The following is a 57,671-nucleotide window of genomic DNA, read 5'->3' as shown; positions in this document are numbered from 1 at the left end:
AAGTTACAGGTATAAAAGGGTGGCTCTAATCCGGCTGCCCTTCCAAATACACAGAAAATGATTGCATAAAGGAGTGGAATTATGAAACTACGTGAAAATGATCACATAGTCGGCTATGTGTTTGTCTCACCTTTCATTCTTGGTTTTTTGATCTTCACGCTGTTTCCCATGTTTTCTTCGCTCTATTTCTCATTTACGGAGTATGATTTATTGTCTCCACCGCGATGGGTAGGGTTTGCGAACTACGAGAAGATGTTTACAAGTGATGACAAAATCATAGATTCAATTCGCGTGACGCTAATCTACGTGCTTACATCTGTTCCAATGCGTCTGATCATTGCCTTATTGGTAGCCATGCTGCTCAATCGTGCTGCAAGAGGAATTGGCTTATACCGAGCTACCTACTACTTGCCTTCGTTGATTGGCGGAAGCGTTGCAGTATCTATCATGTGGCGTCAAATTTTCGGTGACAAAGGGTTAATTAATGCGTTCCTCGGCAGCATTGGTATCCACACCACCACTTCTTGGATTGGCTTGCCGGCTACGGCGCTGGGCACGTTGGTGCTCTTGTCGGTCTGGCAGTTCGGTTCATCAATGCTTATCTTTCTAGCTGGACTCAAAAACATCCCAGGCACTTACTACGAGGCGGCAAGCGTGGACGGAGCAGGACCTGTTCGCAAATTTTTTCACATCACACTGCCTTTGTTAAGTCCAATTATCTTGTTTAATCTCATTTTGCAAACGATTTCGGGCTTCTTAACCTTCACGCCGGCCTATATCATTTCGAACGGTGAAGGCGGTCCGCTTAACAATACGCTGTTATATTCGCTGTATTTATTCCATCGCGCATTTGTCTTCTTTGAAATGGGTTATGCGTCAGCAATGGCTTGGTTCATGCTCATCTTGATCGGGCTCATCACCTTGGTTATTTTCAAAACATCAAAATATTGGGTTCATTACGAGAGCTAGGAGGGATCTGACATGGTTTTTCGAGCAAAAAATTTGAAAACAGTGCTGTATCATCTGTTCGTCTGCCTCATCGCGCTTACTGCGATTTATCCGATTCTCTGGCTGGTCGCCAGTTCCTTCAAGCCAAATGATGAGATTTACACAACGGCAACCTCTCTGATTCCCAGCCGGCTGGAGTGGAGCAACTATGTATCCGGTTGGAAGGGATTTGCAGGCATCACGTTTGCGACTTTCATGAAAAACAGCTTCATTATCGTGATTCTTTCAACGATTGGCGCCGTGGCTTCTTCCGCTCTTGTCGGATATGGCTTCGCTCGCATCAAGTTTGCAGGAAGCAAATTCTGGTTCGCCATGGTGATGTTGACGCTGCTGCTGCCTCAAGATGTAACGATTATTTCGCAATATATTTTGTTCGCCAAAATTGGCTGGTTATCAAGCTTTAAACCGATTATTGTGCCGCAGTTTTTCGGAATTCCGTTCTTTATCTTTCTTATTATGCAGTTTATCCGCACGATTCCGCCTGAGCTTGATGAAGCTGCGAAAATGGACGGCTGCAGCAAATACAGCATTTTCTACAAAATTATTATCCCGCTTATCGTCCCGGCTCTCGTGACATCGGCAATCTTCTCCTTCTACTGGAGATGGGACGATTTCTACACGCCGTTGCTCTACTTAAATAATGCCCAGCTGTATCCAGTATCCCTAGCGCTTAAGCTATTCTTGGACAGTGAGTCCCTAAATAACTGGGGCGGTATGTTCGCGATGTCGACGTTGTCGCTAGTTCCGATTTTCGTTGTGTTTATGATTTTTCAAAAATATATTGTTGACGGAATTTCGACGAGCGGTTTGAAAGGATAATGAGAATGAATGCTCATTTGAACAATCACCAGCTACAGGGAGGAAATGAAGAGATGCCAGCTTTACAATTTGATCCGGATGAGATTCGCGAAGTCATTGACAGTGTTGTGCATAGAACGTTCCGGATGGACTTTAATTGGGATTGGCCGGGCGGCGTAGCTTTTTATGGGGTAACTGAAGCCTATGAAGCAACGGGAAATAAAGAGTATCTTCAACTGTTAAAAGAATGGGTCGATGAAAAGCTGGAAGACGGGCTGCCCAAGCTATCCGTCAACGGCATCTCGATTGGTCACTCGCTGTTAACCTTGTACAAGGAAACCGGGGAAGAGCGGTATATGGAGATCGCTACGCAAATGGCAGACTTCCTGAAGCATGAAGCGGAGCGTTTTGGAGACGGCATTTTCCAGCATACTGTAAACTCGGAAACGTACAATTTCCCAGAGCAGGCATGGGTGGACACGATGTTCATGGCGGGGTATTTCCTGGTGCGGATCGGTTCGATGCTGAATCGTGAGGATTATTTTGAGGACGGCTTGAAGCAGTACCACGGCCATGAAAATGTGCTGCAGGATGCTGCGACAAACTTGTATTACCATGGCTGGGACAATCTGGCGCAAAATCACATGTCAGGCATTTATTGGGCACGCGGCAACTCATGGGCAGCCATTACGATGGCACGCGCTTTAAGGCTTGTGCATGTGACACATCCTTCTTTTATGATTATTGAAGGTTCTCTGCGTGATCAATTAAGCGCACTCGTGCGGTTGCAGGATGAAAGCGGACTATGGCATACCGTTCTGACGGATAAGGATGCGTATTTGGAAACGTCCGGTTCCGCAGGTATCGCGGCCGCGCTCATCGGTGCAGGGCCGTTATACAATAAATATACAAACAAGTCGATCAAGGGGATTCTTTCGCGCATAACAGATGATGGTACGATTACAGGCGTGTCTGCCGGCACAGCGGTGATGCGGGATATTGACGGCTACAAAGGAGTCCCGTACAAACGGATTCAAGGCTGGGGTCAAGGATTGGGACTGATTTTCTTATCCTCGTTGCTTAACCGCAGGGACTGGTAGAAGATGAACATACATTTGAAATTCGACTTTGGTCCTGAACAAAGTGGTGCGAAAGAGGGTTTCACCAAAGTTAGCCGTGATTCTTTTTATCATGAAAGTAGTGGCGGCTATGGGTTTAGGGTTGGCTCAGAGGTCTATGAAAGGGATCGCGGGAGACAGGGAGCGCTCCGTCAAGACTTTTGCATTCCCGTGGGCGCTGTGTTTCTTGTCGATTTGCCGAATGGCAATTATACGATTCACACACTCATGGGGGATCTGATTACCGCAACAGTTACGGGCTTAAAAGTAGGGCAGGGAAGGCTGCTTTTATCGGAATGCCGAACGGCGGCGGGCGAGTTCGTGTCCAGCAGCTTTAGCGTCCATGTAGCAGACGGGCAATTGAGGCTTGCCTTCTCAGGCGCTGCACCGCGCATTAATGCGCTCGAGATCATTTCGGCGCCTCAAGCAGCTACCTTATATTTGGTTGGCGACTCCACGGTAACCGATCAGCCGGAGGATGGATATCCGTACACAGGCTGGGGGCAAATGTTGCCGCAGTTCATCAAAGCGGACGCCGCTGTATCGAATCATGCGATGTCCGGCCGCAGCTCCAAGAGCTTCCTGAATGAAGGGCGGTTTACGCCGATTCTTGATAGGATGAATGCGAATGACTATTTATTCATTCAATTTGGGCATAACGATCAAAAGTTGGATGAGGAGCGGGCGACCTCCCCTTTTACCACGTATAAAGAACATCTTATGCTTTATATTCAGGAGGCTCGGACGCGGGGAGCTGTCCCGATTCTAGTGACACCAGTGCAGCGGAGATTTTTTGATGAAGCTGGCAAAATCGTCGACACCCACGGCGAGTATATCACGGCTATGAAGCAGCTGGCCGAAGAGGCGGATGTTCTTCTCATTGATTTGGCGGAAGCTAGCAAGCAATTGTTCGAAGCGCTCGGTCCTGAGGAAACTAAATCCTTGTTCATGTGGGCCTGGCCCGGGGAGTTTCCTAACTTCCCAAAAGGAGCAGAGGATAATACGCATTTTCAAGAAAAAGGCGGTATCGCTATCGCCGAGTTAGTCGTTGCGTGTATTCGAAAGCAACAGATACTGCCGCTTTCGCGTTATCTGCGATAAAGCATCTAATAGAACCAGGTAGACCCGTCTGATACAGACGTGGTTTGCCTGGTTTTTCTGTTTGGGCGGGATACGTTATTTTCTGGAAAATAACGTGCTGATGGAAATTCCGCTAGGGCAGATCATAAGGGAACTGGAGTCCTCTATTTCGAGGAAATCGAGCAATCTCCACGATGAGCGGAACTACAGGGTCTTATCTGACCCCTGCGACAGTTATTCCGGTTGAAATTAACCGAATAGAGGCCCACAGTTCCCTTTACACTCAGAAAACATGCGTTTTCCGAGAAATAGCGCCCTGCAGTTCTCGAATATCAAATCCGTAGGTCCAGTAGAAGTCAAATGATTGGACGGTTTACCATGAAAAAGCCGAGCTCCTGCCTGAGGGTATGCGCTTTTTTGCACGCTCCTGCCTATGGGTGAATACACTGGAGTACAATTCCACAAACGGGCAATGGGGAGGAAACCAGATGAGAAGAAAGTTAACGGTAAAGAGGGACCAACGTGACTTTCGAGACTATTTTTACCGAAGTGTCAATTATGTCCGTGAATCTCAGCTGCCCGGCAAAGTCGACCTGCGGAGCAAGCTTTCTCCAATTGTCAATCAAGGGAATTTAGGATCTTGCACGTCGAATGCCATTGTAAGCGGATTACGTGAATATTGGCTGCGTCAAGAAAGCGATTCAGCGCCTCGATTATCCCGGCTTTTTCATTATTGGCATGAGAGGCAATTAGAAGGCACGGTAAGTAGGGACTCTGGCGCAACGGTCCGCGACGGGATGAAAGTGCTTCAGAAAATCGGTGTTTGCCCGGAAAGCGAATGGCCGTATCAAATTGCCAAATATAAAGAGAAGCCGGATAGAGAGGCTGAACAAACGGCAGGAAATTATCGTATCGGCAGTTATCATCGCATTCACGATCTGGCGGGAATCAAAGCGGCTTTGGCAGACGGTCAGCCTGTTGTCTTCGGCATATGGCTGTATAGCTCTTTTGAAAGCCTGCCGGTTATCCGAACAGGACGTGTTCCTTATCCAGACCGAAAAAAAGAAATGCTGCTAGGCGGGCACGCTATGCTGGCTGTTGGGTATAGAGACGGCAAGAAGAAAGGTCAAGGCGTAATGATCGTTCGCAACTCTTGGGGAAAAAGTTGGGGAGATCAAGGCTACTGTTATTTGCCTTATTCCTTTTTCAAAAACAATGTGCTGACCTTCGATTATTGGACCGGAAAATAAAGTGTGCTTCTAGGAGGGAATAAGCTGTGATAAGTGTTGAAGATGCCAATAAAATCATTGCCTTTTTATCTGCGGCATACATGGCAACAGAGGACCCGCAGGCAAGAGATGAGTTTCACCGACTAGCGAATGAATTGAGAAAAGCTTCCGGCCAACCGACACAATAGCAAGGGGCGGCGCACATGCCAAAAGAAGATCATCTCAAATTGCTTATTTTAGTGCTTTATGTACTACTTACACTAGTCCTCCTCATGATGTATTAAAAAGCAAAACAGCCGGTACACGAGAGTTTCTCGTAAGTATCGGCTGTTTTTGTGGTCAGACTAGAAGCCTTTGTATTGCGGCTCTTCGTTTTCCAATTGCTGAACCCTGGAGGAAACTTGATTCACAATGTCTTGCGCAGCCATCGCGGCAGTTTCATACAGTTGTTTAGCTTCCTGATTCTGCGTTGACAACGCAAAGGTCTCTAGGCTGGCTTGCGCGCTTTTGAGGGAGGCCAGTGTTGTTTTTACTTGAGCAGCTACAGTCATGGTAGACACCTCTTCATTTGAATTTGGATTGCAACCAAAGAGAGCATTACGATTTCACTTGTTTGCGCTCATTAATATACCCTTTCTCTCCGTTCTCATAATTGACAATTAAATACAAACCAATTCAATGATAGCACTCGCTTATTTTGCACATAATGACTTTGTTTGGAGCACTAAGAAAGAGAGGGGAACGGGCCCGTGGCAGATTGGCTACATATCGTTATTAGAGCATTTAGCGCGCTAGTTATTCTGTTTGTACTGACACGAATCCTTGGGAAGAAACAAATATCTCAACTGACGTTCTTCGAATATGTGATAGGCATCACGCTTGGTGACTTGGCCGGTGTCATCTCAACGGATGTTGAAAGCAACTTTATGCATGGGGTTATCGCCATATTGGTCTGGTGTCTTGTGCCCTTTGTCCTGGAGCTTCTGACACTCAAGAGCAAGACGCTGCGCACGTGGTTTGAAGGGAAAGGCACAGTGCTCATCAAAGATGGGAAGGTGCTTGAGGATAATTTGAAAAAGGAACGGTACACAGGGGACGAGCTTCTTGAGCAGCTGCGTACGAAAAGTGTTTTCCGCGTGGCGGATGTGGAGTTTGCGATGCTCGAATCCAGCGGTGATCTGAGTGTTTTGCTCAAAAGCGAGTTTCAGCCTCTGACGCCCAAACATCTGGGGATGAAGCTGGGAACGGAAAAGCCGACCCAGACGGTCATTATGGATGGTGTGATCCTAAAGGAGCCGCTGGCTGCAGCAGGGAAAGGAATAGGATGGCTGCAAACGGAACTGGATAAGCTAGGAGTAACGAAGGAAAATGTGTTTCTTGGCCATGTAGACACCAACGGCGAATTAACCGTTGATCTCTATGATGACAAGCTGCAAGTGCCTCAGCCGAGAGAAAGACCTGCGCTTCTTGCAACTCTGAAGAAATGCGAAGCGGATCTTGAGCTGTATTCCTTAACAACGAAGCATCCTGATGCGAAAAAAATGTATCAAGACAGCTCCGTGGTGATGACGAAGGTCATTCAGGATCTTCATACCCTGTTAAGATCCTAATCAAGCAGGAGGGAAAGTATGGCCAACAATAAGAAGAAAAATCTAACAATGACCCAACAGGAGTATCAGGAATTAGCAAAACGGATTGAACCCAAGAGACCTGTTTTGAAAAATTGCCTTAGAGCTTTTTTAGTTGGCGGCACGATTTGCTTAATTGGTGAGTGCTTTATGCAAATGTTTATCAATTGGTTCGGGTTTACTGAGAAAACAGCCGGCAACCCGACCGTGGCTGTTCTGATTATCATTTCGGTCATTTTAACAAGCTTTGGCATCTACGATAAAATTGCTCAGTGGGCTGGCGCCGGCAGTGCAGTTCCTGTTACAGGATTCGCGAACTCGCTTTGCTCTGCTGCGATTGAGCACCGGGCTGAAGGATTAGTCCTTGGTGTAGGCGGGAATATGTTCAAATTAGCGGGCTCTGTCATCGTTTTTGGCACCGTGGCTGCTTTCATTGTGGGACTCTTGCATCTAATCATAATGGGTGGGGGCTGATTCTATGCTGAAAGGGCATCAAAGCTGGGTTTTCGAGAATCGTCCGGTCATTCTGTCGACTGGGACTGTAGTTGGACCTGATGAAGGCGAGGGTCCACTAGCGGAAGACTTCGACATCGTGCATGGCGATCTGACGGTAGGCCAGAAGACGTGGGAGAAAGCGGAGAAAGCGCTGCTTGAGGAAGCCGCGCAGCATGCCCTTGATAATGCCGGGCTCACGGGCGGCCAAATTCAGTTCTATATTGGAGGCGATCTGATGAATCAGATCATCTCCAATACGTTTGCGGCACGCACGCTGGGCATGCCATATCTTGGCATCTTCGGCGCTTGCTCGACCTCGATGGAAGGGCTGGCGCTTGCCGCGCAGTTAATGGATTCAGGCGCAGCCAATTATATAATGGCAGGCACCTGCAGCCACAACTGCACGGTAGAGAAGCAATTCCGATATCCGACGGAATACGGATCGCAGAAGCCGCCGACCGCGCAATATACCGTGACCGGCGCTGGAGTGGCCGTGCTCGGGAAGACGGGTGATGGCCCCGTCATCACCTCGGCAACGATCGGCAGGGTTGTGGATATGGGGATCACAGACCCTTTCAATATGGGTGCAGCGATGGCTCCGGCTGCGGTGGATACGATCCAGGCTCACTTCCGCGATTTGGGCCGCGAGCCGGGTTATTATGATCTCATTGTAACCGGGGATCTGGCAGCGGTCGGTTCCGAGATTGCACGTGAACTGTTCGAAAAGCACAAGGTTCCAATTGAACAAACGACGTATGATGATTGCGGTTTAATGATCTATCAGCGGGACACGCAAAATGTGCAAGCCGGAGGCAGCGGCTGCGGCTGCTCCGCAACCGTCACCTACGGGCATCTCCTCAAACGCATGAAAAAAGGAGAGCTGAAGCGCATCCTTGTTGTTGCTACAGGAGCTTTGCTGTCGCCGCTCTCCTTCCAGCAAGGGGAAAGCATCCCGTGTATCGCGCATGCAGTTTCTATTGAGTCTGGAGGGTTGTACGCATGAACTTTTTTTGGGCTTTTGTCATTGGCGGTGCTATCTGTGTCTTCGGGCAGCTTCTAATGGATGTTGGGAAGCTGACGCCTGCTCATACCATGAGTACGCTTGTCGTCCTTGGCGCTATTGCAGATGGTTGCAATTTATATGACCCATTTATTGAATTTGCGGGTGCGGGTGCAACCGTACCGATTACCAGCTTTGGTAACGCCCTCGTGCATGGAGCGCTGGAGGAGCTGCACAAGGACGGTTATATCGGGATCATAACCGGGATCTTCAAAGTGACCAGCGCGGGTATTTCGGCCGCGATTATTTTCTCGTTTATTGCCGCCGTATTTGTTAAGCCTAAGGGATAGAAACGATCTGCCACAAGTGCAGCAAATTGATTGGTGTAATCCCCTTACACCTTCAACTTGCTGCACTTTTTTCATTTTCAGCGGCGCTAAATGCACATGGGTAATTTTAACAAATAAATTTAGAGGAATTACAAGTATACGGACGAAAAACTTTGCTGTAAACTGGATTTACGCACTTTTTCTCTTCTATTTTAAGAATTACGGTCATTTTGGCGTTTTTTTGCGCCTGGCGGTCGTGACAAGATGAGGTTTTAATGCCGCGCAGCATACGCTTACGAAGTAAGTTTTCTTACGAAAACTCTAAGGAGGATTAAGTCATGGAAACTGCCACCCATCATCATGTAGAAGTTTTAACTAGACTGAAAACGAATTTAGAATCCTGCATACTCGGCAAGAGCGCTGAGATTGAATTACTGCTGACTGCGATGCTGGCCGGCGGACATGTGTTGCTGGAAGATGTGCCAGGTACTGGCAAGACCGTGCTTATTAAAGCCCTCGCCCGTTCCATCGACGGCCAATTCCGTCGCATTCAGTGCAATCCCGATTTATTGCCTTCGGACATTACCGGTGTTTCTATATATCATCCCAAAGAAGAAAAGTTCCTGTTTCGCTCAGGACCGATCATGGCGAATATTTTACTTGTCGACGAAATCAATCGCGCAACGACCAAAACACAGTCGGCGCTGCTGGAAGCCATGGAAGAGCAGCATATTACGGTAGACGGCGATATCCATGAGCTGCCTTCTCCTTTTCTCATGCTGGCCACTCAGAATCCCATTGATTTCGAAGGCACGTATATTCTGCCGGAAGCGCAGCTTGACCGCTTTATGATTAAACTTAGTTTGGGTTATCCGAGCGAAGCTGCCGAGAAACAGATGATTGCTTCGCAAATCAAAGCGCATCCGATGGAAGCCTTGCATGCGGTGATGGATACGTCGGAAGTACTGGCAGCACAAGAGCAAGCGCGCAGGGTACATATGGATGACGCGGTATCGGATTACTTAGTTAATATCACCAGGAAAACGCGCGACCATCACGCTGTATTTCTGGGTGCAAGTCCACGTGCCACGCTTTCGCTTGTTTTAGCGTCCAAGGCCTATGCGTTCTTAAAAGGCAGAGACTATGTCATTCCAGATGACATCAAGTACCTTGCGCCTTTTGTGCTCGGTCACCGAATGATCCTTCATTCCGAAGCACGCATGGATGGAGCTACCGTTAACTCCGTGCTCGGTTCGATTTTCGAGCAGGTTCGCGTGCCGGTTCGATTGGAGAAGTGAGCCTATGACTCGACCGGTATTCAAACGATTCGGGGAACGTCCCCGGTTTCCGGCTCCTTTATGGCTACTGATCTCCTGCTTTACGGCTAGCTTATTCTTCATGCTATTCCAAGGAGGAAAGCTGGCCTCCATGCTGTTTATTATCATCACTCTTTTGGCGATCTACTTGCTCGCAGGCAACTGGAGCGGTATCAGACGCACTCAAGGGACTCGCAAGCTTTCCATTCAAGGGCAGGATGCACAGCTTGAAGCGGGTCAATCGCTGCAAATCGGCATTGGCGTGCAGATTCCCGGTTTTTGGCCGATTCCTTATATGATTATCAAAGATCAATTCATTCGCCAGAGTGGAGAAGAAACCATTTTTGAAGGTTCGCTGATTCCGGACTGGAAGCGCAGGGGGGAATTGCTGTACAGCACGCCTCCACTGCGAAGGGGGTATTACCGGTTTGGCGATACGGAATGTCTGACCGAGGATATCTTTGGCTTCTTCCAGCACAAGGGACGCCTGGAACTGCAGCAATCCGTTACGGTATATCCGCAAACCGTGGCCATCCGGGAATGGGCGCAATTCCATCAAATGCTCAAAGGCATGCAGCATCATTCCACGACGACAAGAGCACACCGGGAAACGACGCAAATTAACGGTGTTCGTGAATATATTTACGGGGACCGCTTGTCCCGCATTCACTGGAATGCCACAGCGAAGACGGGGACTTGGAAGTCCAAGGAGTTCGAACGGGAGTCGCTGCCCAAAACGATCATTTTATTGGATCGCTCGGCTCGCGCCTATGGTGACGCGGCTGAATTTGAACTAGCTGTCTCTGTGGCGGCATCCTTGTTCCGCTATGGGTCCGGCCGCGACTTAGCGCTTGGTTTGTTGTCCATCGGGAAAGAAGCCACCTATTTTGAACCGAAACAAAGCCAGAATCACCACAAGCATATTTTAAAACATTTGGTCGGGGTCGAAGCTGATGGCTTTCGCTCTTTGCAGCAAATTTTGAAAGAACATTCGCGGGAACTCCCCGCCGGCTGCTTTTTTGTGCTAATTTCCCCGCAAAAGGGTTCGGTCATGATGCAAGTGCTGACGCAACTCGAACATCTGCAAATGAATCCTTGTCATATGTGGATTCATGCTGAACCTTCGCATGCGTTCAAACTGCAGGGTGCGGTTCAGGAAAACGCAAAAGACGATTGGATTAAGGCGATTCGCTCACAAGGCTATATGGGGTACGAGGTCAGTCAATTAACGGACTTGCCTAACCTGTTGGGAGGGGCGAAACGTTATGCTTAGCTCACTCTGGAAGCGAATTGTTTTTACGGATTGGGAACAACGCCTTAGTGCGATTCTTACTGGTATTTATTTATATCAATTTGTGATTTGGATTATGAAGGAAGACGGCTTGTGGCTCCCTGAAACAGTTGTTTTTGTCACAGGAACATTAAGTCTAGCAGCGGTTACGTATCTGATTCCGCATCTTCGCCGCATATGGCGAGTTCTCATTCAATTTGGATTGGTCATTGCGCTTCACGTCATCGGGATGGGTTACCACTTCGTTGCCGTAAAGGTGACGACATGGCAGACTGCACTCCGTTGGGTCGCTTTAAACGCCGGCCAGCTAGAGCCGTATATTTGGTTTAGCTTAGCTGCTTGGATCACCTATTTATTTGCTATGTGGTCAGTAAAATCGAGGCTGCGTATTTTCGTTCTCATTGCTGTCAGTATATTGTTTTTCGCCATAAGAGATTCCTTTAGCACGATTTTTCTGTGGCCGCAAGTAGCTATGGTCATCTTCTGCGGATTTTCGCTGCTGATGGTTCGCCACTTCGCCAAGCTGAAGAAACGGGCACCTGTTATTTGGGAGACGATTACCGATTATCCCTCTTCGCTTCTGCTTCCAGTGGGGCTGATCGTAGCTGTTATAACGCTTGTTGGGTTTCTGGCTCCAACCGTAGAACCGGTCTTAACCGATCCATACACCGCTTATAAGGTGAGTCGGGGAGAATCCGTACCTCTATTAGGAAAAGGCGTAAGCGTGACGGCGTCTACCGCCGATACTTCATCGGGCTACAGCAGGGATGACAGTCATCTGGGTGGCGGGTTTCAATTTGATTACACACCTGTCATGACAGTTGAAACGAGCAAACGCACCTACTTCCGCGGTGAAACGAGAGCTCAGTATAATGGAAAAGGATGGGAGCTTAGTCCAAATGAGAAAAAGCTTCCGATGAATCGGGTCAATTTGAATACACTTCCTCTTGATCCGAGATTTGATCTCTCACTGTTGAAAACACAGGAAGTCACACAAACCGTTGTTATGCAGAGAGAAGATGTGTTTCCGGTTCTCTTCGGCGGATATGCCGTTCAGCGTCTGGTGGAAGTGAATCAAGGTGAGAATCCGTTCCAGCGTATTCTATGGTCGCCTCGACAATCTGAGCTGCGGTACACGGGCAGAACGAATTATCCGAAAGAGTATGCCATTATTACGCAGGAGCCTATTTTGGATGTAGCCCAGCTGCGCGAGGTGAAGAGTGACTATGCGAATAAGCCGGAATGGGCGGAGTATTTGCAAATCCCGGAGGATCTTCCCGAACGTGTCAAACAACTTGCGATCGACATCACCAAATCAGCCGCCAATCCTTATGATAAGGCCAAGCTGATTGAGGCTTATCTATCAGCGCATTACCCTTATACGAACACACCGGACGAAAGCAAAGGGAAAAGCAAAGATTTTGTAGATCGATTCTTGTTCGAAATCAAACAGGGATACTGCGATTATTATTCCACATCAATGGCTGTGCTTACCCGTTCCATCGGACTTCCGACCCGCTGGGTGAAAGGGTACTCATCAGGAACTTCTCCGCAATCGGATCAGATGCGAGAATTTGGTATTTTGAGTCAATTCGGTGAAGACATCGACGCTGACGCTGCCGGCACATATACAGTCCGGAACTCGGATGCTCATTCCTGGGTTGAAGTGTATTTTGAAGGGTTCGGCTGGATCCCATTCGAGCCTACTTCCGGGTTTGCGCTTCCGAATGTGTTTCCAGCGGAGACACCTCCGCCTGTTGATCCCACGACAGAAAGTGATCCGGTTACACTGCCTGAAGAAACGAGTCAAGCGCCTAGCTTTACTTGGCTATGGTTGACGTTAAGCGGTGTTGGTGCTGCTCTAGTAATTGCTGCTGGCGCTGTATTTTTGCTCAAAAGCAATTATTGGCGGACATGGCGGATGCACAGAAAGCAATTGAAAGCCGTTAATTTTAATCAGAAAATTATCGTGGAATTCGAGAAGCTTCTGCGGATGAGCCGGCGTAAGGGCTATACCAGATTAGAGCATGAAACGATGAGAGAAGCGACGGCCAGGTGGTCAAGCCAGAGCAAATGGATGAAAAAAGATCTGGAAACAGTGTTAGAGCTGTTTGAACGAGCAAAATACAGTCAAAATGTTTCGACCGAAACCGATTATCAAACCGTGAGTCAATCGATTATGAAATTAAAAGAACAAATGAAATAGGTGATGAAAGCCACTTTCCCTTGTTGGGGGGTGGTTTTCCCTATGAGAGGAGCATATTCACATGGCTTTTATCGATTGTCATTTTTACTCCGATTCCCTTGGTGTCTCAGCTTCCATGTACGTGATTTTACCTCAGCCGGCACAAAGCCAGATCGGGATCGCCTCAGCGAGCTACGGCACGACCAAGCATCCTACGCTGTACCTATTGCACGGTTTATCTGACGATCACACCATCTGGATGCGGAGAACATCTATCGAGCGGTATGCGGCCAAGTTGGGGATTGCCGTTGTTATGCCGGCTGTGAATCGCAGCTTTTATACAGATATGGCGGCAGGTCCGAAGTACTGGACGTTTATTAGCGAGGAACTGCCGGCGATTGCCAGATCTTTTTTCCCGCTCGCAGAGGAACGAGAGTTGAATTATGCTGCGGGCTTGTCGATGGGCGGATATGGCGCGATGAAGCTTGCCCTCAGACATCCGGACAGGTTTGCAGCTGCCGCCAGCTTGTCGGGTGCCGTAGATATTTCGCAGCGAGCATTAAACTTTCCGGATGAATTCAAGCTGATTTATGGCGATGTGACAAGGATCAAAGGCAGCGAAAATGATTTATTCTATTTGGCAGAGCAAGTGAAGGCCAGCAAAGGACCGAAGCCGGATTTATATCAGTGCTGCGGCACGGAAGATTTCCTATATGAAGACAACATCCGTTTCCGTAATTATTGCAGGGAACTGGGTCTGAACCTAACCTATGAGGAAGAGTCTGGAGAACATGAGTGGGGTTATTGGGACCGTAAAATCCAAAATGTCCTGAACTGGCTGCCGCTTCCAGCCCGCGGCTAGTGGGAAAATATGTTCTTTTCTTTTTGCAACAAACGGGTCACTATGGTATAGTTTCTCGTATATGTCGAGGAAGCAGTGGAGGGAAATGGTTTGCTGAAAAAGCTCGTACCCAGACAGTCCGTGCATACAATCTATGATATTGATGCCAATCATCTATGGGGATTTGGTGTTCGCGGTATCATTACCGATCTCGATAACACACTCGTAGGCGCACGCGATCCGCATGCGACTCCAGAGTTAATAGAGTGGTTGAACCGGTTGCAGAAGATGGGCTTCAAGGTCGTCATTGTGTCCAACAACAATCATGGACGCGTATCCGCCTTTGCGGAGCCGTTAGGCATACCATTCATTCACAGAGCCAAGAAACCATGGAACGTTTCATTTCACAAAGCTATGAAGCTGCTTGGTACGAATGCGAGACAAACAGCGGTCATAGGCGATCAAATGCTGACGGATGTGCTTGGCGGCAATCGAATGGGGCTTTACACGATTCTGGTCAATCCGATTTCTATCAATGACGAAGGTTTTTTCACACGAATTAACCGGCGGATTGAGAAATGGGCGAATGCCAGGATGAAGAATTAGGAGGTTTCATGAGTATAGAAACGATTAATCATTGTGCGGGATGCGGCGTATTGCTGCAAACAGAAGACAAAAGCAAGCTCGGATTTATTCCGGCAGAAGCGCTGCAAAAGGAGCCGGTTATTTGTCAGCGCTGCTACCGAATCAAGCATTATAACGAATCTTCCAGCATCACGCTGCAGCAGGACGACTTCCTGAAATTGCTTGGACATGTCGGCCAAACCAAGGCGTTAGTTGTAAAGATTGTGGACATTTTTGATTTTGAAGGCAGTATGCTCAGCAGTCTGGGACGGTTTGTCGGCACGAATCCGGTGCTGCTAGTCGTCAACAAAATTGATTTGCTGCCGAAAGTGACCAATGCCAACAAGATCATCAACTGGGTACAGCGCAGAGCCAAAGAGGCCAACCTTAAGGTTGTTGACATCGTGTTGTGCAGTGCGAAGAAAAACATCGGCTTTGATCGCGTGATTACGGCTGTGCAGGAGCATCGCGGCGACAGGGATGTGTACGTTGTTGGTGCCACCAATGTCGGCAAATCGACGCTTATTAACCGTTTAATCAGCGATTACAGCGATTTGGAAGCGGAGCTCACGACATCCCAATACCCGGGCACGACGCTGGATTTGGTCAAAATCCCGCTCGACGATGGCCGGTTTATCGTAGATACACCAGGGATTGTGCACTTGCACCGTCTAACCGAGGTTGTGAAGAAACGTGACTTGGCACGTATCATGCCGGACAAGCCGCTCAAACCGGTTGTTTTTCAGTTAAATGAACAACAAACGTTGTTTTTTGGCGCGTTAGCTCGCTTTGATTTTATAAAAGGCGAACACCAGTCGTTCACCTGCTACACGTCCAACGCGATTCAAATCCATCGCACGAAGTTGGAGCGGGCCGATGATCTGTACGCCGATCACAAAGGCGTCATGCTGGCGCCTCCGAATGAAGCGGACTTGGACGAGCTGCCTCCACTTGTGAAGCATGGGCTGAACATTCCAAAGGGGAAACAAATGGATGTGCTCATCTCCGGTTTAGGCTGGATTAAAGTGAACAGCCTGGCTGGTTCACAGCTTGCCGTTCATGCACCGAAGGGGATCAAGGTTATCACACGAGAGTCATTGATATAGGGGGACCAGAGGAAACCATGGAGAAGAGCCGGGCGATTGACAGTCATACGATTCTATATGGAGTATTCGGAGATCCGATTCGGCATTCCCGATCGCCTATCATGTTGAATCGTGCTTTTCAGGAAGCGGATATTAACGCGGTTTATGCTGCTTTTCATGTACGTCCTGACGCGCTTGGAGATGCGGTTCGGGGGATTCGGGCGCTGGGGTATCGAGGCATTAATGTCACTATTCCACATAAAGTTGAAGTTATGCAGTACCTGGACGAAATTGACGAGGGAGCTCGGATCGTTGGCGCGGTAAATACTATCGTGAATGAAAACGGCAAGCTTATCGGTTACAATACGGACGGTATTGGGTATGTGCGTTCTCTCAAAGAAGAAACGGGCATCGATTTGAAGGGGAAAAGCGTTCTTGTCCTTGGAGCCGGCGGAGCTGCGAGAGGGGTTGCGTATGCGCTCGCCAAAGAGGGTGCAGGCTGCATTTACATCGCGAATCGGACAAAAGAGCGTGCTTTGGAGCTGGCAGAGACGATCAGCGCTTTTACGAAGACCGTCGGTCTTGGACTTGACGAGATCGCGAATGTCGTGGATGAGGTCCAGTTCGTACTGAATACGACCTCAGCGGGGATGCATCCTAACACAGAAGAGCTGCCGATGCAGGTTGAGCTTCTGAAAGAACATCATCTCGTGAGCGATTTGATCTATAACCCGCGCATTACAAGGTTCCTTCGAGAGGCGGAAGCCAAGGGAGCCCGCATTCATGGCGGACTGGGCATGTTTATATATCAAGGTGCTTTTGCTTTTGAATACTGGACTGGGAAGCCTGCGCCCGTTGCGGCGATGAGACAGGTGGTAGAACAGTCGTTAGCTGAATAAGAATGAATAGAGGGACATCCATGTTAACAGGCAAACAGAAACGTTATTTGCGCTCACTGGCGCACCATGTAGATCCGATTTTTCAAGTAGGTAAAGGCGGCGTGAACGAACACTTAATCCGTCATATCCAAGAAGCGCTGGAAGTGCGTGAATTGATTAAAATTACGGTGCTGAATAACAGCGGAGAAGATCGGGATGAGGTAGGCGCTGAATTGTCCGAGAAATCCGGCGCCGAGCTCGTACAAGTGATCGGTAAAATCGTCGTGCTGTACAAAGAATCGCGTGACAAGAAAAAGATTGAACTGCCGAGCTAAAGAGGTGTAAGCATGCTTGTCGGAATTATGGGTGGAACCTTTGACCCGATCCATACCGGTCATTTGATCGCTGCGGAGCGGGCGAGGGTGGAAGCAGGATTAGACGAAGTGTGGCTGATGCCGGCCAATGTGCCGCCGCATAAGTCCCACGCGCCGAAGGCCACAACGCAGCAGCGCTGGGAGATGGTTTGCCTTGCTGCGGAAGGGAATCCTTTTTTTCGTCCGATTGATATCGAAATCAACAAAGGCGGCGTATCTTATAGTATCGATACGATTGAAATGCTGCGCAAACAATATCCCACTACCGAATTTGCTTATATTATAGGTGCAGATATGGTTCAGTATTTGCCGCAGTGGCATCGCATCGATGACATCGTGCGGCATATTCGTTTTATCGGTTTAGCCAGACCTGGCTATGAACTGGATATGGCGCATATGTCGGCTAACATCCGTGAGCGAGTAACCATTGTTCCCATGCCGCTTGTTGAAATTTCATCCACGGCCATTCGTGAAGAACGAAGACAGGAACGATCGGTCCGATACCTTGTTCCGGAAGTCGTGAACGGTTACATGGAGGTGAACCGATTGTATGAAGCGTGAGAAGCTAATCGCAGCCGTAAAAGAACAAATGCCCGAGAAACGCTGGCTTCATACACTTGGTGTCATGGAAACGAGCGTCATGCTTGCAAAGCGATTCGGTGGAGATCCTGTCAAAGCTGATCTTGCAGCTATTTTACATGACTATTGCAAGTATTGGCCTGTGCTGGAGCAAGCTAAGATTATTCGCGAGAATGCATTGCCGCAAGATTTATTGGATTTTGACAAAGAGCTTTGGCATTCTCATGCCGGGGCGTTCATTGCCCAGTCGCAATTTGGGATTCAGGACGAAGAGATCTTGGATGCGATCCGGTACCATACCTCTGGGCGTGAAGGCATGACGCTGTTAGACAAAATCGTATGTTTAGCGGATTATATGGAGCCAGGCCGTGAGTTCCCCGGTGTAGAGCTCATCCGTGAGGAAGCCAAGACCAGCTTGGAGAAGGCGCTTGTTGTCGGGTTTGATTCTACGATTCGGTTTTTGATTGAAAAAGGAAAACGAATTTATCCGCTTACCATTTTGACACGGAATGATTTGATTCAACAAATAAACAACTAACTAATGGAGGTTGATTGAATGAGTAAAAGCCCAGAAGAGATTTTAGCATTTGTCGTAGAGGCTGCAGAGGATAAAAAAGCGGCGGACGTTGTCACGCTTAATTTGCAAGGTATTTCCTTGATTGCGGATTATTTCGTCATTTGTCACGGAAATTCAGAAACACAAGTGCAAGCGATCGCGAGCGAAGCCAGAAAGAAAGCACATGAGTATGGCGTTACAATCAGAGGCTACGAAGGTATTGATACAGCTAGATGGGTTCTGCTTGATTTAGGTGATGTTGTTCTGCACGTTTTCCACCGCGATGATCGCGAGTACTATAACATCGAAAGACTTTGGTCTGATGCCAAAGTTGTGGAGCGCGTATGAGACTGGAAGCAGGATCCCTCGTTACCCTTGAGGTAGCGAGGGAAGTTCCGCCAAACGGTTATTTCCTGAGTGACGGCTACCAGGATGTGCTTTTACCGTATGCGGAGATTGTGGGCAAAATCAAGGCCGGTGAGCACGTGGAAGCTTTTTTATTCCATGATACGCAGGACAGGCTCATGGCTACTATGAAACGTCCGCTAATCCGGATGGGCGAAGTCGGGCTGCTCGAGGTTGTCGATATTCATCCGAGATTTGGCTACTTTCTGGAGATGGGATTAGGGCGCAACTTGCTCCTTCCTTATCGTCATGTGCCGGAATTGGAGGAATTGCGACCTCAAGTAGGGGACAAGGTGTTTGCAACATTGGCGCATGACCGTCAAGGCCGCTTGATCGCGAAGCTGGCGCTGGAAGACGATCTGGCTCCGCTTTGTGTGCGTGCTCCTTCAAGCTGGAGCAATCGCTGGTTGAAAGCGCGTGTGTATAGGCCGCTGCAGATGGGCACTTTCGTTATTTGCGATGCCGGTGTTCTCGGTTACGGTGTGATCGGACTCATCGCTCCTACGGAGAGAACACGATTGCTTCGTGTGGGTGAGCTGGTGGACGTACGAGTTGCCTTCGTTCGCGAAGAAGACGGCCGCGTGAACCTGTCGATGAGACAGCCGAAGGAAAAAGGCCGCGATGAAGACGCGGAGAAAATTCTTAGTGTGCTGGAGACGCGTCCTGGAAATGCGATGCCATTTTCAGATAAAACGTCTGCGGACATCATTAAGGATCGATTTGGCTTGAGCAAAGCGGCTTTTAAACGTGCGTTAGGCAAGCTGATGAAAGACGGGCTCATCTATCAGGAGGACGACTGGACCTATCTGAAAAAAGAGGAGAATCCTAGTTAACATGAGCTATGAGAAATTTGCCTACACGTATGACCGTCTGATGAACAGCATGCCTTATGAGGATTGGCTTCGTTTCGTCAGAGAAAGCTTTGACCGGTTTGGCGTGAAGCCGGTTTCGGTCGTTGATCTCGGCTGCGGTACCGGCAATTTGACGATTCCGCTGGCATTGGAAGGATATCGAATGACAGGCATTGACTTGTCGGAAGATATGCTGGCTGTAGCGGAGCAAAAAGCAGGAGAACACCCTCAGCTTGCGCGCAGCGGAGCCGTTCGTTTGTTTCAGCAGGATTTGCGGGAGTGGGAGCTTGGGGAACCGGTTGATGTCGCTTTATCCTTCTGTGATAGTTTGAACTATTTGCTAGAGGAAGAGGAGATTGTAGATGCATTTCGCCAAACGTATGAAGGGCTTAAGCCGGGCGGTTTATTCCTGTTTGATGTGCATACGCCCCAGCAGCTGTTTGCTTATGCGGAATCTCAGCCCTTCTTTTTGAACGAAGAGGATGTAGCATACATTTGGACAAGCGAGTTGGATGAGGAAAGAGTTCAAATTCAGCACGATTTGACCATCTTTGTCAAAGAGAAAGGCGGCAAGGAACTGTTCCAGCGCATCGATGAAACGCACGAACAGCGAGCTTATGCACTGGAGTGGCTTGAGCAGATGCTGCGGGAGGCAGGCTTTCGTGAAGTGTACAAGGCTGCCGACTTTACATGGGAACAACCTACGAAGCTGACAGAGCGGGCTTTCTTTATTGCAAAGAAATAAGCATAAGGAGCCCCGCCCTTGACAGTGCGGCATTATTTTACATATAATCAAAGCTAATCAGATGATCACAAAGCTTGGAAGAGGATTAGTAGCTTGCACAGCATCTCGCAGAGAGCCGGTTAAAGGGTGAAAGCCGGTAGATGTCCGTCTAGTGAACTCGCCTTGGAGCTAGAAGGTGAATCGCCACGCATGTTGGCGTTAGCCGGATCGTTTCACCCGCGTTAAGGGGCAGAGTGAACACAGGCAAAGTATGCCTGGTGTTAACTAGGGTGGTACCACGGGAATCTAACCTCTCGTCCCTAGCGATATCCGCTAGCGATGAGGGGTTTTTTGGCGCTTATAGCCGTAAACAGGGAGGAAATTTCACATGACACAGGAAACGAAAGAAACCAAGGAATTACAGGGTTACAATCCGCAAGCGATTGAGCCCAAATGGCAGGCTTACTGGGATGCCAAGAAAACATTCAAAGTGCTGGAAAATTCGGATAAGCCGAAATTTTATGCGCTGGATATGTTTCCATATCCTTCAGGAGCAGGTTTGCATGTAGGACATCCGGAAGGTTATACGGCAACGGATATCGTCTCCCGTTTCAAACGGATGAGAGGCTACAACGTTCTTCACCCGATGGGCTGGGACGCGTTCGGGCTTCCAGCTGAGCAATACGCGCTGGATACAGGGAATGATCCACGTGATTTTACGCAGAAAAATATCGATACGTTCCGCCGTCAAATTAAATCGCTCGGATTTTCCTACGATTGGGATCGTGAGATCTCCACAACGGATCCTGAGTACTACAAATGGACGCAATGGATTTTCATCCAACTGTACAACAAAGGCCTTGCTTATGTAGACGAAGTGCCTGTTAACTGGTGTCCGGCACTGGGGACGGTTCTTGCAAATGAAGAAGTTATCGACGGCCTAAGTGAACGTGGAGGACACCCGGTCATCCGTAAACCGATGCGTCAGTGGATTCTGAGAATTACGGAATACGCTGAACGTTTGCTGGAGGATCTGGAGGAGCTTGACTGGTCGGAAAGCATTAAGGATATGCAGCGCAACTGGATCGGTAAATCGACAGGGGCTGAAGTTCAATTTGCGATCGAAGGGCATGAAGAGAAGAGCCTGACTGTCTTTACAACGCGTCCAGATACTTTGTTCGGAGCGACTTATTGCGTGCTTGCACCTGAACACGAGCTTGTGCAGCAAATTACGACAGACGGACAAACGGCCGCAGTGAAAGAATATCAAGAAAAGGCTTCCCGCAAAAGCGATCTGGAGCGTACTGACCTGGCTAAGGACAAAACAGGCGTATTCACAGGTGCTTATGCGATTAATCCTGTAAACGGCGGGAAAGTGCCGATTTGGATCGCGGATTACGTGCTTGGCGGTTACGGTACTGGCGCCATCATGGCAGTGCCTGGACACGACCAACGTGACTGGGAGTTTGCGAAACAGTTCGATCTGCCGATTATTGAAGTCGTGCAAGGCGGCAATGTGGAGAAAGAAGCTTACGCTGGAGACGGCGCTCATGTGAATTCCGGACCTATTGATGGCATGAACATTGAGCAAGGCATCAGCCACATGATCGCTTGGCTTGAAGAGAATGGCAAAGGTCAAGGCAAGGTCACTTACCGCTTGAGAGACTGGCTGTTCAGCCGTCAAAGATACTGGGGAGAGCCGATTCCGATTCTTCATTTGGAAGATGGTACGATGAAGCCTGTACCGGTTGATCAACTTCCGCTTCTGCTTCCTCAAGTTGACGAAATTAAACCTTCGGGAACAGGGGAATCACCGCTGGCGAATGTATCGGAATGGGTGAATACGATCGATCCGGAAACGGGGATGAAAGCACGCCGCGAAACGAATACGATGCCGCAATGGGCTGGCAGCTGCTGGTACTACCTGCGTTTCATCGATCCGCGTAACGATAAAGAGTTCTGCTCGCATGAGCTTCAACAGCAATGGCTGCCAGTTGATTTATATATTGGCGGAGCCGAGCATGCGGTACTTCACTTGCTGTATGCCCGTTTCTGGCATAAAGTGCTTTATGATCTGGGATTTGTTCATACGAAGGAGCCGTTCCATAAGCTGGTCAACCAAGGGATGATTCTTGGCGAAAACATGGAGAAAATGAGTAAATCACGCGGCAACGTTGTAAATCCGGATGATATCGTGAGCGATCAAGGCGCGGATACACTGCGTATGTACGAGATGTTCATGGGACCGCTTGAAGCGACAAAACCATGGAACACAACGGGTGTAGACGGCATTTACCGCTATTTGAACCGTGTGTGGAGACTGTTTGTGGATGAGAACGGTCAAGTTCAATCCAAAATCAGCGCGGATGAGACGCTTGGAAGCGATACGTTCAAACGAACATGGCATCGTTCCATCAAGAAAATCACGGAGGATTTCGAAGCGCTGCGGTTTAATACGGCGATCAGCCAAATGATGATTTTCGTCAATGAAGCTTACAAAACGGAGCGCTTGCCGCTCGAAGCGATGAAAAACTTCGTTCAGATGTTGTCTCCGCTTGCACCGCATTTGGCGGAAGAGCTGTGGGAGAAGCTTGGCGGTACAGAGTCAATTACGTATGCGCCATGGCCGACTTATGACGAAGCTTGGACCGTCGACAATGAAATTGAGATCGTAGTACAAGTCAACGGCAAAATTGTGGACCGCGTGCTGATTTCAAAGGATACGGACGAAGCTGCGATGGAGAAAATCGCTTTTGATCTTGATAAAGTCAAAGAAGCGACCGCCGGAAAGGCCGTTCGCAAATTGATTGTCGTTAAAGGGAAATTAGTGAACATCGTTGTAGGCTAATCAAAAAAAAGACTATTGAGAAGACTGTTGCTTTATGGTTAATTGCTGCTCAGTCTTCTCAAGGTCTTCTTGATATTTGTCGTGGGTAGCGTGGATCACGCGGGAGAATACGCCGGAAAGCTCTTCATCCAAAATACGCAATCCTTCGGCCGTAATACCGCCGGGCACGGAAACGCGTTTTTGCAAGGTCATAGGGTTAAAGCCGCCCGTCGTCAGCAGCTTGCCTGTTCCAAGCGTCATCTCACTGGCCAGAAGCGTTGCTTCTTCAGGGGAGATGCCTGTGACTTCAACAGCTGCATCGATAAAGGATTGAATGAAGTTGGCAAGAAAAGCAGGGCCGCAGCTGGATAGGTCTGATGAGATGCGTGTGTAATTTTCAGATACCCGTATCGGTGATGAGATATGGGCAAATAAATTCTCAAGCCATTCTTTATCCTCAGGCTGCATCCGATTACCATGAATGCAAAGTGTAGGACCGCTTAATACATAGTTCGTAATACTTGGAATGATTTTACTTATTTTTGCTGGCAAAAGACTTTCCAAATGCTTAATCAGCACAGGACTTGTGATGGATACGATGAACTGGGAGGGAAGCACGTCCTCTTTAATTTCATCAATAACCTTTTTAAATTCAGAAGGCTTTACACAGAGGAAAATAATATCGCTCTTCAGCACGACTTCTCTATTCGATTGGGCTACCAGAAGCCCAGGATATGTCTCCGCAAGAAGCTCAACTTTACGAATCGTTCGATTCCCTGCAATAATTTGCTCCGGATTGAAAGCCCCAGAATGAATGAACGCTTCAATCAGAATACTTCCCATACTCCCAGTACCGATGAACCCTGCTTTCATCTAGTAATCCCTCCCGAAAAAAATCAGTCACTTTCGTTAATATTTATAGAACGGGGTCAGTTTTGGATGCCATTCGGATGCTTTTTCATGTATATGCATGCTTCTCTGCCGTTATGAAGGATTAGTTTGTTTTTTTACTTTGAATTTTTATTTTTAACTGTCAGGAGGGAATTCGTGGCTATATTTCGCTATCGAAAATTTCTATATGTAGGTGGAATTGTTTGTTTTGTCGTTTTTGTCGTATGGCCTTTTGTGACTGAGGGACGGTCATCGATGATACAGACGGAGTTTGAACCGGTGAATGTACAAATTGAAGCTCTTATAGATAACGGAGAGGAGACAGCTCTGGAACCCCTCGCAACACCTGGAGTTACTTCTGAAGCCATTGGAACCTCCGAACCCTCTACACCTGATGCTTCTCCGGCCGCCCCTGTTCCAAGCATCACATCCGAATCGCCTTTACCTAAGCTAAAAGAAAGCCCTCCACCAGCGCCTGCAAAGGGTCTATTGGATTTGAATACCGCAACGCTTAAGCAATTAAATGATTTGCCTGGAATTGGCGACAGCAAAGCAAGAGCCATACTGGATTACCGTTTGAAAAAAGGCAGATTCAACAGGGTTGAAGAACTAACTGAGGTGAAGGGGATTGGGGATAAAATGCTCGAAAAGCTGAAGTCATTTGTTTACGTAACTTCAATATAGTCCTTTCTTTCATTTTGAGATGAAGTATGAGAGAATACTAGAAATGAAAAAAAGGAATATAAAGGACAGGGGAGGGGAGCTACGATGAGTAACCGCAAAGACTGGGACACTTACTTTCTTGATATCGCCTATATGGCTTCGACACGTTCCAGATGTAATCGACGGCATGTTGGAGCTGTGCTTGTTCAAGGGAAAAAGCTGCTCGGAACAGCTTATAACGGGGCTCCGATGGGAGTACCTGATTGCACGGAAGCCGGTTGTATGCTTGTTGAAGAAATTGAACTGAAAGTGGTGGAGGATGTTGAGGAAGTAGTGCGCAAGCAGCGCTGTATCCGCACCATCCACGCTGAGCAAAACCTGCTGCTCTTTACAGATCGCGAGGATCGGGAGGGGTCTACGGTCTATGTCACCGATCAACCTTGCTGGACTTGCGCAAATATGCTTGCAAATAGCGGTGTGACAGAGATCGTTTTCCATCGCGGTTATCCGAAGGATAACGAGAAAGTCAGCCAGTTAATGTCGGCCAGAGGCATCACCTTCCGCTCTATGGAAGGGTATGAGCCTCCGCTTGGCACCGTATCTGACGTCGTGAATTAGATCAATTCAATCGGCATTGGGGAAGAACCTCATTTCAGCAGCAGCCTAAGATTAGGGCTCATCTGGAATGAGGTTTTTTGCTTTGCCGGAGGGGAGGAATAAGCTTAAATGAAACGACCAGTTGTTATAGGATGCTGTCTGTGGATAACTGGCTATGTGCTTGCACTCTACAGCCATTTGCCATGGCTGTCATTGACGACGAGCGCGCTAATGTTTGCCGCGATCGTCGTCATCCGCCTGCTGCGGCTGCCCGCCGGACAGCCGCTGTGCGCGCTCTTGCTGGTCGGAGCAGCCTACGGCTACTTCCAATGGACCGACCAGCGCAACATCACGGCCCTGCTGCCCCTCACGCAGCAGGAAAACCCGGAAGGCCGCGAAGTCACATTGCGCGGCCGATTCAGCTCCCCTGTCACCGTTGACGGCGACAGGGCCAGCTTTACCGTGGAAGCGGAGTCCGTCCGCTTCCAGGACCGCGCTTTCCCGCTGGGCGGGGAAAGCGTGCAGGTCTCGCTGCGCTTGCTGGCGCAGGCGCAGCAGGAGGTGGCGTCGGCGTGGCGCCGAGGCGACGCCCTGACGCTTACGGGGACGCTGCGCAGCCCGTCCCGGGCACGCAACTTCGGCGGCTTCGACTACCGCCGATATTTGCGCCTTCACCACACCCATTGGCAGCTTGTAGCCAAAGGGGTGGATCAGGCGCAGGTGCAGCCGGCGGCTGCAAGCGTCAGCGTCACGCAGCTGCTGCGCTGGAATGACATGCTGCGGGAGAACCTCAGCCGCCGCATGGACCTGATATTCCCCGCGCAGCAGGCGGGGTTCATGAAGAGTATGCTGATCGGATTGACGGACGATCTCGATCCCGAACGCTTCCAGCAATTTTCGGAGCTGGGGCTGACCCATATTTTAGCCATCTCAGGCTTGAATGTTGCTGTATTTCTAGGCGTCTGCTTCTGGGGCATGCGCCGCTTAAAGCTGACCAAAGAAACCTATTTACGCATATGCTTGTAGGTCACCAAATAGTTTGTTAAACACGCCAAAAAGATTGTTAAAAAAACAATTGAAAAACCTTGATTTTAAAGGGTTCTTTGAAGGTGATTTGCAGAAAGATTGAACAATATATAATAATCAAACATATGTTCGTAATGGTTAGGGGGGGACTAATTTGCACTGAGGCTGTTAAAAACCGGATTTCTCCCTTTTCAGGGTTTAGGAATTCTCAGAGGCATGAAAAAAGTTTTTTCATAATGTGGTTTTTACTAAAGATTGAAAAAAACGCCATATATGTTGTTAAAATGAAAGAACCAGAACGTTGATATTACTGCGTCTTTGCAAAAGTATAGAAAATGACCTTCTAATATTCTCAAAGAACATGAAATTACCTAAACGTAAAAATAAAAGAAACGACGTATTTCATATATGTGACCGAATAGGGTGAATGTGTTGCGAGCAAAATATGGACATATTCTTTAGGGAGGTACGTTTATGGAATTTAATAAGCAGTACAGGTTATACGGTGGTGGGGCGGAAGTATTAATAAAATATCGTATAAAAAAGCGTAAGAAGTTGAGAATGAAGTTTGAGAAGCTTGAAGAAAAATTCAATGACATAAATGCTTATTTTTATGTATTTATTTTCGATGGAAAACGAAACCCAGTTTATGATCGAATAATTCAATTTAAAAAAAAGGTTCAGAATTTTATTAAGGAAATTGAGCCTCATTGCAAAGGGAAATCAAAAGATCGTGATTTATTTTTAAAATGGAAAACGGAAGCGGAAGTATGGTTTGTAGAATTGCAGCAAATAATCGCGTGCTAGCTATTTTTAATTTTTTAGGTTCTGTTATTCTTGTTGTTGACTTATCACTACAAGAAAAAACCACTAATGGCGGTTTTTTCTTGTAAAAACGGTTAGTAAATTAAGGGGAAATCCTTATTTTTCGTTATTCACTTTATCCATACAAAGGTCAATCAGCGCTATCATACGATAGAACAAATAATCGACTTGTTTCATAGAACCGATCTGAATTTTGTTTGTTTCGAAGTGTCGGATTTGGTACTTATTTCCGATATCGGTAAGGTGTCTGAATTCGGTATCAAGCAGGTCGTCAAATTCGGCGGTTCCTGCTGCTATATTCAAAACCAATGTTTGTACCGAAGCCTTTTTGTTGTTTGGGTCATAAAAAGTCTTGACTCTTTCAAATGCGTCCCAAAGCTTTTCAAGCGCGAATTGACGGTCGATTTCTTTTGGTTTACGAATATTTTCTATAGCTAAGTTCACCAATTCGTTCAAACGGTCGTCTTTCGATTTTACGTTTAGGTTTTGAAGAACTGTATCTAGTTGGGTAGGTAAGTGACGTTTGACCATGCTGTCACTATCTAGATAGAACACGATTCCGTTCCGAGCAAAGATTTGATTTACTTCGGCGCGGAATTTTTCTTTTTCGTTTTCCGTGTCTGGAAAGAAAATGTGATAATGCTTGAAGTAACTATGATAGTCACTTTCGTTGATATCAGAAATTTTTGAATAGCAGAATTCAACAAAATCAAGCAGGGCGTATTTATCAACATCCTCTTCTTCATCCCATTTCACGTTGACGGGCATTTCCATTTTGGGAATTTGTGCTTTAATAGCGGCATTGAGCAGTTGAACGTCCGTACCGCACACCATTCCGTTATCTGGACAGGTATCGGGAAAATCATTTGAAAAGTTCTTTTGGAATCTTTTATATACCCCGACTATTCCGTTATATACGGAAACTGTTATTTCTTCGGATTTCAATTCCTTCTTTCCAAGTTCTCTGTCACTAAAATACTCGTGTGCCATACTTCGTCTCCTTCGCTGTATATGTTTAAATAACTTCCAAAAATATACATTTGATTATATTTCTATATATTAATAGAATAATCCTCCCCAATTTTTCAACAGGGTACCGTCATTTTAAAATATGTCCTTAAGACGAAGGAATAGTTGCACAATTTTCTGTTGGAGCCCCAGCTCTTAACTTCTAGTAAGCAAAGGGAGGTGACTCTCGCTAAATTGAGACAGGTGAGGCTCAGAAGTAGTCTTCGTTAGCACTCGACGACAGATCCCACGTTAGATAAGTTAATTTTCTTCTGATTTGGACACGACCACTAATACGGATGATTTGCTAAATACGCCATAAAGATTTCTAAAGAACATGGTAGATCTATAGGTTCAAGTGAAGATAAAAAGTCTACTGCTATTACTAATAAGCAATAGACTTTTTTTAATAATTTAAGAATGGAGAAAATCAAAAATTTCTTTAAATTTATTTTCGTATTCTAAAATATCTTTGAAAAATACTTTATCTACACCGGAGTTCATTTTATTTTTTCTTAAAAATTGCTCTCTTGCTCGTAAGTCATCTGCATTATTAATACCTAATTCAGGACGAGCAAGTTGAGTTACGTGATATTCCATTAACTGTGAATGCCTTAATACATAATATTTATCTTGATAAATTTCGTCTTGAATTGCATAGGAATGTACCAGAACCCAAAATTCAGGAGATGGAATGTTGACGTCAAAGTAAGTCTGAAAAAACCTAGTAGGTACTGAATCTTCTTTAGTTGCTTTAACCTGTATTTTAATGCTTTTTTTATTAGCAGTAGCTACAATGTCATATGATTTTTTATTTCCATGCGTTAAGAAAGCATCTATGCCATATCGGGACAATTTAGCAATAGTCCCAAATTCACCGACGCGATTAATAAAATAATTTTTCTGATCTGAAAGGTTTCCGTTCTTATCAAGAATGTCCTTGTATACAGCTTTTTTACTCTTTGCCATCAATTGTACATCTCCATCCCATACAAAAGGTAATCTATCTTGGTTGATTTTTCGACATTAGGTAAATAATTCCTTCTGATCAGCAGTAAAGACAGCCAATTTACTTTAAGAAAGGAGTTAAGCAATCAGCAAGGATATAACGTTTCTTACTAAGATTTGAGAGTATTAGTCAATTCTTTTGTTCTCATTAGGATCATATAGTTTGCTACTAGAAGTTAATGAAAGACCGTATTGTTCCATTGTGGTATAATTAGCAAACATAACTTCAATTTTTTGGCTTTAATTATAGAAACATAAAATTTAAAAATGAATTTTGAAAAAACATCTTCGGGGGAGTCAGCAACGATATGCTTACAGGTGACGCACGCAACAGAGTAAATTCAATATGGGAAATGTTTTGGACAGGTGGTATTTCAAACCCACTGTCTGTTATCGAACAGTTTACTTACCTGCTTTTTATCAAACAGCTCGATGATCAACAAATTAGGCAAGAAAAAAGAGCAAGATTGAGCGGAAAACCATTGGAAAACCCCATTTTTTCTTCTGAGCAACATAATTTTCGTTGGTCCCAGTTTAAAAACTACGAAGCCGGAATTATGTTTGAAACGATTAAGGATGAAGCTTTTCCGCATATGAAAGCTTTGGGAGATGAAAGGTCACAATTTACTAAGCATCTAGAAAATGCTGTATTTATTATTCCTACTCCGCAATTATTACAGCGCGTAGTCACGGGGATCGATCAACTCATTACCGAAATTTCCGAAAAAAATAAAGACACAATGGGAGATTTGTACGAGTATTTACTTTCTAAAATTGCAACATCCGGTACAAACGGGCAATTCCGTACGCCGCGGCATATCATCCGTATGATGGTTGAACTAATGAAGCCGTCACCACAAGACACAATAGTTGACCCTGCTACTGGAACTGCTGGTTTTTTGGTCGAAGCGGCAGAATATGTTCGAGAACATCACCGAGATGAGCTATTTGTCAAATCAGGTAATGAAGAATTACAAGCTCACTTTAAAAGCAGTATGTTTCATGGCTTTGATACAGACCTAACGATGTTACGCATTGCAGCAATGAATTTGATGCTACATGGAATTGAAGATCCGCAAATTCTGTATCAAGATTCACTTTCAAAAGGCAACACTGAAGTTGAGAAATATTCATTGGTGTTAGCCAATCCTCCATTTAAAGGTTCTCTTGATTACAGCGAAGTGGCAGATAATTTGCTTAAGAAGGTAAAAACAAAAAAAACGGAACTTCTGTTCCTGGCACTTATGCTCCGCTTGCTAAAAAACGGGGGGCGCTGCGCAGTTGTCGTACCTGATGGCGTACTTTTTGGCTCTTCCAAAGCGCATGTTGATATCCGAAAAGAAATCATCGATAATCACAAGCTAGAGGCTATTATTTCCATGCCTTCAGGCGTATTTAAACCGTATGCTGGGGTTTCGACGGCTATTATGATCTTTACTAAGACCAACTTTGGTGGTACCGATCAAGTATGGTTTTACGATATGCAAGCTGACGGTTACTCCTTGGATGACAATCGTCGTGAGCTTGATATGGATAAACATGAAAATAACAACATTCCTGATATTATCTCTCGATTTAGTAATTTAGATTTTGAGAAGGATCGAACCAGATATGAACAATCTTTTTTTGTTAACAAGGAGGCACTTCGAGCAAATAATTACGATCTAAGTATTAACCGATATAAAGAACAAAAACATGAAGAAGTGGTGTACGCTCCTCCGAAACAAATCTTGCAAGAGGTTGCAAACCTAGAGAAACAAATCACTGCAGGTTTGCAAAAACTGGAGGAGATGTTAAAGTGAGTGGAATTGAAATACTACAACTTGGTGATGTCTGTGATTTCGTCTATGGTAAAGCACTTCCTTCTGAGATCCGATCAGGGGAGGGTTTTCCTGTATTTGGTTCAAATGGAGTTGTTGGATTCCATAAAGAGTATTTAATAAACGGACCTGCAATTATTGTTGGTCGAAAAGGTTCTTACGGTGAAGTCAACTGGAGTAAAGAAAACTGTTGGGCTATTGACACCACTTACTATATTCGACCCAAGAAGCAAGTGGATCTCAAATATCTTTATTACTATTTAAAAGTATTAGACTTAAAAAAAATAAATCGGTCAACAGCAGTTCCTGGATTAAATCGTGAAGATGTATACCCTTTAAAGATTCATCTTACTTCATTTGAACAACAACAAAAGATTGCTACCATCTTGGGTGCAGCGGAGTCATTGATTAAGCTGCGAAAACAAGCGATCGCTAAGTTGGATGAATTAATAGAGTCGGTATTTATAGAATTCTTCGGTGATTTAAATATAAATAATAAAAATTGGGAATTCAGAGAACTTCAATATTTTGCCGATCTTTCATCAGGAGTGACTAAGGGGAAAAAATATAACGATTCAAAAGTCCTTTCACTTCCTTACATGAGAGTAGCGAACGTTCAGGATGGATTTCTTAATCTTTCCGAAATTAAAGAAATATCGGTGTCGGAAAAAGATGCAGCACGCTATCAATTAAGAAAAAGAGATCTACTTTTAACCGAAGGAGGAGATCCTGATAAACTTGGAAGAGGTGCTGTGTGGGAAGAAGAAGTGAATAACTGTATCCATCAAAATCATATTTTTAGAGTCAGAATTGAAAATGAAAACCTATTGAATGCGTATTTCCTAAGTAAATGTACTGGTAGTAGTTATGGAAAAAAATATTTTTTGAAAATGGCTAAACAGACAACTGGGATAGCTACAATTAATATGACACAGCTCAAGAATTTCCCAGTACCATTACCGCCTATAGATTTACAACGAAAATATGAAACATTAATTCATGAAGTACAGGAGCAGAAAAGATTAATGTATGATCATTTGTTGAAGCTTCAAGAAAGTTTCCAATCTCTGTTACAACGTGCTTTTAGGGGACAGCTAGAAATAAAATGAGGAAGGTGAACGGTGTTGCCATTAAACATTGATTTTCTAAAACAATTCCCGCAATGGCAATCACTTCATGAATCGGCATCAGAGGCGGAAAACAATGTATTCACAAAACCACGTACATCTTTGTTTTACAGCCGTGTCACATTAGAACGGGCTGTAAGGTGGCTATACAGTAATGACGATTATCTGCAATACCCTGCAAAGGATAAACCGATGCTTGGCGATTTGATCCATGAACAAACGTTTCAGGAGAACCTCTCGCCAGGTATGTTAGGTCCAATAAGACTGATCATTAAACTTGGTAACCTAGCCGTTCATACTGATGATTCCATGGATAGTGATAAATCACTACTCATTTTCGAGCATTTGTTCATGTTCTTAAATTGGCTTCAACGCTACTATGGTGAGCCGAAAATAAAAGATTTGGCATTTAATATTTCAGTTATTCCGAAAGCTTTGGGTCAAGTTACACAAGAATCGTTAGTTGAGCTTACGAAACTGGAGCAACAGATTTCGGAAAAAGAGGCGAAACTTGCTGAACTTGAGGCGGAAAATATACGATTACGTCAAAAGTTAAAAGACGCGGGACTCATGAAAATGCTACCTCGCGAGCCTAAACCTCGTATCGAAATCTCTCCGAAAAGCGAAGCGAAAACTCGACAGATTCTCATTGATGTCATGCTTCGCGAAGCAAAATGGGATCCTCATGGTGAGAACGTGGAGGAATTTGAAGTTTCAGGTATGCCCAATCGATCCTCTGCTGGGTATTGCGACTATGTACTTTGGAGCGATAGTCGAACGCCTTTGGCTGTAATCGAAGTGAAAAGCACCGTTCATGATGCTAAAAAAGGCAAGAAACAAGCTGAGATTTATGCGAGTGCGCTTGAGAAAATGTACGGGATTCGTCCACTTATTTTTTATACAAATGGCTATCATACCTACCTGTGGGATGATACGTTCTACCCGCCACGGGAAGTTGCTACTTTTTATCGTAAAGAAGAATTGGAATGGGTCATTCAGCGACGAATTAATAAGAAGCCGTTGATTAGTATTAAGCCTGATCAAGGAATTGCCGGACGGGTGTATCAAATAGACGGAATACGACGTGTAGGCGCAGCTTATGAAGAAGCAAGACGACACGCACTAATGGTCATGGCAACAGGAACTGGTAAAACGCGTACTGCAATCGCTCTAATTAAATTTTTAAAACGTGCAGGATGGGTTAAAAATGTCTTATTTCTTGCCGATCGCCGCGAACTTGTTAAGCAAGCGTACGGGGAGTTTAAAAAGCACCTTCCCAATGAAACAGTTTGTAATTTGTTGGAAGATAAGCGGGATACATCGGCTCGTCTTTATTTTTCCACTTATCAAACAATGCTTGGGTTTTTACATCCCAAAAAGGGGAATGAAGTCCCATTTGGAATAGCCCACTTTGATTTGATAATTGTAGATGAAGCCCATCGCTCAATTTACAACAAATTCGGATTGGTGTTTCAATATTTTGATGCGTTACTTCTCGGATTAACGGCAACGCCAAAGGCGGAAGTGGATCGTGATACTTACGACTTCTTCAAGATTCAGCGGAATTTACCTACCCATGCTTACGAGTATGAACAAGCCATCGAAGAAAAGCATCTCGTTCCCGTCAAACCTGTTAAAGTGAAATTTAAGTTTATGCATGAAGGTATAAATCCAGAAGAATTAAGCGAAAGTGAACTTGAAGATTACAATAACCGGGTTCGTCCACTTAAAGGCAAAAAGGTTGAAAAAGATGCTTTAAACAGTTGGCTGTATAATGAAAATACTGTTAAACAAGCGCTTGAACTACTGATGCAAAAGGGAATCAAGGTTTCTGGCGGAGATACACTTGGCAAAACCATTATTTTTGCCAGAAATCAAAAACATGCAGAATTTATACTCGAAATTTTTGATGAGATGTATCCTAATCTTCGAGGGAAATTTATGACAGCCATCCACAATAAGGTGGATTATGCAGACAAACTGATCGAGGAATTTAAGCAAGGTAACGAACTTCCACAAATTGCTGTTTCAGTGGATATGCTAGATACAGGAATTGATGTTCCGGAAGTAGTTAATTTGGTACTATTTCGTCCAGTATTTTCTTTTTCGAAATTTTGGCAAATGATCGGTCGCGGCACACGACTTTGTGAGAATTTATTTGGACCTAATCAACATAAAACACATGCGCTGTTGTTTGATATGTGTGGCAATGTGGAATATTTTGATGCGTTTCAAGAAGGAGATGATGAAGGTTCAAAGGTCATCTCATTGAGTGAACAACTTTTTGAACAACGTAGCGAAATCATCTATGAATTACATAAAACCCAGCAGTTTCCGGACCTGATGAATGCAACTATTTCATATGTGACAAACCAATTAGAGCAAATGGATGAACATCACTTTACTATTCGTCCTCATTTGTCAGCTGTAATTAAATATCGGCAACCTGAAAATTGGTTATTACGTACAGAGGGAAGTAAAGATGAAGTAATTTCAACCCTTGCCCGTATCGTGTATGAAGATGTGTCGGAAGAGAAAAAGCGTTTTGATTTATTAATGCTGCGTCTTCAACGGTCTGTTCTTGGTGTTACTCAGCTAGGAAAAACGAACTCGTATATTAATAAATTAATACGAATAGCGACACAACTCCTCACGAAACAAAATATCAAGGAAATTAAAGATCAAATATCACTCTTAAAAAAAATAACGACAACTGAGTTTTATAACCAAACCAATGTTTCTGAGCTAGAACATGTTAGACTTGTCGTTCGTGAACTTTTAGCTTTATTAGATACCGAACAGCGAACAATTTTGTACACAAATTTTACCGATGAATTACAAAGTGATGAAGAAGCAGATCTTCCAAAGTCAAGTGATTTTTCAGCGTATCGAAAGCATGTATGCGAGTATATAATGAAACATCAAGATCACATTGCGATTCAAAAACTTCGTAAAAACAAACCTATTACAGGTTATGACGTTAGCTCGTTCGCTGGCATGCTGTTTAACGAACAGATTGGCACTCAGGAGCAATTTGAAAAGCTTTTTGGTGGTAAAGGTGCTGCCTCTTTTGGGTTCTTTGTAAGAGAGCTTATAGGGCTAGAACAAGACGCGGCGAAAGAAGCGTTTGCAAATTTGTTAAGTAAAACAAATTTGAATCCTAATCAAATACACTTTATAAATTTGATCATCGAATATTTAACTAAAAATGGAAATTTGGATCCTGGTAAATTAATGGATGAACCTTTTATCCATCTTCATCAAGAAGGTGTTTATGGGGTGTTTGAAGAGGCTGAAGTTGATGAGATCGTTCAAGTAGTGCGATATTTGCAAAATAACGCAAAAGTAAACGATGTTTCGTGAAAAAAATTTATATATTAAATTACGCGCTGCCAAATAAGAATCTTAAAAAAGAAAAGCATACTGGATTTTTCCAGCATGCTTTTCTTTTTTGTTGGCTTTGTTAAACCTTGTTGTTGATATTTGATTATTACGAACAAATGTTCTATAATAATGGTAATATCACTGTTCGGAGATGATTTGCCCATGGATTTAAAGGAATTGAAAAAGCTTGCTGATACGTTGGACGATAATGGTAAGCGAGAGCTTATTTACTTTTTGCAATCACGAACCAAGGGAGTTTCGGTTCCTGTTCGAGCAATTGATGGAAATCAAGAGCAGAAGCATAAAGATGGACTTGTTTGCCCGCATTGCAAAAACCTTTCTGTCGTGCGATTTGGAAAGTACGCTGTAAAAACACGCTCTGGAGAGGTTAATCGTCAACGTTACCGTTGTAAATCCTGTCGCCAAACGTTCAATGACCTTACAAACACCCCTCTACAACGAACGAGGAGACCTCATATTTGGGTTCGTTTTATCGAATGCATGATTGAGGGCTTTTCTCTGAGAAAATGTGCAGAGCAGTTAAACGGTGAAGTCACGCATGTCACCTTGTTTTACTGGCGGCATAAGATTCTTGCCGCTCTGAGTCAGGTTCCTACCGAAGCATTTCAAGATATAGTTGAAATGGACGAGACCTACTTTCTGTACTCGGAAAAGGGCAAGCGGAATATTGCCGAACGTAAACCACGTAAACGTGGAGGAAAAGCCAAATATCGTGGCATTAGTAATGACCAAGTATGTGTACTCGTTGCCCGTGACCGTCAGAAAATGACTTACTCTGGCGTACTTGGGCGTGGGAGAATTCGGACTACAAAATTGGATGAAGCGATTGGTGGTCATCTATCTGACTCAAACGTGCTTTGCACGGATTCGTGGAGGGCATTCAGTTCCTATGCGAATTCAAAAGGCTTGGCTCATTACCGATTTAAGTCTGACGGAAAACAACGTGTGAAAGGCGTGTACCATATTCAAAACGTAAACAGCTATCACAGCCGCTTGAAGAAATGGATGGACCGCTTTAATGGTGTTGCTACTAAATATTTGCAACATTATTTGGCTTGGTTTCGTTACTTAGACAGCAATGAATATGAGAATACCGCATCGAATAAGAAAAATATGTTGGTCAAATCGTGCCTATTCACTGTGACCGTCACGAACACCAAACTTCGGCTTTCTGCTTATTCTTGTTAAGCTAACAAGCAGTTGAATGTAATAATTTCCCATATTTCTGTGCCGACCTTGCAGGAAAATGATGGGCAATTGAAGAATTCATACGCATTATAATTATGGAGGAGTGTATCCAGTGCCACTTACTGAAAAGAAAGTATTGGACTCGAAAAATGGGTTGGAATTACAAGATTTAAGAGACCAGAGAATTCATATGGTTTGTTTTAAAGAATCAGATTTTCACGGTATTGATATGCGATACACATCATTTGCTCATACAAACTTTGTAAATTCAAAGTGGGAACATATTTATTTTTCAAATGTACATATCAATATGATTCAGATGGGTGGAACCATATTCGAGAATATTGTTCGACCTAATGCCGAAAAAAGTCAGTTGTCCGAAGAACCTGGAACTGACGGTTGGGTAAATATTGAGCCAGTTGTATTCAAAAACAGTGATTTAAGCACTGCTATATTTGACTCATGCAATCTTTCAAACGTGGAACTTAGAAATTGTAATATTGATGGGTTAAGAATTGATGGAATCTTAGTAAAAGATTTATTAGAGCGTTATAAAGATAAAGGCGAAATTAACATTTAGTTCACTTTTTTATTCCGCTAAGAGGAAACAATCGCTCAGTAGACCGCCTTTTCAATCAAGGCGGTTTTCTTATGGTCAAATATCAACATTGAAGATTAACATAGCCTTTTTGTTTAAATTCCTTGATGTAAGGGTATTGTTACATTAAAACAAATTTCATAAGTATAAGAAAGTGTCATAGTATTATTGAAAGGAATGCAAATAACAGTTTCCCGCTCCGTGAATAGATTATACAACTGAGCTTTTGTCGATAATGAAATTAATGGCAGGGCACGTTTTTTTTATTTATGTAATAAATCGTTACAAGTCAAAATAGGAGTTGAAATATGATGAAAAATCCAAGAGTTGTATTAGCACAAGTGTCGGTAATTTGCGAGGTACTCGTTGACGATGACTTAGTAGATGGAATTGCTGACCAGTACCAAATACCTAAAGATGATCAAGATGCTGCAACTCAGTTGTTATATGCCTTGATTAATCCCAAAATACAAGGAGCATCTACTGAAGGTCATTGGGATGGCGTATGTGATTTCACGGGGAGGTTTAAAAACTTGAATGTTTCAAATATATAATACTTTTTGGAGGGGGGGGGGGAATTGCCCGCCTTTTTTTATTAGTATATATCCGACACAGGGAATTTGTGGTAAATTGTAATCAACTGCTTATTCTCAGGGGAGAGATCATAAATTGTCCTATATAACAATTGAAAAAATGATTGCACATGATTTAAATTTAGGAAACGCAGCTCCTCTTTTTTTTCCTCAAGTAATTAATTTAGCGGATACCGAAGTGACAAACTTTTTTAGTAAGCATATAGAAAACGCATTGAAAACAAAACAAATAAGAATGTGCACTTTTACTTACGAGAACGCTTCAGTCCTTGTAGATACCATTGAAATCTCAAATGATGTGACGAATGATAAATTATTTGTAGATAATACAATTAATATGACACAATCATTATTTAACAACATGAGCGGCGCTGCGTCGAACGGAGCATTGATTTTTATTTTGTATATTGATTCACGAACAGATAATCGTTATTTAGCAATTCTAAAAATGGATCCGAATAAGGCAATCCGTCTTGATCGTTCCACATTTTCTTTTACTGTACAAAAAGATATCTTGCCAAGTGTAAATGAGAGGCTGCATAAATGCGCATTTATTAAAGTAGATAATAATCTTTGGAATGAGGAAGTTCATCTTCGCGTACTGGATAAGCAGCAAAATACGGGCGAAATATCAAAATACTTCCTTTCAAATTTTTTAGAAGCAAAAATATTCGTTGATGATAAAGTAATGACTGAGTTGGTGGACTCAACAATTATTGATTTTGCCGTAGAAGAAGGAATGCTTTCCACAACAGCAGAGAAACTGGATTTTGTCACTAAAGTAGACCGGCTATTATTCTCTGGAAAAGTTGTTGACTTAGATAGAGATTTGGAAAGTTTATTTGAAACATATGTACACGGTGAAGCTGACCTGAGACAAAAAATTGATCGATATAAGGACAAGCTCTTGGAAAAGCGAGAGAATCTTCATTTTATATTTACTGCAGATAAGAAGCCTACGGTTGCGGTTTATGCTGACGAAGATAATGATATTAAAATTCAGTTCCCAATTAGATACAACAACAATAAGGTCAAATTGGATTATGAATTTGAAGATAATGGTACTAAAACAACTGTTATTCGAATCGTAGGTGTTGAATTAAAAGAAAAATTTAAGCATTAGGGAGCAGTGTTATGAATGAATTGTTAAATACTTTTTTAACAATCATGAAAGAAATGGAAGCCTCCGAGATTCAAGCAATTGAAAACCCGGAGGTTTTTACAGTACATTATGAGGTTACAATCGATGCGATAAAACAATTATCGCGAAATTATGCGAGTGTACTGCACAATTCACAAATTAGCTTTGAAGTTAACTGTGAGGGGAAAAACTTAGGTTTCGAAAATTTTAACCGTGTATCTGATTTCCTTAATGTAGATGAAAATGCCCAATTAACACTTGCCATTAATAAAAAACAGCGTTTTCAACTGGATGAGAACACATTTGTATTTTTTAAGAGAGAGTTTTTTTTCAAAAGTTTCGATGTGTTAAATACAAATTTTATAAAAAATATTAACTTTCGCAAAAGTATTCATTTTTATATTCCGATTGAGAAAGAATATTCGAATTCATACGTAAAGCTTTTTCCGATTGAAAATAACAAGATAAATTATGCTGCCGATCTCGATGTTGACAGCGTTTCAGAACTAGAAAGATTAATAAAAATTCGGGAAGACACATCTCGCGTAACTCGTTCTTTTTTTATTCCTAATTTTTACGAATTTCTAAATATATCGGATGATTTTAAGGAATGGTTTGATAGAAATTTATTTTTAGCTAGCTTGATTTATTTATCCAATAAATTTTCCGATACTAAGGTAATTATTCGTGGGCATAAAAATTCTGAAATTGATTTTTCTACGGAATTTTGTGTAAAACATGCCAAAATATTTTATAAGAAAATATTTCAATTTGCATATGAGGAAAAGCATTATAACGATAAAATTGAAATCGCCAGGAATATTTTAACCATTTATTTAGGAACAAGCGATTCAACGGAGAAATTAGACGAACTTATTCCTAAAATTGAAAAAACAATATCCAGTCATTTTACGGCATACATTCAGGATAGTATTAAAAAGTTTTTCACCGATCGGAAAGATGTAGTAAAAGAAACACATAAATATGCAACGGATTTAAAAGGGGAATCGGACAAATTACTCGCCTACATCAATACATCACTAATTGGTGTTGTGACTGCGGTCTTTTCTGGTGCTTTGGGGTTATCAAAAGGAGATCGATTGTTTTTAATAGTTGCATTTACTCTACATGCGGCAGTATTTACGATTTCATATTTTTATAATAAGAATTACGTCCAAGAAAGGATCGAAGAAATTGAACGTGTTTATGGTGAATATACAAAAGAGTTTGTTGTAGTTGCTGAAAAAGATCTTACAGACATTAAGGATATATATATATATCCAGCAGTTAAAAATGTTGAAAAATATATAATCAGATATCGTAATTTGATAGCTGTTTTAGTTTTATTAATGATTGGAGCCGCTGCCACATCTTGTTTTCTTCCAGATTCATTATTAAATAACAAGCCAGAAGAAAATAAAGTTAAAACAACAATAAGTAAAACTGGTGAAAATGATCCTAATACTCAGAGCGTCATTGATAGTATATATAAATAAACAGTATTAAATTTTATTTAAGCTAACGGCTTTGTCCTGGAATACGAAAAATCTCCTTTGTCTGACGTGCTGATATCACTAGACCATTCACGACAATAATTCGCCGCCGAGATTTGTCACAAGAAAGAGTTTCATTTACAAGCTGTCCAAAATCGCAGGGAATTGACTCCGATTTTCCGCTCATTCGGTATCAAGCAATAAGGCAGCACTTTAACATAATTGCCGATGCCAACCCAATGCTGTGAATCCTCAGAAGAGATAAAAAATGAGAACACAATAGAGGGGCTGCCACTTAATTGGCAGCCTCTTTACGCTGTAAGTAGGATACACATCTAAGGTGTTAACAATAAATTACATATGTAGAATTGTCCAAAGTATGTTGCTGGTATAAATTTATTTATCAGCATATGGAATTGGTTTACTATTTGAATATTTCAGCTGAAGAGAGCCATTGGGTTAATCTGTGAGAGCCACCTTGTTAATAAAACAGAGCCATGATGTTAATGTTCAGAGCCACTTGGGGGACTAAATTAAGAGGCAGAAGACTCGGCAAAAGACAAACCCCCTAGCTGTTTACAACAGCCAGGGAGTTTGTCAATTTGTGTTTAATGTAAAAGGATTTTATCTTTATACCAATTGATTATCATTAGGCAAAATCGCACTAACTATATAGCTAATTTCAAAAAAAATAGAAACTTTTTACAATTTGCTCGCGTCTAGTTATGTGAGAGGAGAGGAAGCAACGATGAGAAAAAAATTATTTGGATATTCGGTTGTTTTTTCATTATGCATGAGTTTATTGATGCCTGCGGGGAGCACTCAAGCTGCAGATGATAGCGTGAGGGTTACGCTGCCAGACTTCGAGGTAAACTTGAACGGTCATAAGGTTGAAAATCAGTTCCGCGAATACCCACTCTTGGTTTATCGCGATATCACTTACTTTCCGATGACGTGGTATGATACTAGACTGCTTGGCTTGGAAGCCAAATGGTCACCAGATGAAGGTTTGAACATTAAGCAAAACCAGGTGACCTCCTCATATGTGCCATATAATTCAGATCATCGTAATGCGGCTATCTACACAGCCGAGGTCCCCGCATCGACCGTTACGATCAACGGCAAGGAAATTGATAACACAAAAGAAAAGTATCCCTTGTTAAGTTTCCGAGATGTCACGTATTTCCCTATGACATGGCGCTTCGCGCATGACGATTTCAGATGGGATTACAATTGGGACAATACCAGCGGACTTAGCATCACTTCCCATAACCCACAGATGAATAATGTCGGACTTCCCACATATGCTGGTGAGAACGATGTCGCCCTTTTCAAGGGGTATTACTATTTTGTTGAGACAACGGACACTACGAACCATGTATATCGGGCTCCCGTGCAGCAGCCGTCCAACAAGGAAGAAATTTATTCGTATAACGTCAAAACCTATCAAGGGCTGCAAAAAGATTTATCCTTTCAAATCCGTGACAACACGCTGTGGTTTACCTATCACCACGGGGGAGCTATTATGGGTGGGGACGGGTACGTGAAAATCGCTGACGATGGGAAAGCGGAGATATTACATGACGGGTATCTCGATTTCCGCGATACGAAATATGGAACATTAATCGTCCAACTTGGAGCATCGGTGTTCGAAGGTGGCAACTTGTATTTGTTACCACCAGGGCTAGATGAGACAAACCATATGAGTGTCGGAGATCCAGGCGTGAAATACGGTGCACATGCCACGTACAACGGCGGCGAGGGATATAGCGCTGATTCCTCCACAACCGTCATTGGAGATGATGTGTACGTGCTGGCTTCACGCGACCAATCGGACGCAAATAAAATTTATAAAATCAATCTGAAAACGAATAAAAGCACTAAGATCGTCGACACAAGTGTCAACTGGTTCCGAATTATCAATAACAAGCTATACTATGTAAAAGACAAGGACAAAGTCTTATATTCGTCTGCGTTGGACGGGGCGGGGGAAATGAAACTGTCCGAACATGCGGTGTCATGGTTTGATAGCATCAACGGCAACGTATTTTACACAACCAAGAAGGAAAATAACTTATACGAGCTTTATAAAGCGGATTCGAACGAGGAAGATCCACTCGTATGGACAACTCCTGTCGTAAGCATACAAGTGTTGAATGGACAGCTCGTATGCAAGCTTCACGAAAACGATGACTACGGACTTGCACTGCTAGACGCTTCGGGCAGCTTGGTCCTTGAAGTAGCGGACCCTATTTCGGGCATACTCACGTCCGATAATGGGGTTTTAATCAAATCCCTTAAGGATTCCTCGTACAAATTTATTCGTTGAACGAAGCGAGTTCCACTAATGGATAACGATAGCTCAATTTTACAGGAAGGGAGAGCCACCTCAGATCGGGGTGGCTCTCTTCGCTGTGAGTGTGGCTCTATTTCTTTAACATTGTGGCTCCCACTCATTAACCGAGCGGCTCTGTCGAACGGAAATACTCACTATTAGTGAGGGATCTTCAAAAACCAATTTAAATGCCAATTTTCAGAGGATGGATTAAATCCTAGCCTACGCCAGAAACGACGACCTTCATCGTCACGAGTATCCAAAATAACTCGTTCATAAGACGTTTCGCTTAGAGTCCGAAGAAAATGTTTCATCAATTTTGTCCCTAAACCTTGATTCTGCGGTTGAACTGTAAACCAACATATTTTAATTATGGGTTCGGGATAATCAAAGAGATATGACTCTTTATTTAATAAAATGGTTAATTGAAACTGTTTGGCTTGATAGAAAACATTAGTGCTGCTCCTATCCTCAAAACGTATAGGCAAATCATTATTGATCCGGACATTTCTATTTAGTAGGTCTGAGAACTCAGTTGCTAACTGATAAAATATCTGTTCTTCTAATTCATGAGTCAATTTCTTTGACGACATTGCCGTCGGAAAATGCCATGTAATTCGTTCCAAAATAATTCCCCCTTTTCGGTATGTAAAATAGTATTCAAAATTAATTAATTGTATGAATTCCTGCAATTCTAAGGTCCAAGGAGCAGCGATTTCATTCAAATATTCTTAGCTATTTTATGAGCTGATGCAGCACATGATAGACTCAAATGCTGGATTTTTACGCAAACGATCTCAAAAAGTAAGATGGAAGAAGGAAAATCGGAATTTTTAAAATTTTATCTCAAAATGAGAAAGTTAGTTATTGATGATAGGATTGCCGTTGCCGCGCGGTAGCACTGCACACAACCATCGATGCATTTACATATATTGTTAAACAAAAGCAGGGGAGGAATGCGCTTCTTTCGTGCTTTTTTTTGTAATTTAATCATAAAAAACGCTCGCCTGCTTATATTAGGTTGAGGTGATCAGACAAATGAATGCTATACCCGATATAAAACCAGGTGAAAGTTTAGCTAGTTATATTTACAGGTTGGCAAGAGCTAATTTTTATGCAAGTATGGAAAGCCTATTATCCGAGTGGAAGATGAGAGTTAGAGAATTAGAAAAGAATGTTTTTGCCGATTCCGTGATAGAGATAATCAAGGATATTACTGGTATAGGTAAGGATAGACTTCGTAAAATGAGTAACCAATATTTCAGTAATCAGTTTGGCGACATTTTTTACAATAAGTTTGTTATTCGTAATCAGCATAAATATTGCCCAGAGTGCTTTCAACAGCACGCATATCACAAGATAAATTGGATGCTTGAACCAGTAACAATTTGTTTGGATCATGAGCAGCTGCTTTTGGATGCTTGCCAGGGATGTCAAAGAAGACTTACTCTGGGAGGCTTGATGACTGGTGCTTGTGAATGGTGTGGTTTTTGTCATTATGAAGCATCTGGTAATAAAGTTAGTGATCCTTATCTTTTAGAATCCCAAAAAATTATACAAAATGAGCTTTTGAATAATGAGTTTATTTGTAGGGGGGCATTAAAAGGACTGAATCTGATTGAATTTTTAAAATTAGCCAGAAGCTGTAGCTACTTCCTTCAAGGCAATCTTAGTTTTATTGGAAAACCAATTGTGATTGAACCGTTTTATAAAAAGAACGTAACATTAAATAATGAAATGTCATGTTATAAATACGGAAATGTTTACTGGATATTTGTTGATTTTCCCAAAAATATAAAAATGGTTAAAAAGAAGTTTGATCAATTACCAAATCGGTATAAGCATGCAAAGATGCAAATGGCTAAAAAAATATCGTCCAATTCAAAGTGCGAAATTCTTCTCCGAAAAGTCCAAAATTTTATGGACAAACCGACAAAAGCGCGCGTTAGGCATGCTAAAAAGATGGTTCCAGTTTTAAAAAAACAACGTAAACAGAGGCAAGCCTGTGCCGCAAATGACAATGTTGTATTAACAAATGACGTGGCGGATCAAGATTGTATTACACGAGATGAGGCAAGTTCAATCTTGGGGATAATAGGAAAAGAGCAAATGAATAGAATCATTGATTCTGGCTTTTTGATTCTTAGGAGATACCCAAAGGCGCGCTGGTTTTTAAGTAAAAATGAAGTAGTAAATTTCCTTGAAAAATATTCTGGTGAAATTAAATCTATTGACAACGGCATTACTTTTTACAGTGCATTAAAAAAATATTCCCAATGTGGACTGAGCATGGTGAGATTGTTGATCTTCATAAGAGAAAGCAAACTGGAGCCGTTTAGAATAAAAAAGGGAGGTAATTTCACCGATGTAATTTTCCAATCATGTGAATTGGAAAGATGTATGAATGATTTGTATAAATTTCAGTATGAAAGGAAGGGATATACGAAAAGCGAATTGTTAAAATTATTACGAATGGATTTTTCTACAATAGATGCGCTTGAAGAGAGGGGGGTTATTAAGGCTAGTTTTGAAAAATCCAAGTTAGGTAATAGAAAAATCAAAATGTATGATAAAAAGACAATTGAAGATTTTCAAAAAAGATATATTGATTTAAAACAGGCAGCCTCAATGTTTAAGGTTACTATTCTCCATCTGAGAAAATTAATATGGAGTGGAGTTCTTCATGAAGCGCTGCCTGGAATTACAAAGAAATATATTGTAGATGTTAATGAAACTAGAGCCTTACTAGTTTCTAGCTGAGACCGTGCAAACGGTCTTTTTTATTTGAACAGATTTTTTAAACGATGCTTTTTATTTACTTCTTCTAAGGTCACCTTATAAAGTAAAACAAACCAATCTGGTTCTAAGAAAGAATGGTTTTTTAGTAATGTGTACTTGCTCACTATACCCTCTTCGAAACTTATAGAAATATACCCAATAAATTGATTAATTAAAGTCCTTTCAGCAAACCAAAAATTATAAATTTTTCTGTTGTAAATAGGTATTTCCAGACGAATAAAATGCTGATTGGATTTCAAAAAGTTTAATAAATTCATATTTTCACCTCCAATCTATTTATTTCCTTAAATATAAGTTTAATTCAAATGAAAAACTATCATACTACTAATAATAAGTATGGAGAGTGATGACTGTTGTTAAGAGTTGGGGGAAATTTACTATTATCTGTTAACGATTTGGTTGAGCTGATGAAAAAAGAAAGTGCACATATATATGTTATGTATCCAGCAGCATATGAGAATGATTTTAATGGGGTTATAGGCTCTTTTGAGAATATCATTTTGAAAATTGATCTATTCTCAGGTAATAATGATATGCGTCATGAAATGGAGGCGAATCATATCCATGAATTATTTCAAGCTGATAACAACGAGCAACCTCAGATATTATCTTTTGGTACATATGAAGAAATAAAAAAGGATATTGGAAAAAACTTACGCGCATCATTAAAGAAAAGAGGATTGAGCCAGGCTAATGCCGCTAGTATTTTGGGAATTTCAGACGCGGCAATTTCAAATATAATTAACGGGAGTACCTCCATAAAAATAGAAACAGTAGCTATGATAGAAGCACGGTTAGGCATTAAAAGGGATGAATTATTTCACGGCATCAAGTGGGATGAGCAAGCGTACAGTGACCAATACAGTGATAAGGACGCTGCCCCCTTAGATGAAGCATTAAACAAAATAATTGTCGCCATTACCCGAATTTCAAAAGAAGATGAAAATAATCATTTGAATTCCATAGTATCGTCCATTGAACGAATATCAGATAAGATTGGCATCGAGAACACAAATATTATTCTTGGGAAGATTGAAACGTTAACGAAAAGACTCTTGAATCCAGAAGATTTTCCAACTGCATGGTTTGTCGAAGAATACATTAATTTACTTGAGAACATAACCAAAGTATTCACTTCATATAAGCCCGGATATGAAACGAGCATGAAGCGAATTTTAGATTTTCTGAATTATTTGCAGTATCAGAACAAAAAAAATAAGGATCATGATTAACCAAAACTAAATCATATTTTGAAGGGAGCGTAGTAACTACGCTCCTTTTTTGCATTTCCATAAATATTGGCAGAGAAATTGAAAAGTTGTTTTTCAATATCCGGATGTATGCTGTTTATGAAAGCTGATGCGGTCAAAAAAAAAATCTTGTAATTCATTGGATTTGTCCGCGAGCCGCATATAGTAGGAGGGAACACAATTGAGTCAACTACAGCTGATTCCAGAAGTGCAACCTGGTGAAAGTTTTATGAGTCTTGCGCAACGACTTGCAAAGGCAAACTTTCATCAGACTTTACAGACATTCATCAATCGAAAAGGTAGTCATTTCGACTACAGGTCGAACCTTAACTATTACCAAGAGAAAAACCGTTGGAATAGTGAGATTGTGAATATCTTGAAAGAGCAAAATTATGAGAATGTGGACAACCTTACCCTAAATCAGTTTGATGGGTTGTTATTTGGTGGTTCATCCACGCTTCTACAAAGGCGGCAACACTATTATCAGTCAAAGGTTAAGTTTTGCCCGCATTGCCTAATGGAAGCTAATTACCATCGACTTGTGTGGGATGTGAGTATGGTGGGGGTATGCTTGAGACACGATTGTTTCTTAATTGAGAATTGTACTGGTTGCAATCGAGTTATCAGAATGAATGATTTGATAGGAGGTGGATGCATATGTGGGGTTAAATACGCCGACATTTGCGAAGTTGATAAGCCAAATGAAGACATTTTATCTGCGCAACGAATTATTCAAGGCTTTATAGCGGATGAAATTAACGAAGTGGTGACGGAAGAGGGCATTACACTTACAGGGAGGGACTACTTTAATGGGCTCGATTTACTATCAAAGCTTTTGGATGGCTTGCCGTTTGCCAACATGCAATTCGTATACTTCTCTGTCACTTTAGGAGAAGCGAACTACAGCTTACTAAGGGGAGATAAACGCAACCTCCTAATGATTATTTATCTCTCTACTGTAGCACATCACTTGTTAATGTCTCCAAATACGAATTTTGCCGCGGTCATTAATGAAATTGAAATTAATCGATCAAGCAATAGGCATATGCGGATAAAGAGGGAACTTTTCGGCAAAATCATTTGCTTAGAAAAATTTGCAGCGCACAAGAAAATTTATATTGATTTTCACAATACTGTAAATTTGGAGTTCACTCGAATGAAATACATTTTACAGCCAGAAGAATTTCGCTACTGTTCCTTGTTAGCGGCAAGGAAAATATTGAAATGTGATGACGTCATCTTGAAAAAGCTAGTGGATAGTGGGGTATTCGAAATTATGTCTCGAAAGGTGGGGCGGCGCAAGCTAACGTTAGTAGAAATTAAAAGTGTTGAGAAGTATGCCAAGAGAAGAGAAGAGTTTATTACAAGTATAGAAGCAGCTATGATGCTTGGTGTTACAGGTGACATCATTAGAAAACTAAGTGATATGAAGTTACTGCCCATCGAGCATGGTCCAGGGAAAGATGTGTTTGGAAGACGTCAATTTCATCCAAGTGCTATTAACCGATTGCTAAAGGAACTCGAGGAAGTATGCGTTAAGGAAACTTCAGACAAGTCAAAAGGGGTGCCTTTTGATTCTCAACTCTTAAGGGAAATGCACTATCACTCTAGTTTTGCTAACGTCCTAAAGCAAGTTTTGTCCGGTAATATCAGCTGTTGTTGTGACACTGAGGTCAAAAGGTTCGCAGATGTAAAACTCAACCGTGTAGAGCTTATGAATTACATTGGTTCTAAAAAGAACAAATAACAAAAGAAAAGGGGTATTTAAATGCAAACTGTGATGATTGAAAAAGGGGTCCGTTTTAAGATGAATGAAAGCGTATTTGAGATTTCGAGAGAGCATCTGCCAGGTAAATTTATTATCAAGAACTTAACTGGTAATAGCGAAGTATTATATGACCTGAAGGATTTGATGCTGTTACATGAGAATGGCTCATTAAAGTTCGAGCCAATTGGTCCGGCAACAAGCTTGTTGGAGTCGTCAGGGGTACGTGAAAACAAAATCGTTGATTACTCGATGCTCCCCGAATCTGAGAGAAAGACTGCTGCTGCGCGATATGATGCAATAAAACCGCTGCTGCCTTTTGCAGGTCAAAAAATGTCTCGTTATTTTGATGCCAGGGAAAAAGAACTTGAACTCTTTGGGAATAAAGTATCCGCAATGTCACTAAGGCGGTGGTTCAATGCTTTTGTATTTAGTGGCGGAGATATCACGGCACTGGTTCCCAATACTGCTGAATGTGGCACGGGAAATCGTATGTCGAACGAGGTGGAGGAGAAGATCGATGGCATATTGGATAGTTTTTACGCAAAAAGAGAAAAACCGTCCGGTAAAGATGCTTATGCGATGCTTGGAGATTCAATTGAAAATATTAACAAATTTCGAACGGAGGAAACGAAAATCAAGATGCCTTCCTACAATACAGTTCTTAGGCGTATTGCGGCAAGAAACCCGTTAGAATTGTTAGAGAAAAGAGAAGGAAAGAAATACGCATTTGATAAGTTAAGTTCTGTTAATACAAGGGTGAAACCGACAATCCCTTTGGAAGAAGTAGAAATGGATCATACCAAACTTGATTTGTTTGTAGTTGATGATGATACCAGATTACCTCTGGGTAGACCTTGGATTACAATTGCAATAGATAAAGCGACGGGAAACCTAATTGGCTTATATGTAGCATTTCACTCACCTTCTTATGTGTCGGTGATGAAAACTATGAGGCATATGATGACATCCAAGTATTATGTTAAGGAATTATACCCAGAGATTAAAAATGAATGGGTAGCGTACGGGGTGCCAAGATTGTTAGTGCTGGATAATGGCAAGGAGTTTAGGAGCCGTTCATTGCTAGATGCATGCAAACAGCTTGGAATTAATGTGAAATTCTGTCCACCGCGCAAACCTTGGTTTAAAGGTCAAGTGGAGCGCACTTTCCGAACGCTTAACCAGCAACTTATCCACCAGATGCCGGGTACTACATTTTCAAACGTAGTAGATAAGAAAGATTACGATCCAAAAAAGAATGCGATTGTGGGTTACAAAAAACTTATTTATCTTATTCACCGCTGGGTAATTGATGAGTATTCTCAACAATACAACAAGGGTGTTAAAGGTTCGCCTGCAAAGCTATGGAGGGATCATATTGAGAAACATGGGCGTCCAGCATTTCTCGACGATTCTGAAAAATGGGATATCGTTTTAGGGAAATTGAAAACAGGATCCACTATTCAACGTCCTGGTATTCAATATCAATACCTTTTTTATAACTCCCAAGCTTTACAAGAATTAAAGCTTGAGTTAATGAAGAAACGCATCAACACCGTTGATTTTAAGTATGATCCTTCAGATCTATCTCAAATTCATGTTTATAATGAGTTGAATAGAACGTTTATCACGGTACCTTGTTCTGACCAAGACTATAGCCAAGGATTGCAAGAGTTTACCCATAAACTTCTTGTGCGTGATATTAACAAACGTAAGAAAGAAGTAACCTGGAAGGAGTTAAACAGCTCAAAGGCAAGATTGATGGCTGAACTTAAAAGTGAGTCGAAAAGAACGAGTGGAGCTAGAGCTGCTGCCCACTTTCAGCCTTCGTCAGCAGAGATTGCTTCATCTAATGCAATTGATGCCCTGAAGGAAAATGTGAAGATGGCGAATCTAGTTCGTAAGCATTTCAATTACAATGAAGAACAAACAGAATGGGGGGCGGTAAACAATGCAAACATTAACGCGTGAGGACAAGTTTAGGTTTATTGAGGGATTTCGGATTATTCATCCTCAATTCCAAAAAGCGATGAATTTTATCGAAGAGGTTCATCATGAATCCACCTATTCGTCAGATCCGTTGTCTGTGCTTATCTATGGGGATTCTGGTGCTGGAAAGACGACCATTTATGAGACGTATATCGCCAAGTTTAATAAAGTGGAAAGTCAAACGGTAAATGGAATGAAAACTTCAACTCGTGTAATTCTTTATGCCAGCGTTCCGAGTCCGGCATCTCATATCAATTTGACTGAAAGGCTACTCACAGAGTTAGGTGATCAGTATCCTAACAGGGGTACGTCATCACAAAAATATAACAGACTCGTGAATTTGATTAGTCTTAATAGAGTGGAGCTCATTTTACTTGATGAGTTCCAGCATTTTGTTGATCGCGACAAGGAGAAAGTGATTTATAAAATTTCCGATTGGTTCAAATCTTTGATCAATCAGACAAAAGTACCCTTTGTCTTGTTTGGCTTGGAGGATTCAAGTTTGGTACTAGATTACAATCCTCAATTAAGTCGGCGCTTTCCCATTCGACTCAATTTAAAGCCATTCGGTTATCATAGCAAGAGTGAGGTAGAAACATTTCGCAGATTGATGCATGAAATTGATCTACAACTTGCAGAAATATTTGTTAGTCCTGCAATGCTCGCAGATGAGTTAATGTGTGATCGAATGTACTACGCCACGAGGGGATCCATTGATTCCATTATGAAGCTGATACGAAAAGCAGCCAAATATGCAATTGATCGTGAAGCGGAATGTATTGAACTAGCCGATTTTGCTAGAGCATACGAACTTTACACACACGTAAGTATGGGGAAAACAGTTAATCCCTTCCTTATCGAAGACTTCTCATTATCAAAATTTCCTTTAACGTAAATCGGTGAGGGTCCCTTTCAAAAAGCCAAGCTTAATTGCTTGGCTTTTATATTTGTGCGCCAGGAATGGACGTCATCATTAGGGTGGAAGTCCCGAACGCCTACTGTTAGCCAAGTGTAAGGGGGGTTGTCGCGAGGTAGATTCTGCAGGCTGAAAGATATCGTTCCTATCTTTGGAGGCTACAGAAAAAATGTGAAGTAACTTCGTAATCGTAGCCCAAAGGATAACGTCGAACCTGTAGGAGTCAACAGACGCCATAGTACGGGACGCTGAAAACTGGATAAGCTGACTTAAAGAAGAGGAGAAACCGATGCGTCTGAACAGTGAGCAACGACTGCAGCAAACTTCACATGAAGCCTCGCGGCAAAGAGAAGCGGATGCTTAAGGGACTTAACCTCAGAGCCGCGTTCAAACGCGTTAAACAAAACGATGGAGCCCCTAGCACAGACAACATGACGGTAGCTGAGCTACAAGTGCACGGATGGGAACGATGTGAAATCGGGAAGAAGGAACTTCAATCAGGAACTAACAGACCGATGGAAGTCAAACTGTTGGAAATCCTAAATCAAATCGGAGGCGGATGATATTCAACCGTATGGATGACCGCTTGATCCAGTAAGCCCTGATGCAAGTGATAACGCCGTTATTCGATTCGCAATTTCACCGAAGACTACGGATGTGTGAAGGCAATGGATGTTAAGAAATCCGTACTTCGAATCTTTCGTGTTCTTATAGAATGATGGCTACTTACGGTGAGTATTTATATTTTTTGCTATTTTGATAGGTATATCTTGCAGTTCATACGCAAAAAATTAATATGATCTGCAGAAATAACGTTTTCATCAAAGGAGCTAATACAACCTACATATTCGTTAGTTCCTGCAACGTTTATTTCAAGCTTAACTTTATTAATAAGACATAGATGTAATCTGCTATCCGTTTCAATTGCAATACGTTGTTTTTTTATCCTCATCAAATATCATCCTTTTTCTACAAAATAATAAAAGCACCGATTAACCCTTCTTCACGGTTAATCGGTGCTTCCGATAAGCTAAAAATAGCATAATATCCTATAAAACGCAATATGGATGGAAGCTAGGTACATGAAGATCTATTTCAATAAAATACACTACAGGAGGAATTTTGGTGAGTAGAATATGTTTCCCTAAAGAAATTATGTCATCTCCAAAGCGATATTATCTCAGAATTTCTTGGGATAAAACAAAACCGATATTAACCGCTTTGCTTCTAAATCCTAGTAAAGCCAATCATATAAAGTCTGATGCAACCTCAAATTTTATGGTTGATTTTGCTAAAGCAAATGGGTTTGGGACGTTAATTTTAGTCAATGTTATTTCCTTTATTGAGCCAAAATCAACTAAATTAAGATTGTATAGTTCAGCCTTTGATGAAATAAATAAGAAATATGTCCGAAGAGCTCTTAAGCTGGGAAGCGAAATCATTGTTGGTTGGGGCGAAAAGGGAGAATTTGCTGCATTACAGTTATCGGATTTAATTGAAGAGTTCCAATATAAAATGGTTTGTTTTAGATACAATCAAAACCGGAGTCCAACTCAAGCAACATATATGCTACGAATTATGAGAAAGGAGAAAAAGGAGCCTCAGGATTTAAAAGTAATTAAATTTGAAAAATAAAAAAACAAATTTTACAGCTGCTGTGGCAATTTTGACTGGATGTTTCTTTTTATGAATATCAACACTTATAATTTTCATTCTTTAAGGATTTATTTCCTAAATATGCCGCAAAAAAGAATAAACCACTATTAAATGGCACAAAAATCAATAAAAAACAAACCGTTTGTTCACCAGACGGTTTGTTTTTATTTGAATTTTTATGTTTTTTTATTATTCATGGAAGGAATTTTGCTGACTTGTCAATTAACGACAAATTTCGACCATTTGATTATGTTATGTTTTATCGTAGGTGAAAAATAGTCATATTTTCTTATTATTTATCGAATATTTTTTATAGAATGATTCGAATTAACCACGAGAATTTACAACTAGGAGGACTTTAGATGTCATTACCCGTACCAGAAGGTTTACAGTCAGAGGTTTTGTATTTGCCAGAAAAGGGTCACTTTGTAGTATTGGGTACAGCAGGAAGTGGTAAAACAACGTTGGCAATCTTACGATCAGCTTATTTAGCGTCTACACATTGCAAACCAGGCGAGCGAGTAATGCTCGTTACTTTTAATAAAGCACTAGTTACTTACTTGAAGTCAATTTCTGATAGTAGATACTCTAATGTGGATGTCTTAAACTATCACAAATTTGCACGTGGATATCTAAATTCAAGAAATAAAATGGGTTGGGGAGTTATCGCCTCATCAGATACTAAAAACGATTTAATAAAAAAAGCATTGACACGTGTGAGATTTGAAAATCCAAATGTTAGTACGCTTGAAAGAAATTCCGAGGTCTTTATCGAAGAGATAAGCTGGCTTGAAAAGATGGGGATTCGAACTTTAGAGCAATATGAATCAGTAGAACGTATTGGCAGAAGCGGGACGTGGATAGCTAGAGCTAATCGAAAATATTTCTTTTATGTGTATCTCGAATACTTGGAGTTGCGGGCAGAAGAAGGACATAAATATGATTTTGAAGATTTAGCACTTCATGTATGCGACGAATTAAAAGTAGATAGTTCCAAAAGAATGTATAAGCATATTATTCTAGACGAAGGTCAAGATTTTTCGCCAATGATGCTCCTTTCGTTGGCATTAGCTGTACCTAAAGATGGAAGCTTAACATATTTTGGTGATGTTGCTCAACAAATTTACGGTAGCCGTATTTCTTGGAGATCCGCAGGTTTAGTTAATCCCAGAATATGGAGATTTGAACAAAATTATAGAAATACTCGGGAGATTGCTTCACTTGGATTAGCGATCTCAAAAATGAAGTATTTTCATGAAGATACAGATTTAATTGAACCTAAATTTTCTCGAGCTTCTGGTCCTAAACCTGCGTTATTGGAATTCAACTCTGAAAAGGACGAGCTAGACTTTTTTATAGAAAATGTAATTCGTAACAATAGAACAAGAACGATTGCGATATTAGTGCGAGATCGTGAAACGGTTAATCAAATTATCAACAAAGTAAGACAAATATATCCGATTCAGGAGTTATACGGCGAAATGAGTAGGTGGCTCTCCGATCCAAGAGTATCTGTGGGAACGTATCATTCCGCTAAAGGATTAGAATTTGATACCGTCATCCTACCATATTGTAATTCTTTACGGCTACCTGCCGAAGAAAGAATTCTAGCTTTAGAAAGTTATGAAGAAGCGCTTAGTGAAGAAATAAAGTTACTTTATGTTGGAGTAACCAGAGCAAAATCAGAACTATACATTTCATACTCAGGTGCATTAACTGAATTGCTCCCTAGAGAAAGAGAATTATATCACGAAGATGATGAGGACAGCTATGACAACTAATAAACAACTTTTAGAGCAAAAGGGTATAACCAGACTTTGTCATTTTACCAAATCAAATAAGTTACCTCATATTTTGTCCAAAGAATCAGGCATCGTTGCAAATACAGAACTAGATGATCAGATAGAATTGTTGAGTAAAAATGACCCTTTAAGATTGGATGGAAAAGAAGATTATGTTTGCTGCACAGTTCAGTATCCTAACACATGGTATTTAAGAAATATAAAAAACAATGACCCATTATTCACTGAATGGGTTATAATTTTGATTAACCCCTACCTAGTTACGAATGATACCACTCTTTTTTGTCATAGAAATGCTGCAGCCGGAAGAGGAGTGTACATCAAAGAAGGTTATGAAGGATTTTCAGGAATGTTTAATCAAACGGTTCAAGGACAAAGACCAATGAATAGAACACAAAGAATGCTCTCTTGTTGTGCGACAGATGACCAAGCTGAAGTTTTAATTTATAAAAATGTTTCTCGAAGTGATATATTAGGTTTGGTTGTACCAAATGAAGAGCAAGCTAGGAAGGAAAAAGCAAGATTAAAGTTTATTAAAGGTGTGCCGGATGATCTAACCTTTATTATTGCACCAGATCTTTTTGAGGTTTCTTGGAGTGCAATGGTTCGAAATGGGCAAGTACCTTCAGAAATACTCTATAGAGAGGAATGAAGGAATAATGCATTCACAAAATAAAGTTCAAACTATTGATAAATATATGGGTTCCATGCTAGGGGCAATGATTGGAGATGCCCTTGGATGGGTGTATGAAGATCGTGGAATGAATACAAACAAAAAAGATTTTATACAGAAAAACTTTATTTCTTGGAATAGAAAAAGTGGAGGACGTTATCAGCCTCATCAAGAAGAAATTTCTGCTGGCTCTTATAGCGATGATACTCAATTAATATTTGCTACAGCAAGAAGTTTGGGATATAAAAATTGGTTTTCACATTTCGTCAAAGTCGAGTTGCCCGCTTGGCTGGTTTATGAAAGAGGTGGCGGCGGAGCAACAAAAAGGGCTGCTGACACTTGGAGTAGTGGGAATCCACCGTGGAAAGTTGATAAACAAAATCTAGATGATGTTAAAAGATATTTTGAAGCGGGTGGAAATGGCGTTACGATGCGTATCATGCCGCACGTGTTTTTCTGTAGAGGTAGAATAGAAGAATTAACAAATCAAGTGTTTTTAAATGGAATTGCTACCCATGGACATCCTAGGGCATTATTAAGTGCAATTGTTTATGCCTGGGCATTACACTATTTAGTGGAGAAAGAGAGCTCATTGGATTATGGGGAGTTAATTGCATATTTAATTGAAAATAAAATTAGATGGTCCCAATTTCCTAAAGTGAATAATATAAAGGAATGGCAAGATACAGCTTTTAACATCACTAACGGTCAATATATGAAAACTTGGGAAGAAACTGCTAATGAAATAGTTGTGGGATTAGAATTGTCTCAAAAAGCTGTCAAAAGAGGGCTTCTTGATTCGAAAATGGATACCTTAACAAAATTAAATTGCTTTGACAAGAAAACTCGTGGAGCAGGTACAGTTGCAACGTTAGTAGCCATTTATATGGCTTCTAAGTACGCGGCTGACCCAAGTGCAGCCATTATGGATTTGGCATCAATGGACAATGCAGACACAGATACTAACGCTTCAATGGCTGGTGCTTTACTTGGAGCAATACATGGAACGGAATGGATCCAACCCGAATGGTTTCTAGTTCAAGATTATAGTTATGCGAGAACATTAGTAAATAATATGGGAAAAACAATTTACGAAGACGTAAATGAGAGATTATGGCATTGGTCAGATAATAAAAAGTTCAAAGAAAAAATTACTAACTTAAAAAATGAAAAAGAGGAATTTTCATTTGGACCGTTTTCTTCGTTAAAACTGATTGAAAAAATCAATAATAAATCATCAACAAATAAAATTGATGTAAATACATATAAGTTCTCATCAGTCGAAGGTCAAACTTTTTATGTTAAAGTAATAAAGAAAATCGACGTTAATCATGAATTTAAAGCGGATAAGCCGATTGTGAATGTAAAGCAGAATGCGGAAGAAATATTTATAAATTTAAACGGGAAAGATTTTGAATATTTAAGTAAAATCCTACCTCCAAGAGTAACAGTAAGTACCGTTTTTAATATTTTTTCTGAAATTTTAAAAGAAGAGTCGGTTTCTTCCGATGTAACTTCGAGCGATTTGAATTTGATGGTTACAAAATATGTAAGTAAGAGCCTTGGGGAAAAATCAGTACAAGATTTAGTTGCATTCATAAAATCAAAAATGAAATAGTAGGAAGTATCTAACTATAAAAGCGCAGATAAAACCTGCGTTTTTTATTTCTTTAGATGTATGACAAATTGATTACTGTAATATTTGAATGAGCAATGACAGTAGTTTTGATTAGAAAGGGTTATGTGAATTTTTATTATTGAGAGGTGTCTTAATGAGTTTGGGAAATTTCGGTGACGTATGGAAGCATGCTGTATTGATCGAATTAATTGATCAAATTTTTAAAAATAAAGGGAAACTGCATTACGTTGAAACGCATGGTTC

At 42.2% G+C, this 57,671-nt stretch carries 53 protein-coding genes and 1 other annotated feature (1 of these 54 only partly in view); of the genes, 47 read left to right on the top strand and 6 right to left on the bottom strand.

What is annotated here, in order from left to right:
• Positions 1–81: 81 nt before the first annotated feature.
• From PCH02S_RS03020 to PCH02S_RS02995, 6 genes are all read left to right on the top strand, one after another.
• Entirely contained in the window at positions 82–969 is an 888-nt protein-coding gene (locus PCH02S_RS03020; RefSeq protein ID WP_127449952.1) for a carbohydrate ABC transporter permease, read from the top strand.
• Positions 970–981: 12 nt separating this feature from the next.
• Entirely contained in the window at positions 982–1,827 is an 846-nt protein-coding gene (locus tag PCH02S_RS03015; RefSeq protein WP_127449950.1) for a carbohydrate ABC transporter permease, read from the top strand.
• A gap of 53 nt (positions 1,828–1,880) precedes the next feature.
• The gene (locus PCH02S_RS03010; RefSeq protein WP_127449948.1) at positions 1,881–2,906 is read left to right on the top strand and encodes a glycoside hydrolase family 88/105 protein; all 1,026 of its coding nucleotides are present in this window, start codon (positions 1,881–1,883) and stop codon (positions 2,904–2,906) included.
• Positions 2,907–2,909: 3 nt separating this feature from the next.
• Complete coding sequence (locus PCH02S_RS03005) at positions 2,910–4,025, top strand: rhamnogalacturonan acetylesterase (protein WP_127449946.1); 1,116 nt, start codon at positions 2,910–2,912, stop codon at positions 4,023–4,025.
• 467 nt (positions 4,026–4,492) lie between these two features.
• Positions 4,493–5,254, top strand: coding sequence for a C1 family peptidase (locus tag PCH02S_RS03000; RefSeq protein WP_246068930.1), 762 nt, complete (start codon positions 4,493–4,495; stop codon positions 5,252–5,254).
• Positions 5,255–5,280: 26 nt separating this feature from the next.
• Positions 5,281–5,421 carry an N-acetylmuramoyl-L-alanine amidase gene (locus tag PCH02S_RS02995; protein WP_127449942.1) on the top strand — a complete coding sequence of 47 codons (141 nt, stop codon included), beginning with the start codon at positions 5,281–5,283 and terminating at the stop codon, positions 5,419–5,421.
• Positions 5,422–5,577: 156 nt separating this feature from the next.
• On the opposite strand, the gene PCH02S_RS02990 is transcribed toward PCH02S_RS02995, so the two are convergent.
• On the bottom strand, positions 5,578–5,784 hold the full coding sequence (locus PCH02S_RS02990) for a DUF1657 domain-containing protein (RefSeq protein WP_127449940.1): 207 nt from the start codon (positions 5,782–5,784) through the stop codon (positions 5,578–5,580).
• Between the two features lie 198 nt (positions 5,785–5,982).
• Here PCH02S_RS02990 and PCH02S_RS02985 point away from each other — a divergent pair, with 198 nt between their 5' ends.
• From PCH02S_RS02985 to leuS, 18 genes are all read left to right on the top strand, one after another.
• Positions 5,983–6,843, top strand: coding sequence for a DUF421 domain-containing protein (locus PCH02S_RS02985; protein ID WP_127449938.1), 861 nt, complete (start codon positions 5,983–5,985; stop codon positions 6,841–6,843).
• 18 nt (positions 6,844–6,861) lie between these two features.
• Positions 6,862–7,335, top strand: a complete 474-nt coding sequence (gene spoVAC / locus PCH02S_RS02980; protein WP_127449936.1) for a stage V sporulation protein AC — start codon at positions 6,862–6,864, stop codon at positions 7,333–7,335.
• 4 nt (positions 7,336–7,339) lie between these two features.
• The gene (gene spoVAD, locus PCH02S_RS02975) at positions 7,340–8,359 is read left to right on the top strand and encodes a stage V sporulation protein AD (protein WP_127449935.1); all 1,020 of its coding nucleotides are present in this window, start codon (positions 7,340–7,342) and stop codon (positions 8,357–8,359) included.
• Complete coding sequence (gene spoVAE, locus PCH02S_RS02970; RefSeq protein ID WP_127449933.1) at positions 8,356–8,706, top strand: stage V sporulation protein AE; 351 nt, start codon at positions 8,356–8,358, stop codon at positions 8,704–8,706. The genes spoVAD and spoVAE overlap by 4 nt, the downstream gene beginning before the upstream one ends.
• 317 nt (positions 8,707–9,023) lie before the next feature.
• Positions 9,024–9,983, top strand: a complete 960-nt coding sequence (locus PCH02S_RS02965; protein ID WP_127449931.1) for an AAA family ATPase — start codon at positions 9,024–9,026, stop codon at positions 9,981–9,983.
• Positions 9,984–9,987: 4 nt separating this feature from the next.
• Entirely contained in the window at positions 9,988–11,274 is a 1,287-nt protein-coding gene (locus tag PCH02S_RS02960) for a DUF58 domain-containing protein (RefSeq protein ID WP_127449930.1), read from the top strand.
• Positions 11,267–13,498: a transglutaminase TgpA family protein gene (locus PCH02S_RS02955; protein WP_127449928.1), complete on the top strand. Its 2,232-nt coding sequence runs from the start codon at positions 11,267–11,269 to the stop codon at positions 13,496–13,498. Before PCH02S_RS02960 ends, PCH02S_RS02955 begins: the two co-directional genes overlap by 8 nt.
• Before the next feature lie 61 nt (positions 13,499–13,559).
• Positions 13,560–14,339: an alpha/beta hydrolase gene (locus PCH02S_RS02950; protein WP_127449926.1), complete on the top strand. Its 780-nt coding sequence runs from the start codon at positions 13,560–13,562 to the stop codon at positions 14,337–14,339.
• Between the two features lie 90 nt (positions 14,340–14,429).
• The gene (locus tag PCH02S_RS02945; protein ID WP_174806720.1) at positions 14,430–14,924 is read left to right on the top strand and encodes a YqeG family HAD IIIA-type phosphatase; all 495 of its coding nucleotides are present in this window, start codon (positions 14,430–14,432) and stop codon (positions 14,922–14,924) included.
• An 8-nt stretch (positions 14,925–14,932) separates the two neighbouring features.
• Complete coding sequence (gene yqeH / locus PCH02S_RS02940) at positions 14,933–16,048, top strand: ribosome biogenesis GTPase YqeH (RefSeq protein WP_127449925.1); 1,116 nt, start codon at positions 14,933–14,935, stop codon at positions 16,046–16,048.
• 17 nt (positions 16,049–16,065) lie between these two features.
• Complete coding sequence (gene aroE, locus PCH02S_RS02935) at positions 16,066–16,926, top strand: shikimate dehydrogenase (RefSeq protein WP_127449923.1); 861 nt, start codon at positions 16,066–16,068, stop codon at positions 16,924–16,926.
• 20 nt (positions 16,927–16,946) lie between these two features.
• Entirely contained in the window at positions 16,947–17,240 is a 294-nt protein-coding gene (gene yhbY / locus PCH02S_RS02930) for a ribosome assembly RNA-binding protein YhbY (protein WP_127449922.1), read from the top strand.
• A gap of 12 nt (positions 17,241–17,252) precedes the next feature.
• Positions 17,253–17,840: a nicotinate-nucleotide adenylyltransferase gene (locus PCH02S_RS02925; protein WP_127449920.1), complete on the top strand. Its 588-nt coding sequence runs from the start codon at positions 17,253–17,255 to the stop codon at positions 17,838–17,840.
• Complete coding sequence (yqeK, locus tag PCH02S_RS02920) at positions 17,830–18,396, top strand: bis(5'-nucleosyl)-tetraphosphatase (symmetrical) YqeK (RefSeq protein ID WP_127449918.1); 567 nt, start codon at positions 17,830–17,832, stop codon at positions 18,394–18,396. Before PCH02S_RS02925 ends, yqeK begins: the two co-directional genes overlap by 11 nt.
• A gap of 18 nt (positions 18,397–18,414) precedes the next feature.
• Complete coding sequence (rsfS, locus tag PCH02S_RS02915) at positions 18,415–18,762, top strand: ribosome silencing factor (protein WP_127449916.1); 348 nt, start codon at positions 18,415–18,417, stop codon at positions 18,760–18,762.
• Positions 18,759–19,652: a CvfB family protein gene (locus PCH02S_RS02910; RefSeq protein ID WP_127449914.1), complete on the top strand. Its 894-nt coding sequence runs from the start codon at positions 18,759–18,761 to the stop codon at positions 19,650–19,652. The genes rsfS and PCH02S_RS02910 overlap by 4 nt, the downstream gene beginning before the upstream one ends.
• Before the next feature lies 1 nt (position 19,653).
• The gene (locus PCH02S_RS02905) at positions 19,654–20,415 is read left to right on the top strand and encodes a class I SAM-dependent DNA methyltransferase (RefSeq protein ID WP_127449912.1); all 762 of its coding nucleotides are present in this window, start codon (positions 19,654–19,656) and stop codon (positions 20,413–20,415) included.
• 66 nt (positions 20,416–20,481) lie between these two features.
• Positions 20,482–20,719: a binding site (T-box leader), on the top strand.
• 63 nt (positions 20,720–20,782) lie between these two features.
• A complete protein-coding gene (gene leuS / locus PCH02S_RS02900; protein ID WP_127449910.1) occupies positions 20,783–23,242 on the top strand; it encodes a leucine--tRNA ligase in 2,460 nt (819 codons plus the stop codon).
• A gap of 12 nt (positions 23,243–23,254) precedes the next feature.
• Here leuS and comER read toward each other — a convergent pair whose 3' ends face one another.
• Positions 23,255–24,094 (bottom strand): late competence protein ComER, encoded by an 840-nt coding sequence (gene comER / locus PCH02S_RS02895; protein ID WP_127449909.1) that lies wholly within the window; start codon positions 24,092–24,094, stop codon positions 23,255–23,257.
• 174 nt (positions 24,095–24,268) lie between these two features.
• Between comER and PCH02S_RS02890 the strand changes: the two genes are divergently transcribed.
• From PCH02S_RS02890 to PCH02S_RS02875, 4 genes are all read left to right on the top strand, one after another.
• Complete coding sequence (locus PCH02S_RS02890) at positions 24,269–24,796, top strand: ComEA family DNA-binding protein (protein ID WP_218033138.1); 528 nt, start codon at positions 24,269–24,271, stop codon at positions 24,794–24,796.
• Between the two features lie 84 nt (positions 24,797–24,880).
• Entirely contained in the window at positions 24,881–25,393 is a 513-nt protein-coding gene (locus tag PCH02S_RS02885) for a deoxycytidylate deaminase (RefSeq protein WP_127449907.1), read from the top strand.
• Positions 25,394–25,501: 108 nt separating this feature from the next.
• Positions 25,502–26,398 (top strand): ComEC/Rec2 family competence protein, encoded by an 897-nt coding sequence (locus tag PCH02S_RS02880; protein ID WP_127449906.1) that lies wholly within the window; start codon positions 25,502–25,504, stop codon positions 26,396–26,398.
• Positions 26,399–26,872: 474 nt separating this feature from the next.
• The gene (locus tag PCH02S_RS02875; RefSeq protein ID WP_127449904.1) at positions 26,873–27,205 is read left to right on the top strand and encodes a hypothetical protein; all 333 of its coding nucleotides are present in this window, start codon (positions 26,873–26,875) and stop codon (positions 27,203–27,205) included.
• Positions 27,206–27,319: 114 nt separating this feature from the next.
• Here the strand turns inward: PCH02S_RS02875 and PCH02S_RS02870 are convergent, their stop codons facing one another.
• The gene (locus PCH02S_RS02870; protein WP_127449902.1) at positions 27,320–28,213 is read right to left on the bottom strand and encodes an AbiJ-NTD4 domain-containing protein; all 894 of its coding nucleotides are present in this window, start codon (positions 28,211–28,213) and stop codon (positions 27,320–27,322) included.
• Between the two features lie 432 nt (positions 28,214–28,645).
• Complete coding sequence (locus tag PCH02S_RS02865; RefSeq protein WP_127449900.1) at positions 28,646–29,200, bottom strand: hypothetical protein; 555 nt, start codon at positions 29,198–29,200, stop codon at positions 28,646–28,648.
• A gap of 347 nt (positions 29,201–29,547) precedes the next feature.
• Here PCH02S_RS02865 and PCH02S_RS02860 point away from each other — a divergent pair, with 347 nt between their 5' ends.
• The 9 genes from PCH02S_RS02860 (at position 29,548) to PCH02S_RS02820 (ending at position 42,933) form a co-directional block, all read left to right on the top strand.
• A complete protein-coding gene (locus PCH02S_RS02860; RefSeq protein ID WP_127449899.1) occupies positions 29,548–31,041 on the top strand; it encodes a class I SAM-dependent DNA methyltransferase in 1,494 nt (497 codons plus the stop codon).
• A complete protein-coding gene (locus PCH02S_RS02855; RefSeq protein WP_127449897.1) occupies positions 31,038–32,168 on the top strand; it encodes a restriction endonuclease subunit S in 1,131 nt (376 codons plus the stop codon). The genes PCH02S_RS02860 and PCH02S_RS02855 overlap by 4 nt, the downstream gene beginning before the upstream one ends.
• A gap of 12 nt (positions 32,169–32,180) precedes the next feature.
• Positions 32,181–35,549 carry a DEAD/DEAH box helicase family protein gene (locus PCH02S_RS02850; RefSeq protein WP_127449895.1) on the top strand — a complete coding sequence of 1,123 codons (3,369 nt, stop codon included), beginning with the start codon at positions 32,181–32,183 and terminating at the stop codon, positions 35,547–35,549.
• A 183-nt stretch (positions 35,550–35,732) separates the two neighbouring features.
• Positions 35,733–36,779, top strand: a complete 1,047-nt coding sequence (locus PCH02S_RS02845; RefSeq protein ID WP_127449893.1) for an IS1595 family transposase — start codon at positions 35,733–35,735, stop codon at positions 36,777–36,779.
• A 112-nt stretch (positions 36,780–36,891) separates the two neighbouring features.
• Positions 36,892–37,359: a pentapeptide repeat-containing protein gene (locus tag PCH02S_RS02840; protein WP_246068929.1), complete on the top strand. Its 468-nt coding sequence runs from the start codon at positions 36,892–36,894 to the stop codon at positions 37,357–37,359.
• Between the two features lie 326 nt (positions 37,360–37,685).
• Positions 37,686–37,931, top strand: a complete 246-nt coding sequence (locus tag PCH02S_RS02835; protein WP_127449891.1) for a hypothetical protein — start codon at positions 37,686–37,688, stop codon at positions 37,929–37,931.
• Between the two features lie 115 nt (positions 37,932–38,046).
• A complete protein-coding gene (locus tag PCH02S_RS02830) occupies positions 38,047–39,093 on the top strand; it encodes a nucleoid-associated protein (RefSeq protein WP_127449889.1) in 1,047 nt (348 codons plus the stop codon).
• A gap of 11 nt (positions 39,094–39,104) precedes the next feature.
• Positions 39,105–40,607 carry a hypothetical protein gene (locus PCH02S_RS02825; protein ID WP_127449888.1) on the top strand — a complete coding sequence of 501 codons (1,503 nt, stop codon included), beginning with the start codon at positions 39,105–39,107 and terminating at the stop codon, positions 40,605–40,607.
• A 745-nt stretch (positions 40,608–41,352) separates the two neighbouring features.
• Positions 41,353–42,933, top strand: coding sequence for a DUF5050 domain-containing protein (locus PCH02S_RS02820; protein ID WP_127449886.1), 1,581 nt, complete (start codon positions 41,353–41,355; stop codon positions 42,931–42,933).
• Between the two features lie 164 nt (positions 42,934–43,097).
• Here PCH02S_RS02820 and PCH02S_RS02815 read toward each other — a convergent pair whose 3' ends face one another.
• Positions 43,098–43,565 (bottom strand): GNAT family N-acetyltransferase, encoded by a 468-nt coding sequence (locus PCH02S_RS02815; protein ID WP_127449884.1) that lies wholly within the window; start codon positions 43,563–43,565, stop codon positions 43,098–43,100.
• A 412-nt stretch (positions 43,566–43,977) separates the two neighbouring features.
• Between PCH02S_RS02815 and PCH02S_RS02810 the strand changes: the two genes are divergently transcribed.
• Positions 43,978–45,699, top strand: coding sequence for a TniQ family protein (locus PCH02S_RS02810; RefSeq protein WP_127449882.1), 1,722 nt, complete (start codon positions 43,978–43,980; stop codon positions 45,697–45,699).
• 20 nt (positions 45,700–45,719) lie between these two features.
• Here PCH02S_RS02810 and PCH02S_RS02805 read toward each other — a convergent pair whose 3' ends face one another.
• A complete protein-coding gene (locus PCH02S_RS02805; RefSeq protein WP_127449880.1) occupies positions 45,720–45,995 on the bottom strand; it encodes a hypothetical protein in 276 nt (91 codons plus the stop codon).
• 96 nt (positions 45,996–46,091) lie between these two features.
• Here PCH02S_RS02805 and PCH02S_RS02800 point away from each other — a divergent pair, with 96 nt between their 5' ends.
• The 9 genes from PCH02S_RS02800 to PCH02S_RS02760 form a co-directional block, all read left to right on the top strand.
• Complete coding sequence (locus tag PCH02S_RS02800) at positions 46,092–46,970, top strand: helix-turn-helix domain-containing protein (protein ID WP_127449879.1); 879 nt, start codon at positions 46,092–46,094, stop codon at positions 46,968–46,970.
• Positions 46,971–47,169: 199 nt separating this feature from the next.
• Positions 47,170–48,735: a TniQ family protein gene (locus tag PCH02S_RS02795; protein WP_127449877.1), complete on the top strand. Its 1,566-nt coding sequence runs from the start codon at positions 47,170–47,172 to the stop codon at positions 48,733–48,735.
• A 21-nt stretch (positions 48,736–48,756) separates the two neighbouring features.
• Positions 48,757–50,724, top strand: a complete 1,968-nt coding sequence (locus tag PCH02S_RS02790; RefSeq protein ID WP_127449875.1) for a Mu transposase C-terminal domain-containing protein — start codon at positions 48,757–48,759, stop codon at positions 50,722–50,724.
• Positions 50,705–51,637, top strand: a complete 933-nt coding sequence (locus PCH02S_RS02785) for a TniB family NTP-binding protein (RefSeq protein WP_127449873.1) — start codon at positions 50,705–50,707, stop codon at positions 51,635–51,637. Before PCH02S_RS02790 ends, PCH02S_RS02785 begins: the two co-directional genes overlap by 20 nt.
• A 1,146-nt stretch (positions 51,638–52,783) precedes the next feature.
• Positions 52,784–53,293: a DUF1643 domain-containing protein gene (locus PCH02S_RS02780; protein ID WP_127449871.1), complete on the top strand. Its 510-nt coding sequence runs from the start codon at positions 52,784–52,786 to the stop codon at positions 53,291–53,293.
• A 383-nt stretch (positions 53,294–53,676) separates the two neighbouring features.
• Positions 53,677–55,095: a 3'-5' exonuclease gene (locus tag PCH02S_RS02775; RefSeq protein WP_127449869.1), complete on the top strand. Its 1,419-nt coding sequence runs from the start codon at positions 53,677–53,679 to the stop codon at positions 55,093–55,095.
• Complete coding sequence (locus PCH02S_RS02770) at positions 55,085–55,768, top strand: DarT ssDNA thymidine ADP-ribosyltransferase family protein (protein WP_164819414.1); 684 nt, start codon at positions 55,085–55,087, stop codon at positions 55,766–55,768. The genes PCH02S_RS02775 and PCH02S_RS02770 overlap by 11 nt, the downstream gene beginning before the upstream one ends.
• Before the next feature lie 7 nt (positions 55,769–55,775).
• Positions 55,776–57,407, top strand: coding sequence for an ADP-ribosylglycohydrolase family protein (locus PCH02S_RS02765; RefSeq protein WP_164819413.1), 1,632 nt, complete (start codon positions 55,776–55,778; stop codon positions 57,405–57,407).
• 154 nt (positions 57,408–57,561) lie between these two features.
• On the top strand, positions 57,562–57,671 hold the start of the coding sequence (locus PCH02S_RS02760) for a hypothetical protein (protein ID WP_127449864.1). The gene runs 739 nt beyond the window's last position; only the first 110 of its 849 coding nucleotides appear in the window; its start codon is at positions 57,562–57,564; the stop codon falls past the right edge of the window.

The organism is Paenibacillus chondroitinus NBRC 15376, from assembly GCF_004000765.1.
Lineage (GTDB): Bacteria > Bacillota > Bacilli > Paenibacillales > NBRC-103111 > Paenibacillus_E > Paenibacillus_E chondroitinus.
This window is presented reverse-complemented; position numbering and strand designations above follow the sequence as displayed.

What these genes read in the sequence shown, in the direction of transcription:
- PCH02S_RS03020 (WP_127449952.1), top strand. Translation starts at nt 82, where the DNA reads ATGAAACTACGTGAAAATGATCACATAGTCGGCTATGTGTTTGTCTCA.
- PCH02S_RS03015 (WP_127449950.1), top strand. Translation starts at nt 982, where the DNA reads ATGGTTTTTCGAGCAAAAAATTTGAAAACAGTGCTGTATCATCTGTTC.
- PCH02S_RS03010 (WP_127449948.1), top strand. Translation starts at nt 1,881, where the DNA reads ATGCCAGCTTTACAATTTGATCCGGATGAGATTCGCGAAGTCATTGAC.
- PCH02S_RS03005 (WP_127449946.1), top strand. Translation starts at nt 2,910, where the DNA reads ATGAACATACATTTGAAATTCGACTTTGGTCCTGAACAAAGTGGTGCG.
- PCH02S_RS03000 (WP_246068930.1), top strand. Translation starts at nt 4,493, where the DNA reads ATGAGAAGAAAGTTAACGGTAAAGAGGGACCAACGTGACTTTCGAGAC.
- PCH02S_RS02990 (WP_127449940.1), bottom strand. Translation starts at nt 5,784, where the DNA reads ATGACTGTAGCTGCTCAAGTAAAAACAACACTGGCCTCCCTCAAAAGC.
- spoVAC (WP_127449936.1), top strand. Translation starts at nt 6,862, where the DNA reads ATGGCCAACAATAAGAAGAAAAATCTAACAATGACCCAACAGGAGTAT.
- spoVAD (WP_127449935.1), top strand. Translation starts at nt 7,340, where the DNA reads ATGCTGAAAGGGCATCAAAGCTGGGTTTTCGAGAATCGTCCGGTCATT.
- spoVAE (WP_127449933.1), top strand. Translation starts at nt 8,356, where the DNA reads ATGAACTTTTTTTGGGCTTTTGTCATTGGCGGTGCTATCTGTGTCTTC.
- PCH02S_RS02965 (WP_127449931.1), top strand. Translation starts at nt 9,024, where the DNA reads ATGGAAACTGCCACCCATCATCATGTAGAAGTTTTAACTAGACTGAAA.
- PCH02S_RS02960 (WP_127449930.1), top strand. Translation starts at nt 9,988, where the DNA reads ATGACTCGACCGGTATTCAAACGATTCGGGGAACGTCCCCGGTTTCCG.
- PCH02S_RS02955 (WP_127449928.1), top strand. Translation starts at nt 11,267, where the DNA reads ATGCTTAGCTCACTCTGGAAGCGAATTGTTTTTACGGATTGGGAACAA.
- PCH02S_RS02950 (WP_127449926.1), top strand. Translation starts at nt 13,560, where the DNA reads ATGGCTTTTATCGATTGTCATTTTTACTCCGATTCCCTTGGTGTCTCA.
- yqeH (WP_127449925.1), top strand. Translation starts at nt 14,933, where the DNA reads ATGAGTATAGAAACGATTAATCATTGTGCGGGATGCGGCGTATTGCTG.
- aroE (WP_127449923.1), top strand. Translation starts at nt 16,066, where the DNA reads ATGGAGAAGAGCCGGGCGATTGACAGTCATACGATTCTATATGGAGTA.
- yhbY (WP_127449922.1), top strand. Translation starts at nt 16,947, where the DNA reads ATGTTAACAGGCAAACAGAAACGTTATTTGCGCTCACTGGCGCACCAT.
- PCH02S_RS02925 (WP_127449920.1), top strand. Translation starts at nt 17,253, where the DNA reads ATGCTTGTCGGAATTATGGGTGGAACCTTTGACCCGATCCATACCGGT.
- yqeK (WP_127449918.1), top strand. Translation starts at nt 17,830, where the DNA reads ATGAAGCGTGAGAAGCTAATCGCAGCCGTAAAAGAACAAATGCCCGAG.
- rsfS (WP_127449916.1), top strand. Translation starts at nt 18,415, where the DNA reads ATGAGTAAAAGCCCAGAAGAGATTTTAGCATTTGTCGTAGAGGCTGCA.
- PCH02S_RS02910 (WP_127449914.1), top strand. Translation starts at nt 18,759, where the DNA reads ATGAGACTGGAAGCAGGATCCCTCGTTACCCTTGAGGTAGCGAGGGAA.
- PCH02S_RS02905 (WP_127449912.1), top strand. Translation starts at nt 19,654, where the DNA reads ATGAGCTATGAGAAATTTGCCTACACGTATGACCGTCTGATGAACAGC.
- leuS (WP_127449910.1), top strand. Translation starts at nt 20,783, where the DNA reads ATGACACAGGAAACGAAAGAAACCAAGGAATTACAGGGTTACAATCCG.
- comER (WP_127449909.1), bottom strand. Translation starts at nt 24,094, where the DNA reads ATGAAAGCAGGGTTCATCGGTACTGGGAGTATGGGAAGTATTCTGATT.
- PCH02S_RS02885 (WP_127449907.1), top strand. Translation starts at nt 24,881, where the DNA reads ATGAGTAACCGCAAAGACTGGGACACTTACTTTCTTGATATCGCCTAT.
- PCH02S_RS02880 (WP_127449906.1), top strand. Translation starts at nt 25,502, where the DNA reads ATGAAACGACCAGTTGTTATAGGATGCTGTCTGTGGATAACTGGCTAT.
- PCH02S_RS02875 (WP_127449904.1), top strand. Translation starts at nt 26,873, where the DNA reads ATGGAATTTAATAAGCAGTACAGGTTATACGGTGGTGGGGCGGAAGTA.
- PCH02S_RS02870 (WP_127449902.1), bottom strand. Translation starts at nt 28,213, where the DNA reads ATGGCACACGAGTATTTTAGTGACAGAGAACTTGGAAAGAAGGAATTG.
- PCH02S_RS02865 (WP_127449900.1), bottom strand. Translation starts at nt 29,200, where the DNA reads ATGGCAAAGAGTAAAAAAGCTGTATACAAGGACATTCTTGATAAGAAC.
- PCH02S_RS02860 (WP_127449899.1), top strand. Translation starts at nt 29,548, where the DNA reads ATGCTTACAGGTGACGCACGCAACAGAGTAAATTCAATATGGGAAATG.
- PCH02S_RS02845 (WP_127449893.1), top strand. Translation starts at nt 35,733, where the DNA reads ATGGATTTAAAGGAATTGAAAAAGCTTGCTGATACGTTGGACGATAAT.
- PCH02S_RS02835 (WP_127449891.1), top strand. Translation starts at nt 37,686, where the DNA reads ATGATGAAAAATCCAAGAGTTGTATTAGCACAAGTGTCGGTAATTTGC.
- PCH02S_RS02825 (WP_127449888.1), top strand. Translation starts at nt 39,105, where the DNA reads ATGAATGAATTGTTAAATACTTTTTTAACAATCATGAAAGAAATGGAA.
- PCH02S_RS02820 (WP_127449886.1), top strand. Translation starts at nt 41,353, where the DNA reads ATGAGAAAAAAATTATTTGGATATTCGGTTGTTTTTTCATTATGCATG.
- PCH02S_RS02810 (WP_127449882.1), top strand. Translation starts at nt 43,978, where the DNA reads ATGAATGCTATACCCGATATAAAACCAGGTGAAAGTTTAGCTAGTTAT.
- PCH02S_RS02805 (WP_127449880.1), bottom strand. Translation starts at nt 45,995, where the DNA reads ATGAATTTATTAAACTTTTTGAAATCCAATCAGCATTTTATTCGTCTG.
- PCH02S_RS02790 (WP_127449875.1), top strand. Translation starts at nt 48,757, where the DNA reads ATGCAAACTGTGATGATTGAAAAAGGGGTCCGTTTTAAGATGAATGAA.
- PCH02S_RS02785 (WP_127449873.1), top strand. Translation starts at nt 50,705, where the DNA reads ATGCAAACATTAACGCGTGAGGACAAGTTTAGGTTTATTGAGGGATTT.
- PCH02S_RS02775 (WP_127449869.1), top strand. Translation starts at nt 53,677, where the DNA reads ATGTCATTACCCGTACCAGAAGGTTTACAGTCAGAGGTTTTGTATTTG.
- PCH02S_RS02770 (WP_164819414.1), top strand. Translation starts at nt 55,085, where the DNA reads ATGACAACTAATAAACAACTTTTAGAGCAAAAGGGTATAACCAGACTT.
- PCH02S_RS02765 (WP_164819413.1), top strand. Translation starts at nt 55,776, where the DNA reads ATGCATTCACAAAATAAAGTTCAAACTATTGATAAATATATGGGTTCC.